The 42877-nt window shown below is 67.2% G+C and carries 40 protein-coding genes (1 of these 40 cut by a window edge); 31 read left to right on the top strand and 9 right to left on the bottom strand.

The features are described 5' to 3' along the window. Positions 1-70 precede the first annotated feature (70 nt). Positions 71-2083: a M3 family metallopeptidase gene (locus QRN07_RS03745; RefSeq protein ID WP_285240355.1), complete on the bottom strand. Its 2013-nt coding sequence runs from the start codon at positions 2081-2083 to the stop codon at positions 71-73. A gap of 84 nt (positions 2084-2167) precedes the next feature. Here QRN07_RS03745 and QRN07_RS03740 point away from each other — a divergent pair, with 84 nt between their 5' ends. Beyond that, positions 2168-3412 carry a CapA family protein gene (locus tag QRN07_RS03740; RefSeq protein WP_285240354.1) on the top strand — a complete coding sequence of 415 codons (1245 nt, stop codon included), beginning with the start codon at positions 2168-2170 and terminating at the stop codon, positions 3410-3412. Positions 3413-3419: 7 nt separating this feature from the next. On the opposite strand, the gene QRN07_RS03735 is transcribed toward QRN07_RS03740, so the two are convergent. Further along, positions 3420-4157, bottom strand: coding sequence for a type 1 glutamine amidotransferase (locus QRN07_RS03735; RefSeq protein WP_285240353.1), 738 nt, complete (start codon positions 4155-4157; stop codon positions 3420-3422). Then, the gene (locus QRN07_RS03730; RefSeq protein WP_285240352.1) at positions 4154-5446 is read right to left on the bottom strand and encodes a Mur ligase family protein; all 1293 of its coding nucleotides are present in this window, start codon (positions 5444-5446) and stop codon (positions 4154-4156) included. Before QRN07_RS03730 ends, QRN07_RS03735 begins: the two co-directional genes overlap by 4 nt. A gap of 89 nt (positions 5447-5535) precedes the next feature. Here QRN07_RS03730 and pdxT point away from each other — a divergent pair, with 89 nt between their 5' ends. From pdxT to QRN07_RS03685, 9 genes are all read left to right on the top strand, one after another. After that, positions 5536-6246 (top strand): pyridoxal 5'-phosphate synthase glutaminase subunit PdxT, encoded by a 711-nt coding sequence (gene pdxT, locus QRN07_RS03725; protein ID WP_056598154.1) that lies wholly within the window; start codon positions 5536-5538, stop codon positions 6244-6246. Between the two features lie 3 nt (positions 6247-6249). Continuing rightward, positions 6250-7005 carry a YebC/PmpR family DNA-binding transcriptional regulator gene (locus tag QRN07_RS03720; RefSeq protein WP_050684634.1) on the top strand — a complete coding sequence of 252 codons (756 nt, stop codon included), beginning with the start codon at positions 6250-6252 and terminating at the stop codon, positions 7003-7005. Positions 7006-7036: 31 nt separating this feature from the next. Then, positions 7037-7615: a crossover junction endodeoxyribonuclease RuvC gene (ruvC, locus tag QRN07_RS03715; protein WP_285240351.1), complete on the top strand. Its 579-nt coding sequence runs from the start codon at positions 7037-7039 to the stop codon at positions 7613-7615. 89 nt (positions 7616-7704) lie between these two features. Next, positions 7705-8349 carry a Holliday junction branch migration protein RuvA gene (ruvA, locus tag QRN07_RS03710; protein ID WP_050684636.1) on the top strand — a complete coding sequence of 215 codons (645 nt, stop codon included), beginning with the start codon at positions 7705-7707 and terminating at the stop codon, positions 8347-8349. Next, positions 8342-9430, top strand: coding sequence for a Holliday junction branch migration DNA helicase RuvB (gene ruvB, locus QRN07_RS03705; RefSeq protein WP_285240350.1), 1089 nt, complete (start codon positions 8342-8344; stop codon positions 9428-9430). Before ruvA ends, ruvB begins: the two co-directional genes overlap by 8 nt. 205 nt (positions 9431-9635) lie before the next feature. Continuing rightward, positions 9636-10031: a preprotein translocase subunit YajC gene (gene yajC, locus QRN07_RS03700; RefSeq protein WP_050684638.1), complete on the top strand. Its 396-nt coding sequence runs from the start codon at positions 9636-9638 to the stop codon at positions 10029-10031. Positions 10032-10125: 94 nt separating this feature from the next. Next, a complete protein-coding gene (gene secD, locus QRN07_RS03695; protein WP_285240349.1) occupies positions 10126-11883 on the top strand; it encodes a protein translocase subunit SecD in 1758 nt (585 codons plus the stop codon). After that, positions 11883-12899 (top strand): protein translocase subunit SecF, encoded by a 1017-nt coding sequence (gene secF, locus QRN07_RS03690; RefSeq protein ID WP_050684640.1) that lies wholly within the window; start codon positions 11883-11885, stop codon positions 12897-12899. Before secD ends, secF begins: the two co-directional genes overlap by 1 nt. Positions 12900-13040: 141 nt before the next feature. Then, positions 13041-15428 (top strand): RelA/SpoT family protein, encoded by a 2388-nt coding sequence (locus QRN07_RS03685; RefSeq protein WP_285240348.1) that lies wholly within the window; start codon positions 13041-13043, stop codon positions 15426-15428. On the opposite strand, the gene QRN07_RS03680 is transcribed toward QRN07_RS03685, so the two are convergent. From QRN07_RS03680 to QRN07_RS03670, 3 genes are all read right to left on the bottom strand, one after another. Then, on the bottom strand, positions 15309-16013 hold the full coding sequence (locus QRN07_RS03680) for a type IV toxin-antitoxin system AbiEi family antitoxin (RefSeq protein WP_285240347.1): 705 nt from the start codon (positions 16011-16013) through the stop codon (positions 15309-15311). The two genes, QRN07_RS03685 and QRN07_RS03680, sit on opposite strands and share 120 nt — an antisense overlap. Positions 16014-16137: 124 nt before the next feature. Continuing rightward, the gene (locus tag QRN07_RS03675; protein ID WP_050684643.1) at positions 16138-17757 is read right to left on the bottom strand and encodes a DUF349 domain-containing protein; all 1620 of its coding nucleotides are present in this window, start codon (positions 17755-17757) and stop codon (positions 16138-16140) included. A gap of 65 nt (positions 17758-17822) precedes the next feature. Further along, complete coding sequence (locus tag QRN07_RS03670) at positions 17823-18638, bottom strand: peptidylprolyl isomerase (RefSeq protein WP_285240346.1); 816 nt, start codon at positions 18636-18638, stop codon at positions 17823-17825. Positions 18639-18865: 227 nt separating this feature from the next. Between QRN07_RS03670 and hisS the strand changes: the two genes are divergently transcribed. Then, the gene (gene hisS / locus QRN07_RS03665) at positions 18866-20209 is read left to right on the top strand and encodes a histidine--tRNA ligase (protein ID WP_285240345.1); all 1344 of its coding nucleotides are present in this window, start codon (positions 18866-18868) and stop codon (positions 20207-20209) included. A 28-nt stretch (positions 20210-20237) separates the two neighbouring features. On the opposite strand, the gene QRN07_RS03660 is transcribed toward hisS, so the two are convergent. Further along, positions 20238-21479: an APC family permease gene (locus QRN07_RS03660; RefSeq protein ID WP_285240344.1), complete on the bottom strand. Its 1242-nt coding sequence runs from the start codon at positions 21477-21479 to the stop codon at positions 20238-20240. 96 nt (positions 21480-21575) lie between these two features. Here QRN07_RS03660 and aspS point away from each other — a divergent pair, with 96 nt between their 5' ends. Both aspS and QRN07_RS03650 read left to right on the top strand, forming a co-directional pair. Beyond that, entirely contained in the window at positions 21576-23372 is a 1797-nt protein-coding gene (aspS, locus tag QRN07_RS03655; RefSeq protein ID WP_285240343.1) for an aspartate--tRNA ligase, read from the top strand. Between the two features lie 73 nt (positions 23373-23445). Then, positions 23446-24255, top strand: coding sequence for a GNAT family N-acetyltransferase (locus tag QRN07_RS03650; RefSeq protein ID WP_285240342.1), 810 nt, complete (start codon positions 23446-23448; stop codon positions 24253-24255). A 19-nt stretch (positions 24256-24274) separates the two neighbouring features. On the opposite strand, the gene QRN07_RS03645 is transcribed toward QRN07_RS03650, so the two are convergent. Further along, the gene (locus QRN07_RS03645) at positions 24275-24934 is read right to left on the bottom strand and encodes an acVLRF1 family peptidyl-tRNA hydrolase (RefSeq protein WP_285240341.1); all 660 of its coding nucleotides are present in this window, start codon (positions 24932-24934) and stop codon (positions 24275-24277) included. A gap of 62 nt (positions 24935-24996) precedes the next feature. Between QRN07_RS03645 and QRN07_RS03640 the strand changes: the two genes are divergently transcribed. The 14 genes from QRN07_RS03640 (at position 24997) to nusB (ending at position 38309) form a co-directional block, all read left to right on the top strand. After that, positions 24997-26397 (top strand): replication-associated recombination protein A, encoded by a 1401-nt coding sequence (locus QRN07_RS03640; protein WP_285240340.1) that lies wholly within the window; start codon positions 24997-24999, stop codon positions 26395-26397. 171 nt (positions 26398-26568) lie between these two features. Beyond that, a complete protein-coding gene (gene rpsD, locus QRN07_RS03635; protein ID WP_050684650.1) occupies positions 26569-27195 on the top strand; it encodes a 30S ribosomal protein S4 in 627 nt (208 codons plus the stop codon). A gap of 147 nt (positions 27196-27342) precedes the next feature. After that, positions 27343-27717: a DUF948 domain-containing protein gene (locus tag QRN07_RS03630; RefSeq protein WP_050684651.1), complete on the top strand. Its 375-nt coding sequence runs from the start codon at positions 27343-27345 to the stop codon at positions 27715-27717. Between the two features lie 19 nt (positions 27718-27736). After that, positions 27737-27967 carry a DUF6167 family protein gene (locus QRN07_RS03625; protein ID WP_235504685.1) on the top strand — a complete coding sequence of 77 codons (231 nt, stop codon included), beginning with the start codon at positions 27737-27739 and terminating at the stop codon, positions 27965-27967. 123 nt (positions 27968-28090) lie between these two features. Then, the gene (alaS, locus tag QRN07_RS03620) at positions 28091-30769 is read left to right on the top strand and encodes an alanine--tRNA ligase (protein WP_285240339.1); all 2679 of its coding nucleotides are present in this window, start codon (positions 28091-28093) and stop codon (positions 30767-30769) included. Positions 30770-30776: 7 nt separating this feature from the next. Next, on the top strand, positions 30777-31376 hold the full coding sequence (gene ruvX / locus QRN07_RS03615; RefSeq protein WP_050684653.1) for a Holliday junction resolvase RuvX: 600 nt from the start codon (positions 30777-30779) through the stop codon (positions 31374-31376). Next, positions 31373-32929 (top strand): endolytic transglycosylase MltG, encoded by a 1557-nt coding sequence (mltG, locus tag QRN07_RS03610; RefSeq protein ID WP_050684654.1) that lies wholly within the window; start codon positions 31373-31375, stop codon positions 32927-32929. Before ruvX ends, mltG begins: the two co-directional genes overlap by 4 nt. Continuing rightward, positions 32926-33786: a shikimate dehydrogenase gene (locus QRN07_RS03605; RefSeq protein WP_285240338.1), complete on the top strand. Its 861-nt coding sequence runs from the start codon at positions 32926-32928 to the stop codon at positions 33784-33786. The genes mltG and QRN07_RS03605 overlap by 4 nt, the downstream gene beginning before the upstream one ends. A gap of 23 nt (positions 33787-33809) precedes the next feature. Continuing rightward, a complete protein-coding gene (gene aroC / locus QRN07_RS03600) occupies positions 33810-35009 on the top strand; it encodes a chorismate synthase (RefSeq protein WP_050684715.1) in 1200 nt (399 codons plus the stop codon). After that, positions 35009-35578 (top strand): shikimate kinase, encoded by a 570-nt coding sequence (locus tag QRN07_RS03595; protein ID WP_050684656.1) that lies wholly within the window; start codon positions 35009-35011, stop codon positions 35576-35578. The genes aroC and QRN07_RS03595 overlap by 1 nt, the downstream gene beginning before the upstream one ends. Next, positions 35575-36666 carry a 3-dehydroquinate synthase gene (gene aroB / locus QRN07_RS03590; protein WP_285240337.1) on the top strand — a complete coding sequence of 364 codons (1092 nt, stop codon included), beginning with the start codon at positions 35575-35577 and terminating at the stop codon, positions 36664-36666. The genes QRN07_RS03595 and aroB overlap by 4 nt, the downstream gene beginning before the upstream one ends. Beyond that, positions 36666-37184, top strand: coding sequence for a tetratricopeptide repeat protein (locus tag QRN07_RS03585; protein ID WP_050684658.1), 519 nt, complete (start codon positions 36666-36668; stop codon positions 37182-37184). Before aroB ends, QRN07_RS03585 begins: the two co-directional genes overlap by 1 nt. A gap of 151 nt (positions 37185-37335) precedes the next feature. After that, complete coding sequence (efp, locus tag QRN07_RS03580; protein WP_050684659.1) at positions 37336-37899, top strand: elongation factor P; 564 nt, start codon at positions 37336-37338, stop codon at positions 37897-37899. Beyond that, positions 37899-38309: a transcription antitermination factor NusB gene (gene nusB / locus QRN07_RS03575; RefSeq protein WP_050684660.1), complete on the top strand. Its 411-nt coding sequence runs from the start codon at positions 37899-37901 to the stop codon at positions 38307-38309. The genes efp and nusB overlap by 1 nt, the downstream gene beginning before the upstream one ends. 64 nt (positions 38310-38373) lie before the next feature. Here the strand turns inward: nusB and QRN07_RS03570 are convergent, their stop codons facing one another. Beyond that, positions 38374-39639, bottom strand: a complete 1266-nt coding sequence (locus QRN07_RS03570) for a PrsW family intramembrane metalloprotease (protein ID WP_285240336.1) — start codon at positions 39637-39639, stop codon at positions 38374-38376. 176 nt (positions 39640-39815) lie between these two features. On the opposite strand from QRN07_RS03570, the gene pyrR reads away from it, so the two are divergent. The 4 genes in view from pyrR to QRN07_RS03550 are tightly spaced (each overlapping or abutting the next) and all read left to right on the top strand, a layout consistent with a single transcriptional unit that may run on beyond the window. Then, a complete protein-coding gene (gene pyrR, locus QRN07_RS03565; RefSeq protein WP_050684662.1) occupies positions 39816-40403 on the top strand; it encodes a bifunctional pyr operon transcriptional regulator/uracil phosphoribosyltransferase PyrR in 588 nt (195 codons plus the stop codon). Beyond that, the gene (locus QRN07_RS03560) at positions 40400-41431 is read left to right on the top strand and encodes an aspartate carbamoyltransferase catalytic subunit (protein ID WP_056598187.1); all 1032 of its coding nucleotides are present in this window, start codon (positions 40400-40402) and stop codon (positions 41429-41431) included. Before pyrR ends, QRN07_RS03560 begins: the two co-directional genes overlap by 4 nt. Then, entirely contained in the window at positions 41431-42768 is a 1338-nt protein-coding gene (locus tag QRN07_RS03555) for a dihydroorotase (RefSeq protein ID WP_285240335.1), read from the top strand. The genes QRN07_RS03560 and QRN07_RS03555 overlap by 1 nt, the downstream gene beginning before the upstream one ends. Further along, a protein-coding gene (locus tag QRN07_RS03550; protein WP_050684665.1) for a PH-like domain-containing protein crosses the window boundary here: on the top strand, positions 42768-42877 show its beginning. 409 nt of this gene lie beyond the right edge of the window; the window shows 110 of its 519 coding nt (coding positions 1-110); its start codon is at positions 42768-42770; the stop codon falls past the right edge of the window. Before QRN07_RS03555 ends, QRN07_RS03550 begins: the two co-directional genes overlap by 1 nt.

Below are 42877 nucleotides of genomic sequence, written 5' to 3'. Positions count from 1 at the left end.
CAGTTGTTGTCGTTTTGAGGGCTCAAAACGACAACAACTGCGAGTCAGTTGGGAGGGGGGAGGCGAGAGGTTACTCCAGGCCGCGGCGCTTCAGCAGGGGTTCGAGTGTGGCATCGCGGCCGCGGATGCTGCGGAACGAATCGAGCGGGTCGCGGCTGTTGCCCCGGCCCAGCAGTTCCCGGCGGAACCGTTCCCCGTTGGCACGGGTCATACCGCCGCTTTCGGTGAACCAGTCCACCGTCTCCGCGTCCAGGACCTCGCTCCAGATGTAGGAGTAGTAGCCGGCCGCGTAGCCGGCACCCGCGAAGATGTGCTGGAAGTAGCCGGTCCGGTACCGCGGCGGAATCAGCGGGTGCGCGATCCCTGCGGCGGCGAGTGACTTGTCCTCGAAGGCCAGGGCGTCGTCCGGGACGGCGGCCTGCTCCAGCACATGCCAGGCGAGGTCCAGCAAGGCAGCACCCAGGTACTCGGTGGTGCCGAACCCTTCGCCCCACAGCCGCGAAGCGTTCAGCTTGTCCACCACGGACTGCGGCAGCGGCTCGCCGGTGGCGTGGTGGCGGGCGTAGTTGGCCAGGACCTCGGGCCACATGATCCACATCTCGTTGACCTGGGACGGGTACTCCACAAAGTCCCGGGGAACCGAAGTCCCCGAGAACCGCGGGAAGGTAACGTCCGAGAACAGCCCGTGCAGGGCATGGCCGAACTCGTGGAACGTGGTGCGCACCTCGTCGAGCGTCAGCAGGGTGGATTCCCCGGCCGGCGGCTTGGAGATGTTCAGGGTATTGATGACCACGGGTTTGGTGCCCAGCAGCTCCGACTGATCCACCAGCGAGTTCATCCAGGCCCCGCCGCGCTTGGACTCACGGGTGTAATAGTCGCCCAGGAAAAGGCCCAGTTCGCTGCCGTCCTCGTTCCGGACCTCCCATACCCGCACGTCCGGGTGGTAGCCGGACAGGTCCCCGCGTTCGTGGAACGTGATGCCGTACAGGGAGGTGGCGGCGAAGAAGACGCCGTCCGTCAGGACCCGGTCCAGCTCGAAGTAGGGCCGCAGGGCCTGCTCGTCCACCTCGTAGCGGTCTTTGCGGACCTTCGCCGAGTAGAACGCCCAGTCCCAGGCCTCCAGCGGATGCCCTGCCTGTTCCGCCAGTGCGGCAGCCTCCGCGTCCGCGTTGCGCACAGCGGCGGGGGCCATCCGGTTCAGCATGGCCTGCACGGCTTCGAAGTCCGGGGCGGTCTGCCGGTCCACCACCAGCTCTGCGTAATTCTCGAAACCCAGGAGGTTTGCCTTTTCCGCACGGAGCGCTGCGGTGGCCCGGGCAATGTCCAGCACGTCCAGGGCGCCGCCGCTGCTGCCGCGGGCCACGGACGCTTCGAACAGCCGACGGCGGACGTCCCGGTTTTGGAGCGCGGCGAGGGCCGGCTGGTTGCCCGGCTGGATCAGGGTCAGCAGGTACTTTCCGTTGTGCCCTGCTGTGTTGGCTGCCTCCGCGGCGGCGGCAACGTCGTCTGCCGGCAGTCCGGCGAGGTCGCCGGCGTCGTCCACCAGCAGTGCCGCGGCCTTCATGCCGGCCTTGACCCGCTGCCCGAATTCCGTGCCCAGGGCGGCGAGTTCTGCGTTGATCTCCTTCAACCGCTTCTGGCCGGCCGCGTCGAGTGCGATGCCTGACTGCCGGAACTCCTTCAGGTACTCGGCCACCAACCGGACCGCCTCGGGGCCGCAGTCCGCCGTGCTGATGGCGGCAAACCGTTCGTAGAGGTCCCGGTTCAGGTAAACCTCATCCTGGTGCGCGGAGAACCGCGGGGACAGCTCGGTTTCGAGGGCGCGGATCTCTTCTGATGCATCCGCGGAGACCAGGGTGAAGAACGCCGACGCCGCGCGGTGGAGCAGCCTGCCGGACCTTTCCATGGCCAATGCGGTGTTTTCGAACGTGGCCGGTGCCGGGTCCGCCACGATGGCCTGGATTTCAGCGAGCTGGCCGGCCAAGCCGGCCCCGATGGCCTCCGCATAGTCCGAGGGCCCAAGCTGGGCGAACGGAGGAAGCTCATAGGGCAGGGGACTGGGGTGGAGGAGGGGGTTCGTCATGAGGTAAACCTTTCACAGCCCGGGCACGCTTCTCAACGCGGCCAAATGCCTGCGGCGGGTCCTGGCCGTCCCTAGAATGGCGTTATGGGGATCACATCAGGCATAACTTCCCGGCGCTGGCTGGCAGCAGCCTCGGCCGGAGCGCTGCTGACGGCGCTGGCCGGCTGCGGCCTGGTGGCCGAGCAGAACCGGGCGACGGCGGACCCGCAAACCAACGCGGCCACGTCCAAGGCCACACCCACAGCCACCGTTCCGGCGCCGGTCCCCACCCCGGGCCAGGGCCCCGACTGCCCCGTCCTGCGCTGCACCACCGTCCTGGTGACGGGGGACATGCTGGTCCACACCCAGTTGTGGCAGCAGGCGCAGCAGGACGCAGCCGCCGCGGGCAAGCCCGGCCTGGACTTCGTGCCGCTGCTGGAAGGCCAGCGCCGCTACATCGACAGCAGTGACCTGGCCATCTGCCATCAGGAAACGCCGGTAGCAGGACCTGATGGGCCTTTCTCCGCGTACCCGTCGTTCAACGTTCCACCCCAAATCATCACTGCCGCGAAAAATGTCGGCTACCAGGCCTGCACCACCGCCAGCAACCACACCATCGACCGCGGTACGGACGGCCTGCTCCGGACCCTTGACCAGCTGGACGCCGCGGGGCTCAAGCACACCGGCTCCTACCGGACCGCAACTGAATCCCAGGGCATCCTCATCATGCAGACGCCGGCCGCCAAGGTGGCCATCATCCAGGCCAGCTACGGGCTGAACGGCCAGATCGCCGAATACCCGTGGCAGGTGGACTTGCTGGACGCCCCGGCCATGATTGCTAAGGCCGTTAAGGCCCGGGCCCTGGGCGCGGACATCGTCCTGGGCGTGATGCACGCCGGCGACGAATATGCCAGCGTCCCGAACGGCCAGCAACAGGACGTAGCCCACGCCCTGGTGGACAGCGGACAGTTCAGCATGGTCTACGGCCACCACACCCACTCGGTGTTGCCCATCGAAAATTACAAGGGCACCTGGATTGTGTACGGCCTGGGCAACGGGGTCACCGAGCTATCGCCCTGGTATGTGGTCAACAACGAGGGCCTGCTGGTCCGGGCCCAGTTCGGCCAGGACGCTGCAGGCAAATGGGCGCCCACGGACCTGGCCTGGGCGCCGTCGGTCATTGTCCGGGACCCTTACCGGTGGTGTTCCGTGGCGTCGGACGCCCCGCAGGGCACCTGCGCCGGCCCGGAAGAGGACGCCGCCACCAGGGCGCGCACCACCGAAGTGGTGGAGTCCATGGGCGCAGCCGCCGCGGGCGCCCATGAGCTGCTGGTGACCCGGCAGCCCTGAGGGATTCCTAGCGGGGCCGCCGGGCGGCGTGTTCGCGGGCCAGTACCGCGTAGGAGTCGTCCGGGGTGCCCGGTTCGAAGCTGCCGAACTTCCGTTCCGCCGCCGTCCTGATCAAGAAATCGGCGATGGCAGGGTTCTTGGGCAGCAGCGAGCCGTGCAGGTAGCTCGCCACGATGTTGCGGTAGCGGGCGCCCTCATGGCCGTCGGCGCTGTTGTTCCCGGTGCCCTTCGCCGCCGTGCCCAGCGGACGGACGCCGTTGCCCAGGGTGGTTTGGCCGCTGTGGTTCTCGTAGCCCAGCACCTCGCCGAATTCGGTGGTGGCCACCTTGACGTTGCCGATCAGCCGCTCATCGGTGCCCAGCGTCTCCACATCCAGGATGCCGATACCCGGGATGACAGTGCCGGTCCGGGTCTTGAAGGACTTGCCAAAAAGCTGGTACAGCCCGCAGATGACCAGCATGGGGGCGCCGTCCTCGGCCAGGTCCGTCAATTCGACGGCCCGGGCCTGCAGGTCGTCCTGGATCACCAGCTGGCCGCTGTCCTGCCCGCCGCCGCCAACAATGATGTCCACGTCGGCCGGGAACTCATCGCCCACGTTGTATTCGAGCAGCTCGGGCGTGTAGCCGTGCCAGCCGATGCGCTGCTGCAGCACCAGGGCATTGCCCCAGTCGCCGTAGATGTTCATGTCCCGCGGATACAGCTGGAGGACCCGGAGGGTGCCCTTGTCCTGGTGTCCGGTGCTCATGAGACAACCTCCACGGTGGTGATCTTGGACAGCTCGCGGCGGATGGCCAGCATTGCCGTATAGGTGCAGAAAATGCGTTTCGGCTTGCCGGCAGCTTCCCGGATAAATGCCGCCAGGGCGGGTGCGATCTCGGGCTGGACGGCGCCGATCCGGACGTCGTCGTACTGCAGCCGGAGGGCCATGTCATAGGCCCTGGACCCGGTGAGCTGGTCCACCCCGCCGGGCTGCAGCGAGTCGAACCCGACGTCCCACAGCCAGGACATGTCCCGGCCGTCCGCGTAGTTGTCGTTGATGGCGATCATCGTGGCGTACCCCTCTGCGGGGAACGACTTTAGGCCAAGCCGGAAACCGCTGGGGTTTTTCACCAGGACCAGGTCCAGGGGCTGGCCGTCCACGGTGAGGCTTTCGCCGCGCCCGAACGCGGGTTCCACTTTGCCCAGCGCAACGAGCAGGGCGTCGTGGTCCGCGGTGGCGGCGCCCCCGCCGCAGATGCTGCGGGCCAGCGTCAGCGCGGCGGCAGCGTTGAAGATGTTGTACACACCGCGCAGCTTCATCCCGGTGGTGACGGTGCCGCCGTCGTACTCAAAGGCCGCGGAGTCCGCACCCACTGTGCGGAGCACGACGTCGGCAGCAGGCTTCTCCGGCAGGGCCGCCGGGGCGGGGCTGCCGGGAGCGGTGCGCATGTCGTCGTCGTTGGGGAACGTACTGAGCAGGGAATCGTCGAGGCCGAAGTAGCGGACGTCCTGCCCCGTCAGGGTCTCCGCGATCCGCGCCACGCGCGGGTCCTCGCGGTTCAGCACCACGGTGCCGGTGGTTTTGTCCGCAATGTGCTGGAGCAGCTGGGCAGTTTTATCGATTTCGCCGAACCGGTCAAGCTGGTCCCGCAGCACGTTCAGCAGCAGGCTGTACCGCGGCGGAACACTGTTAACAAAGTGCACGGCGTGGGCTTCATCCAGTTCCAGGACCGCCACATCCGCCTTGAGCCGGCCGCGCCAATCCACGGCACCCAACAGTGCAGCGGCCACGCCGCGGGTGAAGTTGCTGCCCGTCCGGTTGGTGAACACGGTCAGGCCCTGGCTTTCGAGCAGTTCCACCACCATTTTGGTGGTGGTGGTTTTGCCGTTTGTGCCGCTGACCACCGCCACGCCATGGGGGAGGGTGGTCAGCGTGCGCCGCATAAAGCCGGGGTCGATTTTCTCGACCACCAGGCCGGGAAGGGCGGAGCCGCCGCCCCGGAGCCGGGACACCCGGCGGACGAGCTTGCCGAGCGGAACACTGATGTAGAACATGGTTCGAATATATCCCAGCAGCGGCATGGAACCGCCGCAGGCTTCCCCCATCCGCGGGCCCGGCAACCGCCGCACCGTATGCTGGATGGATGACAAATTCCCTACCTGTTGCTCCCGCGCGCCCGGGTTCCGGCCTGCGGATCGGGGTGCTCGCCCTGCAGGGCGACTTCCGGGAACATCTCCGCGCCGCCGAGGCGACAGGCGCCCATGGCGTCAGCGTGCGCCGGCCCGCGGAGCTGGACGGACTGGACGGCCTGATCATTCCCGGCGGCGAGTCCACCGCGATCGACAAGCTGGCCCGCGCCTTTGAGCTGGCTGATCCGTTGCGCGAACGCATCGCCGGCGGCCTGCCCGTCTACGGCTCCTGCGCCGGCATGATCCTCCTGGCCCAGGACATCGCCGATCCCGCCACCGACCTGGCCGGTGCGCCCCAGCAGACCTTCGGCGGCCTGGACATCACCGTCCGGCGCAACGCCTTTGGCCGGCAGCGTGAGTCCTTCGAAACGGACCTTGAGTTCAAGGGGCTGGACTTCAGCGCCACGGAAACCGGCGTCGCCCCGGTGCACGCAGTATTCATCCGCGGCCCCTGGGTTGAGCGGGTTGGTCCCGGCGTGGAGGTCCTGGCCCAGGTGGAACCGGCCGACGCCGGCCACGCGTCCCACGCCGCCGCATTGCCGGGGGCCGCTAGAATTGTTGCAGTGCGTTCCGGCCAACTGCTGGCCACCTCCTTCCACCCGGAAGTGACGGGCGAAAAGCGCATCCACGAACTTTTTATCCGCATGATCAGAGGAGAAGCGTAAAGCATGTCAGGCCACTCCAAATGGGCAACCACCAAGCACAAAAAAGCCATCCTTGACAGCCGACGCGCCAAATCCTTCGCCAAGCTGATCAAGAACATCGAAGTTGCTGCCCGCATGGGCGGCCCGGACCTCTCCGGTAACCCCGGCCTGGAACTGGCTGTCACCAAGGCCAAAAAAACCTCGGTCCCCGCGGACAACATCGACCGCGCCATCAAGCGCGGCGCCGGCCTCACCGGCGAAGTGGTGGACTACACCGAGATCATGTACGAGGCCCGCGGCCCGCAGGGCTCAGCCCTCCTGATCGAGTGCCTCACGGACAACAAAAACCGTGCCGCATCCGAGGTCCGGCTCGCGATCTCCCGCAACGGGGGAACCATCGCCGACCCCGGCTCCGTCAGCTACCTCTTTACCCGCAAAGGCGTGGTGAACCTGCCCAAGAACGGCCTCACCGAGGATGACGTGCTGATGGCCGTCCTCGACGCCGGCGCCGAGGAAGTCAAGGACAACGGCGAGACGTTCGAGATCCACTCCGAGCCCACCGACCTCCAGGCCATCCGCGACGCCCTCAAGGAAGCCGGCATCGAGTACGACACCGATGAGGCCGAGTTTGTCCCGTCCATGCAGGTGGAACTCGACGTCGACGGCGCCCGGAAGTTCCTGAAGCTCGCGGACGCGCTGGAGGAACTCGACGACGTCCAGAACGTCTACAGCAACGCTGACCTGAGCAGCGAAGTGCAGGCCGCACTGGAATCCGAGTGACCTGCCGGTACCCCGCCGCGGAGGCCCGGACTTGACCCTCAGGGTACTGGGGGTTGATCCGGGCCTCACCCGTTGCGGGATCGGCGTGGTGGATGTTGAACGCAACCGCCGCGCCACGATGGTGGGTGTGGGCGTGGTGGGCACCTCGCCGGAGCAGTCCCTGGACCAGCGGCTGCTGGTGATCGCCCTGGCCATCGATGACTGGCTGGACCGCTACGAACCGCACGTGGTCGCAGTGGAACGGGTCTTCTCCCAGCTGAACGTCAGTACCGTGATGGGCGTGGCCCAGGCCTCCGGCGTGGTGATTGCTGCGGCGGCGCGGCGCGGCATCCCGGTGGCCATGCACACGCCGTCCGAGGTCAAGGCCGCGGTGACCGGGAGCGGCACGTCCAATAAGGATGCGGTGACCAAGCTGGTGACCAAGATCCTGCGGCTGGACGCTCCTCCCCGCCCGGCGGACGCCGCCGACGCGTTGGCCCTCGCCATCACGCATGCGTGGCGGGCCGGCAGCGGGGCGGCTGTGGCCACCACGGGTCCCGGCAGCTCATCGCTTACGCCGGCCCAACGGGCGTGGGCCGAGGCGGAAGCAAAAGCGCGGCGCGGACGCTGATTGCCCCGGCCGCTTGCTAGGGTATTCGTAGATATGTTCGGATAGCCGGCGTTGACCACAACGGCCGGCAGTACACCAGGAGTACGGCCTTGATCAGTTTTCTTCGCGGAACAGTAGCCCACGTAGGCCTGTCCACGGCCGTCATCGACCTCAACGGCGCCGGCATGAGCGTCAACGCCACACCGCAGACCCTCAGCCGACTGCACGTCGGTGAGGAAGGCAAGCTGTTCACGTCACTGATAGTGCGTGAGGATTCACTGACGCTTTTCGGGTTCGCCTCGGATGACGAGCGGGAAGTTTTCGACATCCTGCTGAGCGTCAGCGGTGTGGGTCCCCGGCTGGCGCTGGCAGTCCTGGCGGTCCACGAGCCGGAGGCCATCCGGGTGGCTGCGCACAGTGGCGACAGCAAAACCTTCACCAAGGTGCCGGGTATCGGCCCCAAGGTTGGCGCCCGGATTGTCCTGGAACTGGCCGGAAAGCTGGTGCCGCACGGAACGGCCGGCGCCGCAGGGGTGCCCACGGCCGCCGAAGCTGCCTGGAAGCCGCAGGTGGTGGCCGCCATGACCAGCCTGGGCTGGTCCGAGAAGGACGCCTCCGCCAGCATCGACAAGGCCCTCGCCGACGATCCCGAAGTCTCGTTCCGGGGCAACGTCGCGGAAATCCTGCGCACCACGCTCCGCTGGCTGGGCCAGGACGGCGCGCGGGCCGGCAACCGCATAGGCAGCCGTGGCTGAACCGTCACTGGTGGCAGCGGGGGAGGAGCCCGAGGAACGGGCCATTGAAGCCGCCCTCCGGCCCAAGAACCTGGACGACTTCGTTGGCCAGCACCGGGTACGCAAACAGCTCTCCCTGGTGCTGCAGGCGTCCAGGATGCGCGGCCGCAGCGCAGATCACGTCCTTTTCTCGGGTCCGCCCGGGTTGGGCAAAACCACCCTGGCCATGATCGTGGCCGCCGAAATGAACGCCCCGCTGCGCATCAGCAGCGGCCCGGCCATCCAGCACGCCGGTGACCTCGCGGCCATCCTGTCTTCCCTCTCCGAGGGCGAGGTCCTGTTCCTCGACGAAATCCACCGGATGTCACGGCCGGCCGAGGAAATGCTGTACATGGCCATGGAGGATTTCCGGGTGGACATTGTGGTGGGCAAGGGGGCCGGTGCCACTGCCATTCCGCTGGAACTGCCGCCGTTCACCCTGGTGGGTGCAACGACCCGCGCGGGCCTGCTCCCCGGGCCCCTGCGGGACCGGTTCGGGTTCACCGGCCATCTGGAGTTCTACTCGGTTTCCGAACTGGAACTCGTTTTGCGCCGCTCGGCGGGGCTGCTGGACCTCAAGGTCAACTCTGCAGGGTTCAGCGAAATCGCCGGCCGGTCCCGGGGAACCCCACGTATCGCCAACAGGCTGCTGCGCCGGGTACGCGACTGGGCCCTGGTCCACGGCATCGAACAAATCGACGCCAGGGCAGCCTCCGCGGCCCTGGACATGTACGAAGTGGATAAAAAGGGCCTTGACCGGCTTGACCGTGCCGTGCTTGAGGCGCTTATCACCAAATTCGGCGGCGGGCCTGTGGGCCTGTCCACGCTGGCCATCGCCGTGGGCGAGGAAACGGAAACCGTGGAAACGGTGGCCGAGCCATTCCTGGTCCGGGAGGGGCTGCTGGGCCGCACCCCCCGGGGCAGGATCGCGATGGCTCCGGCCTGGACCCACCTGGGGTACGCCGTTCCCGCCGGAGCCTTCGGCCAGGAGCAGCTGGACCTGTTTGAACCTGCCGTTGAACCTGCCTGGCCGTCGTCCGGCTGGGATCCGGAGAGCCAATAGCAGGCTCCGTTCAGCTTTTCCCCCTAGACTGGTATGACGCCCGGCACGTTCGGGTCTTTGTTCCTGCGGCCACCGTGATTCCGGCTGCCCCGGGCTGTTGGGAAATCCGTCAGGGTTTCCGTGCGCACGGCCGGCGGAGGGAACAAGCCGACGGTGCCGGAAAACCGGCTAGGTAAGTAAAGAACGGATTTTTCCCTTGGATTTAATGTCAATTCTCCTCTTCGTCATGCTTGGCGTTTTCATCTTCATGATGTTCCGCCGCAACAAGAAGACGCAGCAGCAGCAGGCGCAACTCCAATCGCAGTTCGCTCCCGGCGTTGAAGTGATGACCAGCTTCGGCCTCTTCGGCCGCATCGTCGAGATCGACGACGCCGAGAACAAGGTCACCCTGGAACTCTCCCCGGGCAACCTGGCCACCGTCCACCGCCAGGCCGTCACCAAGGTCGTTGAGCCCACGGCCGTGCCGGAAGACGAAGCCCCGGCCGTACCGGATGACGCCTCCTCACTCACCGGCCAGGAGGCCGGAACCACCGCGGCACCGCTGGAGACCCCGGACGAGACGATGAAGCGCCTCAACGACGAAGGCAAAAAGGACAGCTAGTTCCGCTGCCGCCCCACACACCTCTACCGCTGCGGACAACCGCCGGTGCAAGCATGCACCGGCGGTTCCTCCGTGAATAAGAGAAAGATCGACAATGGCACGAACTGGCCCTAAGAAATCAGGCCTCAGGGTCCTGGTCTGGCTCGGCGTTATCCTCGCCGTCCTGACTGCGGTCCTGGCCGGCGGGACCCTCGCCGGGCAGGCAAGCTGGGCGCCGAAACTGGCACTGGACCTTGAAGGCGGCACCCAGATGATCCTGGCGCCCAAGGTGGAGGGCGGTTCGGACATTAACGAAGAGCAGCTCAACCAGGCCGTCTCGATCATCCGGCAGCGCGTCGACGGCTCCGGCGTCTCCGAAGCTGAAATCAGCACGCAGTCCGGGCGCAACGTAGTGGTGAGCCTCCCGGGCGTGCCGTCCAAGGAAACCCGCGACCTGATCCAGGCCTCCGCAGACATGAACTTCCGCCCCGTGCTGCTCAACGGTGCCGGCGCGGTGGTTCCCGAAGAGTCCCGGGCGCCCGAGGACCAGCTGCCGAAGCCTACGGCGGAGCCGGCCAACAGCAGCGACGTCAACTGGATCACTCCCGAGATCTACCGCGAGTTCGAGGCGCTGGACTGCGACAACCCGGCACAGGAGGAGCTGGAACGCTCCGATCCGGCCAAGCCGCTGGTCACCTGCGAGCCCGCCACCGAGACCGCACCTGCCATCAAGTACATCCTGGGTCCGGTGGAGGTCAAGGGCAGCAGCATCGTCACGTCCTCCTTCCAGCTCCAGCAGGGTGCGCAGGGCGCGGTCACCAATGACTGGGCAGTGAACATCCAGTTCGACGACGAGGGTACGGCCAAGTTCAAAGAGGTCACCGAACGCCTGAACCAGTTCTACGTGGCGGCCGGCGGCGAGTCGGGCAGCGACCCCAAGGCCCAGTTCGCCATTGTCCTGGACGACCAGGTCATCTCCGCCCCCCGGTCCCTGGCAGTCATCACCGACGGCCGGCCGCAGATCACCGGCGGCTTCACCGAAGCGTCCGCCAAGGCCCTCTCGGACCAGCTGAAGTTCGGTGCGCTTCCCATCAGCTTCGAGATCCAGAGCGACCAGCAGATTTCCGCCACCCTGGGTGGTGAGCAGCTGCGCATGGGCCTCCTGGCCGGCATCATCGGTCTGCTCCTGGTGGTGGTCTACTCGCTGTTCCAGTACCGCGCGCTCGGTTTGGTCACCATCGCCTCCCTGGTGGTGGCAGGCGCTTTGACCTACCTTGCCATCGCCATCCTCGGCTGGACTGAGAACTACCGGCTGTCGCTGGCCGGCGTGGCAGGCATCATCGTTGCCATCGGCCAGACAGCGGACTCGTTCATCGTCTACTTCGAACGCATCCGCGATGAACTCCGCGAAGGCCGCGGCCTGGTCTCCGCCGTCGAAAACGGCTGGAAGCGTGCCAAGCGCACGGTCCTGGCCTCCAAGGCCGTCAACCTCCTCGCCGCCCTGGTCCTGTACTTCGTAGCGGTGGGCAACGTCCGCGGCTTCGCGTTCACCCTGGGCCTGACAGCCCTGGCGGACCTCCTTGTGGTGTTTATGTTCACCCACCCGACCCTGCAGCTGCTGGCCCGCACCAAGTTCTTCGGCGAGGGCCACCGGTTCTCCGGCCTTGACCCCAAGAAGCTCGGAGCCGTGCCGCTGTACCGTGGTGCCGGCCGCGTGCGTACCCCTGAGGACAAACCGGGCGTGGTCCGGGCGAAGAACACCGGTGCGGCCGCAGAGGCAGAACGCCGGATGACCATCGCCGAACGCCGCCTGGCCGAAAAGCAGGAGCAGCTTGCGGGCTCGTCGAAGAACGCAGCGAAGGAGAACAAGTAATGCCAAGCTTCGCCAATTTCGGTAACGAGCTTTACACCGGCAAGCGGTCCTACAACTTCGTGGGCGCCAAAAAGATCTGGTTCATCATCGCGGCCGTGGGGGTGGCCCTGTCCATCATCATTCCGGTGGCCAAGGGCGGGTTCAACCTGGGCATCGAGTTCCGGGGCGGCTCTGAATTCACGGTCTCCAACGTCCAGAGCACGGACGCCGCCCTGGGCGAGCAGGTTGTCACGGACGTCGTTGCGGGCAGTGTTCCGCGCGTCGCCAACGTGGCCGGAACCACCATGCGGATCCAAACGGACAAACTCACCGATGACGAGACCCTCCGGATCAAGGAAGGCCTCACCACGGCCTACGGGGTCACCGTCGACGAGGTGACGTCCACGTTCGTGGGCCCCACCTGGGGTGCTGACGTGACAAAGCAGGCGCTGATCGGCCTGGTGGTCTTTGTGCTGCTGGCTGCGGTGCTGATGGCGTTGTACTTCCGGACCTGGAAAATGTCGCTGTCCGCGATAGCCGGCATGGTGGTGACCATGTTCATCACGGCCGGGGTCTATGCCCTCAGCGACTTTGAGGTCACACCGTCCGCCATCATCGGCTTCCTGACCGTGCTCAGCTACTCGCTGTACGACACGGTGGTGGTGTTCGACAAGATCCGGGAAAACACCTCCGAGCTGGACGCCTCCACCCGGCGTACCTTCGCCGAGGAGGTCAACCTGGCGGTCAACCAGACCCTGGTCCGGTCCATTAACACGATGATGGTTGCGATCCTGCCCGTGGGCGCCATCCTGTTCATCGGTGCCGGCCTGCTGGGGGCGGGCACCTTGCGTGACCTGTCGCTGGCACTGTTCGTTGGCATCCTGATCGGCACGGCTGCCACCATTTTTGTGGCAGCCCCCATGTACGCACTGCTGCGCCAGAAGGAACCCGACCTGCTCAAACAGGAGAAGCGGGTTGAGCAGCGGCGCGCCGCGTCGGCCGGGAACACGCCGGCTGCAGAGGCTGCCACAGCCTAAGGCCGGCACCGCACGTCCACGGATGGGCCGTACAGCGTATTCATTGCGCCGTGCGGCCCATCCGTCATTTGGGGCCGGTTAGAGAACTCGACGCGCTGAGGAATAGACTGAGGTAATTAAACGGTGGTGAGGGGTACTTCATTGGAAGAACGTTCGGCGTCGGCTACTGCGGCACAGGGTAAAGCCCCTGCCGACGTGCAGGCAGGGACTGCGCCTGCGGCGCGCCCGGGTTCCCTGGTACCGGTTGACAACTCCGGCTCGCGACCCACCTTTCCGGGCCGTCGGGAACGGACCCGGTCCCGGCTGGCACGGCTGACCGGCCGCGGCGCGGCGAGTTACTCGCCCATCCTGGAACCCCTGCTGCGGACTGTCCGCGCCAACAACCCCAAAGAGGACTTCGACCTCATCCAGCGCGCCTTCGACGTTGCTGAACAAAGCCACCGCGGGCAAAAGCGCAAGAGCGGCGATCCCTACATCACCCACCCCGTTGCGGTGGCCACCATCCTCGCCGAACTGGGCCTCAGCGGCACCACCCTGGCCGCGGCGCTCCTGCACGACACCGTGGAGGACACCCCATACACACTGGCGGACCTGAAACGCGATTTCGGTCCTGAAGTGGCCATGCTGGTGGACGGCGTCACCAAGCTGGACAAGGTCAGCTTCGGCGAGGCGGCCCAGTCCGAGACCGTCCGCAAAATGGTTGTGGCCATGGCCAAGGACATCCGCGTGCTGATGATCAAGTTGGCCGACCGCCTGCACAACGCCCGCACGTGGCGTTTTGTCTCCGCTGAGTCCTCGGCCCGCAAGGCGCGCGAAACCCTCGAAATCTTCGCCCCGCTGGCCCACCGGCTGGGTATGAACACCATCAAGTGGGAGCTCGAGGATCTGTCCTTCGCCGCCCTGTATCCCAAGGTGTACGAAGAGATTGTCCGGATGGTGGGGGACCGCACCCCCGAACGGGAAAAGAGCCTCGGGGTGATCCGGGACCAGATCACGGATGACCTCCGCACGGCACGGATCAAGGCGACCATCACCGGCCGGCCCAAGCACTACTACTCCATCTACCAGAAGATGATTGTCCGCGACAAGGACTTTGACGATATCAACGACCTGATGGGCGTCCGTGTCCTGGTGGACTCCGTCCGGGACTGCTACGCGGCCCTGGGCACCATGCATTCGCGCTGGAACCCCTTGCCGGGCAGGTTCAAGGATTACATCGCGATGCCCAAGTTCAACATGTACCAGTCGCTGCACACCACGGTGATTGGTCCCGGCGGCAAACCCGTGGAAATCCAGATCAGGACCCACGAAATGCACCGCCGGGCTGAATACGGCGTGGCGGCGCACTGGAAGTACAAGGACCAGCCCAACAGGACCGCGGTGGGGCCGGGGAGCCCGCGCGACGGTGACATGGGGTGGCTGCGTTCCCTGGTGGACTGGCAGCAGGAGACCTCCGATCCCGGCGAGTTCCTCGATTCGCTGCGGTTTGAAATCAACGCCCGCGAAGTGTTTGTCTTCACGCCCAAGGGTGAGGTGATGGCCCTTCCGGCCGGGTCCACCCCCGTGGACTTCGCCTACTCGGTGCACACAGAGGTGGGGCACCGGACCATCGGCGCCCGCGTCAACGGCAAACTGGTGCCGCTCAACAGCGAACTGAACCACGGCGACTGGGTGGAGATCTTCACCTCGAAAGCCGAAGGCGCCGGCCCCAGCCAGGACTGGCAGCACTTCGTCAAGAGCGCCCGGGCCCGGAACAAGATCCGGCAGTGGTTCAGCAAGGAACGCCGCGAAGAAGCCATCGACAGGGGCAAGGAACTGCTGACCCGTGCCATGCGGAAGCAGAACCTGCCGTTGCAGCGCCTGATGACCCACGAGGCACTTGCCGCGGTGGCCGAAGAGTTCAAGTACGTGGACATTTCCGGCCTCTACGCCGGGGTGGGCGACGGTCATACGTCCGCGCAGTCCGTGATGGAAAAGCTCGTGGAGAGCCTGGGCGGCAACGAGAACGCCGACGACGACATCACCGAAGTCAGCATTCCGACCCAGGTGACCAAGGCACGTTTCTCGGACTCGGGCGTGGTGGTCCGCGGCGTAGGCGACGTGTGGGTCAAGCTCGCCCGGTGCTGCACGCCGGTCCCGCCCGACCCCATTCTGGGCTTCGTCACCCGGGGCTCTGGCGTTTCCGTGCACCGTACCGACTGCACCAACATATCGGACCTAAAAGACCAGCCGGACCGGATTGTCGACGTGGACTGGGCACCCACCCAATCCAGCGTTTTCCTTGTGGAAATCCAGGTGGAAGCCCTGGACCGGAAATCCCTGCTGTCCGACGTCACCCGGATCCTGTCCGAGAACCACGTCAACATCCTGGCTGCAAGTGTGCACACCTCCACCGACCGCGTGGCCATCTCAAGGTTCGCCTTCGAGATGGGGGACCCCAAGTACCTCAGCCACGTCCTGAGCGCCGTCCGCAGGATCGACGGGGTCTTCGACGTGTACCGCACCACCGGGAACAAGCGCCGGAGCTAACCTGGCCAGTTTGGCCAGGGCAGCGCGTTTGTGGGGCACCCGCGGTGACGCCTCGATGGCCAGCACCAGCAACCTGAGCCTGACGTCATTCTGCGGCCTGGCAAGGAGGTTCGCCAGTGCAGGGACGGCGCGGCCCTCCTCCACGTGGAGGGCCACGTCCACGGCTGTCCGCAGCGGGCTGGAGACCATCAGGCCGCCCAGGCTGACCACATCGAAAGGCCCGAGCCTCACCTCGTGCAGGGTGCAGCCCCTGGTGTTGCGCAGGCTGGAGACGCGGCGCTTGGCGTCCACCAGCAGCGCCAGCCGGTCCGGTTCAGCCGCGCAGCCGTAAATCCAGGCAGCGGTCATGCGGCCTGCCACCACCCTGCGGCGGACCTGTAAGGGGACAGCACCCGCTGCCGCCCGGGCCCGCAGCTGGCTCGATACCTGGACTTCCGGCAGGACATAGCCGTGCTGGTGGATTCTTGCCAGCAGCCCGTCAGCTGCCAGCGCCTGGAGTTCCGGCCACGCAAAGGGCAACCCGGGGACATACAAGTCGGGAAACTGGTGCCCGGGACTGCCGGGCGGGGCTGGAGGGGATGCCATCCGTCAATCCTGCCCCGGCAGCGTTAACTGACACAGGCCCGGTCCCGGTCATGTGGATAACCGGGCCCGGACCTGTGGTCTGTTGGTGGCGCAGCGGTCAGCGCCGCAGATCCGCCACCGGGGGTCAGCTCAGTTCGCTGGCCGAGCGCTGGATCTGGTCAAGCCAGGCCTGGCGCGCCTCGAGGGCCTCCTGGGCTGCCTTGATTTTGCGCTGGTCGCCGGTCTTCTCGGCCTTGGCCAGGTCATCCTGCAGGCCCGCGATGGCGGATTCCAGCTGGGACAGGGCGCTGTTGGTGCGGGCCTTACGCTCCGGGTTGGAGCGCTGCCACTGCTCTTCCTCGGCGTGGCGCACTGCGTCCTCAACCTTGCGGAGACCGGCTTCGATGCGTCCCATATCGGCACGGGGCACCTTGCCGGCTTCTTCCCAGCGGTCCCGGACGGACTGCAGGGCCTTCTTCGCGGCGCCGAGGTCCTTGATCGGGAGGATGGCAGTGGCTTCGCTGAGCAGGGCTTCCTTGGCGGTGAGGTTGACCGAGTACTCCTGGTCGATCTCATCGTTGGCAGCCTGGCGTGAGGTGAAGAAGACGTCCTGGGCGGCACGGAACCGGGCCCACAGCGCGTCGTCGTCCTTACGGCTGGCGCGCGGGGAAGCTTTCCACTGGTCCATCAGGCGGCGGTACTCGCCGGCTGCGTAACCCCAGTCGGTTGAGCCTGACAGTTCCTCGGCTTCGGCGATCAGCTTTTCCTTGGCGGACTTTGCCGCGGAGTTGTTGCTGTCCAGCTGCGAGAAGTAGGCCCGACGGTGCCTGTCGAACACCGTGCGGGCGGCACGGAACCGCTTCCACAGCTGGTCCTCATTGCTGCGGCCCAGGCGGACGCCGCTTTTCTGCGCGGTCTTCCAGCTTTCGAAGAGGTCGTTCATCCGGGCGGAGGAGGTCTTCCACTGCGTCTGCGCGGGGTCCTGGCCGGAAATCTGTTCGGCCTCGGCCACGATGGCCTCCCGGGCGGCGAGCTCGGCGGTGCGGACGGCGTCGTGCTCCGCCTTTTCTGTCTTCTCCAGCTCGGTGATCTGGCCTGCGAGGCTGTCCAGGCGGGCCTCTGCTGAGCGGAGGTCGCCCACCATGTTGCGCTCGGCAAGCTGCTCGCGCAAGTGTGTCACGGTCTTCTGCATATCGGTGCTGGGGGCCTTGGAAGCCACCCGCTGCTCCAGCAGGACAACCTGGGCAAGGACATCGTCGAATTTGCGCGCGAAGTAGGCCAGGGCCTCGTCGTTGCTGACATCCGGGTACTGGCCCACGGGGTGTTCGCCGCCGTCGATGGTCAGGAATACGTGGCCGTCACCCTCAACGCGGCCCCACTTTGCGGCCTCGGCCAGTGAGGTTGCGGAAGGAGCCTGGACCGACGCGGCAGCCGGTGCGGCAGCAGCGGGCTTGGGCCGGGACGCAAAAGCGGCGGGCGACGGGGCAGCAGGCCGCGCGGCCGGTGCCGCGGGCGCTTCCGCTGGAGGGGCCTCCTCAGCGGGAGCCTCCTCAGCAGGAGCCTCCTCTGCGGGAGCGGCAGCCGCCGGGGTCTCCTCAGCAGGAGCCTCCTGAGCCGGAGCCTCCTCGGCAGGGGCGTCCGCAACGGGAGCCTCCTCAGCCGGAGCCGCAGTTGTGGTGGTTGCGTCAGCGCCTGGGGCCTCGGCCACGGGGGCCTCCTCGGTCAGGTCTGTTGCTGTTTCGTCGGATTTCTGACTGTCTGTCACCGCTAAAAGTCTTTCGCTTGGAGGAAAATACTCACGTACTGCGCCCGGGCCGGAGGCCAGGGCACCTACTTCAGAGAGAACGAGTCTATCGTGACTGGTTCCCGTGGCGAGCCGTCCGTGTCGCTGGCGACCGGCGTGATGCCTGCGGCCGCAAGATTGGCCACCGTTTCAAGGCCGGACGTCACCTTGCCCACCACCGTGTAGCCACCCGCAGTGTCCGCGGGAATTGCCGTGTCCTTGTACACAATGAAGAACTGCCGGCCGTTGCCGTAAGCGTTGTTCGCGCTCCTGGCCACGGCAATGCTGCCCGCCGGATAGACGTTGTCCGTGGGCGTGTTTTCCAGCGGACCCCACGTGAACGCGGCATCGGCGTTCCCGGTGCCGTCCGTTGAACCGCACTGCAGGAGCCCGAACGATTCGCCGGTGGTCAGGCGGTGGCAGCCTTTTCCGTTGTAGTAGCCCTCGGTGCTCAGCGCTGACAGGACGGCTGCGGCCTGCGGTGCCTTGGTGCCGTCAATCTCAACGCCCAGCGGGCTGCCGTTAAGCACCAGGTCACCCGTGAAGGTCTTCCCGGCGGCGGTGTCCGGAGCAGGGATATCGGGTCCGTTGGCGGTCTGGGCGGGGCTGGGGGTGGGTTCCGCGGACGCCGACGGGTTCGTCAGGCCGGCCTGCGCGGCCGCGTATTCGTCCTCGGTAGGGTTCCCGGAAAACGCGGTGAGCTGGAGGACGACGGCGAGGACCACGGCGGTGGCGCCGGCACCGGCGGCCACAAGGTTGTCGCGCTTGCGGCGGCCCTCCTGCACACGCCGGAGCTCACGTTTGGCTTCCATCTGCTGGATGCGCCGTTTGGTTTCGCGGGCGTTGCGGGAACTGGCCGCCAAGGGTCCTCCTCGTGAGTCGGGCTGCCGCACCGGAGCCTTCCGGCCCGTGATGCAGGGATGTGGCGGCCGGGCCGCACCGCCCGCCGCATTAGAGATGCACAAGGATGGCGCATAAACTGACTGCCGCACACAGTTTATGCATGACTGGCTGGACAGCCGCCCATAGCCGCCCGTTTCGGGCCGCATGGCGTGCCCGGCAGCCGTACACGATGAGGAGATCTTCCACCATGGCACGCAACGCCTCCCTGTCCGGATTCCCCGAGTGGCTTCCCGAGGAGCGGCTGGTGGAGCTGCATGTCCTGGACACGCTGCGCCGCGTTTTCGAACTGCACGGCTTCTCCTCGATCGAGACCCGGGCCGTGGAAACGGTGGGCCAGCTGCTGCGCAAGGGCGAAATCGACAAGGAAGTCTACGGACTGAGCCGGCTCCAGGACGACGAAGGCGACGCAAAAGGCAAAGCCGACCCACAGGCGCTGGCGCTGCACTTCGACCTCACCGTGCCTTTTGCCCGCTACGTGGTTGAGAACGCCGGCCACCTGGCTTTCCCGTTCCGGCGCTACCAGATCCAGAAGGTGTGGCGCGGCGAACGGCCCCAGGAAGGCCGTGCCCGCGAGTTCACCCAGGCGGACATCGACGTGGTGGGCGACGGCGGGCTGCCGTTCCGCTACGACGTGGAGATTGCCCTGGTCATCGCCGAAGCCCTCAGCGCCCTGCCCATCCCGGACTTCCGGCTCCGGATCAACAACCGCAAGCTGGCGGAGGGCTTCTACCGGGGGATCGGCCTTGACGATACCGCTGGAGTCCTGCGGAGCATCGACAAGCTGGAGAAAATCGGCGCCGACAAAGTGGCCGGCCTCCTCCAGTCCGAACTGGGCGCCACGGAGGAGCAGGCGCGGAAGGCGCTGCAGCTGGCCGGGATCCGCACCGAGGACACGTCCTTCGTGACGCAGGTCAAGGCGCTGGGGGTCAGCAATGAGCTGTTGGATGAAGGCCTGAGCGAGCTGGAACAGGTCATCGAGGCGGCCGTCCAGCGCGCCCCCGGCAAGGTGGTGGCGGACCTGAGCATCGCCCGCGGCCTGGACTACTACACGGGCACCGTGGTGGAAACCGTCCTGGTGGGCCATGAACAGCTGGGCTCCATCTGCTCCGGCGGCCGGTACGACGCCCTGGCGTCCAAGGGCAACCGCAAGTTCCCCGGTGTAGGACTGTCCATCGGGGTCACGCGCCTCGTGTCCCGGATCCTCAGCCAGGACCTGGCCAAGGCCTCCCGTTCTGTCCCCACGGCCGTCCTGGTGGCACTCTCCCACGATGACAGCTGGGGCGCGGCGCAGGACGTTGCTGCCCAGCTGCGCAGCCGGGGGATCGCCACCGAAGTGGCGGCCAAAGCGGACAAGTTCGGCAAGCAGATCAAGTTCGCGGACCGCCGCGGCATCCCGTTCGTCTGGTTCACGGACGACGACGGCGCGCACCAGGTCAAGGACATCCGCACCGGCGAGCAGGTGCCGGCGGAGCCCGGAACGTGGGCGCCGCCCGCTGCCGACCTTTCCGTCCAGGTGAGCACCACGGCTTGATCCGCCGGCTTAAAGACACTCCACGGACTCAGCGGCGGCGCCGCAGGACCAGCCACCGGCCCGCCGCGCCCGCCGCCAGGACTGCCACCATGGCCAGCACCGGTGCCGGCGGGAGGGTCAGTGCCAGCCCGACGCAGGCCACTACGCCCACGGCATTAAGCCACCACGGGGCGTACCGGGGATGCGCGGGAAGGGTGAACGCAGCGGCGTTGGCGACGGCGTAGTACACCAGCACCCCGAAACTGGAGAAGCCCACCACCGTCATCACGTCGCTGGTGAGCAGGAGCAGGATCACGACGGCGGCCACGCTGAGTTCGGCGGCCACCGGTACCGTCCGTTTGCCGCTTACCTTCGCCAGGAAGCGCGGCAGGTCGCCCGCACGGGCCATCGCCAGGCCCGTGCGGCCCACACCCGTAATGAGCGCCAGCAGCGCGCCCAGGCACGCGGCAGCAGCGCCTGCCTGCACGATCGGTGCGCCTCCGGCCAGGCCGGAGGCAAGCACGGCGTCCAGCAGGGGAGTGCTGGACGCTGCGAGCCGCCCGGCCGAAAGATGGTTCAGCAGCAGTACTGCCAGCAGCAGGTAGATGGCAAAGGCCCCGGCCAGGGCGGCCAGGATGGCGCGGGGGATGGTCCGGGCCGGATTTTTGACCTCCTCGCCCAAAGTGGCAATCCGGGCGTAACCGGCAAACGCAAAAAACATCAACCCCGCCGCTGGCAGCACACCCGCAGCCCCGCCGGCGATGTCCGGCGAAGCGGCAGCTGCCGGATGCGGACCGGCCACGGCGGCAACGGCCACAAATGCGAGGACCGCAAGAACCACACCGAGGAGGATGCGCGTCAGCAGCGCCGTGCGGGTGATGCCAAGGAGGTTCACGCCGGTGAGTGCCACCACCGCTGCCACGGCAACGGGGATGGCGTAGCCGCCGCCAACGTAGCTGCCGAACGTCAGGGCCATCGCCGCGCACGACGCCGTTTTTCCCGTCACAAAGCCCCAGCCGGCCAGGAACCCGGCCCACTCGCCCAGCTGCTTCCGACCGTAAACGTAGGTGCCGCCGCTGGTGGGATACCGGGCGGCCAAGGCAGCCGAAGCCACCGCATTGCAGTACGCCACGGCGCCGGCAATGGCCACCGCGGCGGGCAGCAGCGTTCCAGCCAGGGCGGCGGCCGGGCCAAACACCACAAACACGCCGGCGCCTAGCATCGAGCCGAGTCCGATCGCGGTGGCATCGGCGGTGGTGAGCCGCCGCTCAAGCTGCCGGTGTGCGTCCATGGGGTACGGGTGTCCTTCCAGCGGGTAAACTCGATCGGGATTGCTCCCGCAGCGATCCTATTGACTTCCCACTGTTTTCCCGCAGAAAGGCGTGCTGTGCTGCGCACACATGACCTCGGATCCCTTCGTTCCGAGCACATTGGACAAACCGTAACCCTGGCCGGCTGGGTGGGCCGCCGTCGTGACCACGGTGGTGTGGCCTTCGTGGATCTCCGCGATGCATCCGGCGTGGCCCAGGTTGTGGTCCGCGAAGAAGAAGTGTTCCACGGGCTGCGCAACGAGTACGTCCTGCAGGTCACCGGCACCGTCTCCAAGCGTCCCGACGGCAACGAAAACCCGGCGCTGGCCACCGGCACCGTCGAAGTCATCGCCGAGGAGGTCACCATCCTCAACACCTCTGACCCGTTGCCGTTCCAGATCGATGAGCACGTGGAAGTGGGCGAGGAAGCGCGGCTGAAGCACCGCTACCTGGACCTGCGCCGCCCCGGCCCCGCCCGCAACCTGCGGCTCCGCTCCGAAGCCAACCGGGTGGCGCGCGACCTGCTCCACCAGGACGGCTTCGTTGAGATCGAGACGCCCACGCTGACGCGTTCGACGCCGGAAGGCGCCCGCGACTTTGTGGTTCCGGCACGCCTGGCGCCGGGTTCCTGGTACGCCCTGCCGCAGTCGCCGCAGCTTTTCAAACAGCTGCTGCAGGTGGGCGGCTTCGAGAAGTACTACCAGATCGCCCGCTGCTACCGCGATGAGGACTTCCGAGCGGACCGCCAGCCGGAATTCACCCAGCTGGACATCGAAGCCAGCTTCGTGGAGCAGGACGACATCATCGCCCTGGGCGAAGGCATCGTCAGCGCGCTGTGGAAGCTGATCGACGTGGAGATCCCCACGCCCATCCAGCGCATCACGTACCACGACGCCATGGCGCGGTTCGGATCGGACAAGCCGGACCTGCGTTTTGGTGTGGAGCTTACGGAACTTACCGATTTCTTCAAGGACACCAACTTCGGCGTCTTTAAGGCACCCTACGTGGGGGCCGTGGTGATGCCGGGCGGCGCCTCGCAGCCACGCCGTACCCTGGACGGCTGGCAGGAATTCGCCAAGCAGCGCGGCCACAAGGGCCTGGCGTACGTCCTTTTCAAGGAGGACGGCGAACTGGCCGGCCCCGTTGCCAAGAACCTCACGGACACCGAGCGCGAAGGCCTGGCCGGCGCCGTGGGCGCACAGCCCGGCGACTGCATCTTCTTCGCCGCTGGTGAGAAGTCAGCGGCCCGCGCCCTCCTGGGCGCTGCCCGCGTGGAGATCGGCCACCGCACCGGCCTGATCAACCCGGCCGACTGGGCCTTCTGCTGGGTGGTGGACGCGCCGATGTTTGAACCTGCCGCCGCCGCCGTCGCCTCCGGTGACGTGGCAGTGGGCGCCGGCAAGTGGACCGCCGTGCACCACGCGTTCACCTCGCCGAAGCCCGAGTTCCTGGCCACCTTCGACACCGACCCCGAGCCGGCACTGGCCTACGCCTACGACATCGTCTGCAACGGCAACGAAATCGGCGGCGGCTCCATCCGTATCCACCAGAGCGACGTCCAGGAACGTGTCTTCGAGGTCATGGGACTCTCGAAAGAGGACGCCCAGGAGAAGTTCGGCTTCCTGCTGGAGGGCTTTAAGTACGGCGCCCCGCCGCACGGCGGCATCGCCTTCGGCTGGGACCGCGTTGTGGCACTGCTCTCCGGTGTGGAGTCCATCCGCGACGTCATCGCCTTCCCCAAGACGGGCAACGGCTACGACCCGCTGACCGCCGCGCCGGCGCCCATCACGGCCCAGCAGCGCAAGGAAGCCGGCGTGGACTTCAAGCCCGAAGCCAAACCGGCCGGTGCCGCCAAGGCCACCGCAGCCAACTAGGCCCGCAACCCGGCGCACGGCGCTGCAGGAGGCTCCCCGCGCCAGCCGGGAGCCTCCTGCCGTTAACGAAGGAATGCCAGTGACCACACCAGCCGCCGGAACCACGCCGGACCCCCTCGCCGGGCTGGAGGGCGCCATGGACGCCGCCTGGCCCGCGCCGGACCGGGAAAACGTTGGCAGCTGGGTCCTGCGGGCCGCCGACGGCGTCACGCAGCGGGCCAACTCCATCTGGCCCCGGCCGGAACCGGCCGGCAGCGACCCGGCCGTGCTCCTCCGGCAGGCCCGGGCCTGGTACCGCAGCCGGCGGCTGCCCGTCATCTTCCAGCTGATGGCAGGCCCGGCCGGCACGGCGCTCCATCAGTTCCTGGATACCGAGGGTTTCACCCGGCAGTCCGAAACCCTTGTTATGGCCCGGGGGCCCTGGCAAGCGGCCGCAGGCCCAGACCCCGACGTCGAAACCGCCGCTGAACCGTCCGCGGAGTGGCTCCGGCTGTGGTGGCAGGTGGACGGCCGCGGCGGTGACGCCGCCATGGCGACAGCCCGCACCATCCTGACGGGCTGCCCCGCCCTGTACGCCCTGGTGCGCGATCCCGGCGGCCAGCCTGCCGCCGTCGGCCGCCTTGCCCTGCCTGCGCAGCACCCCGGTTGGGGCGGGATCTACAGCATGGCCACCCACCCGGACGCCCGCCGCCGCGGGTACGCCAGCCAGGTCCTGGAGGCCCTGCTGGATGCCGGCGCTGCCCGCGGGCTGGACAACTACTGGTTGCTGGTGACGGCGGCCAACACCGGTGCGCAACAGCTCTACGCGGCAGCCGGGTTTGTCGAAACGGGGCGCTACGAGTACCGGCAGGAACGGCCGCAGCGGGCCCGGACCGGCTGCTGACCGGCTTCACGGAGACGGCCTACGCGGGTTCTGTCACCTGGATCCGGACGGAGCAGGCATCGGCCGCGGCTTTTTTCAGGACGGCGGCACGCGGTTCCGGCACATCCAGGTACGCCAACCTCGGCAAGGTGGCGTAGGGCCGGAGCGAGGGGTGGGCCAGGACCAGCTCCGCAAGGCTCCGGTCGCCGCCGGGAACCAGGTATTCAAAGCCGGCCGCGGCAAAGATGGGTTCCGCCTGGGCCGCCACGGCGTCCACCAGGGCATCCGCCTGGTTGGCGCGCCGCCGGGCGAAACGTTGCTGGGACTGGCCGCCGGCGGCCGTCCGTGACTGGACGTACCGGGTGCCTGCCTTGGACGCCAGCAGCCGGCCCTCGGTGGCGACACCGGCCGCGTACCCGCCGCGGCGCACCAGCAGCAGCCCCAACCGCCGCGGCTGGGCCGCCAGCGACGCGAGCCGTTCCAGCCCGTCGGAACCGCGGCCGGGCCTGCCGTCCGCGGGCCATGGCGCCTGCAGCAGCGCTCCGGTGCCGTCCCCGGCGCGAAGCCGCAGCCCGTCGTCGTCATCATGGAGCCGGTAGCCGCCATGTGACGCGCCAAACCGTTCGGCCCAGCCCTGGAGCCGGTGGCTGGGGACAAAAGCGGTCCGGACGGACGGCTGGCCGGTGGCGGGGGACGGCATGGGGGAATCCTTTGGCGGCAGGGCGGCGAAAACGCACGGTGAACTGGAAGTAGCCTATCCATGTGGAAGATCTCTTTGGGCAAGGACCGGACAACGACGACGACGATGCCCCCGCCGCTGCACCGGGAACCGGCGCGAAGGCCTCGCCGCGCAGCCCACTCGCCGTACGGATGCGGCCAAAAAACCTGGACGAAGTGGTGGGCCAGCAGCACCTGCTGGGCTCCGGCTCACCCCTGCGCCAGCTTGCCGCGGGCGCCAACGCGGCCGGCCCCGCCGGGCCCAGTTCACTGATTCTCTGGGGCCCGCCCGGAACCGGAAAAACCACGCTGGCGCACGTGATCGCCCGCGGCCCGGGCCGGAAATTCGTTGAACTGTCCGCCATCACTGCCGGCGTCAAAGACGTGCGGCGGGTCATGGACGAGGCCCTCACCGCGCGGGACCTCTACAAAACCACCACCGTGCTGTTCCTGGACGAGATCCACCGGTTCAACAAGGCCCAACAGGACGCCCTCCTGCCGGGAGTGGAAAACCGGTGGGTGGTGCTGGTGGCCGCCACCACCGAAAACCCGTCCTTCTCCGTGGTGTCACCGCTGTTGTCCCGCTCCCTGCTGCTCACGCTGAAGCCGCTGACCGACGCGGACGTGGAGGGCCTCCTGGGCCGGGCCGTGGCAGACCACCGCGGCCTCGACGGCAAGGTGGAGCTGTCCCCGGACGCCCTGGCGCACCTGGTGCGGCTCTCCGGCGGGGATGCCCGCCGCGCGCTGACCGCCCTGGAAGCCGCCGCCGGTGTTGCCTTCGGCGACTCGGATGACGCCGGCGCCGGCATTATCGCCGTGGAACTGAAGCACACCGAGCGGGCGCTGGACGTGGCAGCCGTCCGCTACGACCGGGCGGGGGACCAGCACTACGACGTGGCCAGCGCCTTCATCAAATCCATCCGCGGCTCCGACGTCGACGCAGCCCTGCACTACCTGGCCCGCATGCTCGAGGCGGGGGAGGACCCCCGCTTTGTGGCCCGCCGGATTGTGATCTCCGCCGCGGAGGACGTTGGCATGGCGGATCCCACCGCGCTGCAGACCGCTGTGGCCGCAGCCCAGGCCGTCCAGCTGATCGGCATGCCGGAGGGTCGGATCATCCTGGCCGAAGCGGTGGTGCACCTGGCCACGGCCCCCAAGTCCAACGCCGCGTACATGGGCATCAACAAGGCCATCGCCGATGTCCGCGCCGGCCTGGGCATTGGCATCCCGGCGCACCTGCGCGACGCGCACTACCCCGGCTCGAAACAGCTGGGCCACGGCCAGGGGTACAAGTACGCGCACGACGCCCCGCATGGCGTGGCCACCCAGCAGTATCCGCCCGATGACATCGTGGGCAAGGACTACTACCAGCCCACCGCCAACGGCGCCGAACGGGACATCGCCGTCCGGCTGGAGCGGCTGCGGAAGATTGTCAGGGGCGGGTAGGCCACATGCTAGGATTGATGTTTGTCTGGCAAGGTTCGGGCGCCCAATCACCGAAAAATTCTTTCGATCCGGTTGTGCCCTGCGCCCAGTAGCAAAAGGCAGCGGTTGGCCGATGCTCTCCATTATGGAGGCCAGTAACACTGACACACCGCAGATATTGGAAGGACACAAGTGGCTAACAACACTCGTGCTCGCCGTACCGCACGCCTGTCGCGTGCACTCGGCATCGCTCTGACCCCCAAGGCCGCCAAGTACATGGAGCGCCGTCCGTACGGCCCCGGTGAGCATGGCCGTGCCCGCAAGAAGCAGGACTCGGACTACGCCGTACGCCTCCGCGAAAAGCAGCGTCTGCGCGCCCAGTACGGCATCCGCGAAGCACAGATGACCCGTGCCTTCGAAGAAGCCCGCCGCACCAAGGGCCTGACCGGTGAGAACCTCATCGAGCTGCTCGAAATGCGTCTTGACGCCCTGGTCCTGCGTGCCGGCTTCGCCCGCACCATCGCCCAGGCCCGCCAGCTGGTTGTGCACCGCCACATCCTGGTTGACGGTATCCGCGTTGACCGCCCGTCGTTCCGCGTCGGCGAGGGCCAGCTGGTCCACGTCCACAGCCGCAGCGAGACCATGGTCCCGCTCCAGGTTGCAGCAGCCGGCGCACACCGCGACGTTCTGCCCAACGTTCCGGCTTACCTTGACGTCAAGCTCGAGGCACTCCAGGCCCGCCTGGTCCGTCGCCCCAAGCGCTCCGAGGTCCCCGTGACCTGCGAAGAGCAGCTCGTCGTCGAATTCTACGCACGCTAAATTCCAGCAGCGTATCCAAAGAAGCCCGTGGCAAGCGCCACGGGCTTCTTTGTATGTAAGGTACTTGGGGGACATCTGCAGGACGCGCCAGGCGCGGGCCCGCGGACGTCGAACCGAACCACAGAATTACAAGGAGTTGAATCGTTTATGTCTGGTGGCGATATTGCCGGCCTGATCGCTGCCGGGGTGTTTGCGCTCCTGGTGCTGCTGCTCGCGGTGCCCATCCTCAAGCTGGGGCGGGTGTTTGATGAGGTCCGTACCTCCATCCGGTCCCTGAGCGACGGGGCCACGCCCCTCATGGATGAGGTCACCGCCACGGTGTCCACCACCAACCAGCAGCTGAAGAAGGTGGACGGCATCTCGTCCAACGTCTCGGACGCCACCGCCAACCTTTCGGCCTTGTCCTCCCTGGTGGCAGCAACCGTCGGTTCGCCGCTGATCAAGGTGGCCGCCTTCAGTTACGGCGTGCGCACCGCGCTGGCCAACCGCCGGAAACCGGCCGCCGGCCGCCGCAGCCGCTGAGTTCCGGAAAGGACATCACATGAAACGACTTGTCTGGATGGGAATCGGCGTGGCCATCGGCGTCATCGCGTTCCGCAAAGTAACCGAAGCCCAGGCCACGCTGGGCCCGGAGGGCCTCAACCGGGCCGTTGGACGGCTGGCGGACGGGGTCTACGACTTCGCCGACACCGTCCGCGCCGGTATGCGCGAACGGGAAACCGACCTCCGCACCGCGCTCGGCATCGAATCGGCGGAGGTGGCGCGCCGCTGAGCCGCGGCGCCCATGCTTTCCACCCGCAATGAACCGGCAGCGACCACCCAAAACGTCCCTGCCGCACAACGAATTTCCTCCGCGCCAACAGCCGCGCGGACCAAGAAGGGTATAAAACAGCTCATGAAGTCGCAGGAGATCACGAAGCGCTGGGTGGACTTTTTTGTCAGCAAGGGCCACACCGCGGTGCCGTCCGCCTCGCTGGTTTCCAGCGATCCCTCGCTGCTGTTCACGGTGGCCGGCATGGTGCCGTTCATCCCGTATCTGACGGCCCGCGAAGAGGCCCCCTACGCCCGCGCCACCAGCGTGCAGAAATGCATCCGCACCGGCGACATCGAGGAAGTGGGCAAGACCGCCCGGCACGGCACCTTCTTCCAGATGTGCGGCAACTTCTCCTTCGGCGACTACTTCAAGGAAGACGCCATCAGGTACGCCTGGGAGCTGCTCACCACCAGCGTGGCCGACGGCGGCTACGGCCTGCCGCCCGAGCGCCTTTGGGTGACGGTTTATGAGGAAGACGATGAAGCCAAGGAACTGTGGCTGAAGAACACCGGAGTTCCGGCGGAGCGCATCCAGAAGATGGGCAAAGCCGACAACTACTGGAACACCGGCCAGCCGGGCCCGGCCGGCCCCTGCTCCGAAATCTACTACGACCGTGGGCCTGCCTACGGCATCGAGGGCGGCCCGCTCGCTGACGAGACCCGGTACATCGAAATCTGGAACCTCGTGTTTATGCAGTACCAGATCGACAACGTCCGCTCCAAGGACGACTTCGACATCGTCGGTGAGCTGCCCAAGAAGAACATCGACACCGGCCTGGGCATGGAGCGGCTGGCCATGATCCTCCAGGGTGTCGAAAACATGTACGAGACCGACCAGGTCCGTCCCGTGATCGACAAGGCCGCCGAGCTCTCCGGCAGGGAATACACCTCCGCCGAAACCCCGGATGACCCCCACCACACGGACGATGTCCGGATGCGCGTTGTTGGCGACCACATCCGGTCCGCCCTGATGCTGATTTCGGACGGCGTCACCCCCTCCAACGAAGGCCGCGGCTACGTCCTGCGCCGGCTCATCCGCCGCGCCGTCAGGTCCATGCGCCTCCTCGGCGTTGAAGAGGCCTGCCTGCCCAGCCTGCTGCCGGCCTCCCGGGACGCCATGAAGGGTGTCTACCCCGTGGTGGACACCGACTTCGCCCGGATCAGCCGGATCGCCTACGCCGAAGAAAAGGCCTTCCTGCGCACCATCGCCTCCGGAACGGCCCGGCTGGAGGATGCCGTCAAGGAATCCAAGGCCGCCAACACGCAGCTCTCCGGCGCGGACGCCTTCGCCCTGCACGACACCTATGGCTTCCCCATCGACCTCACCCTGGAAATGGCCGAAGAGGCCGGACTCAAGGTGGACGAGCCCGCCTTCCGGGCCCTGATGCTGGAACAGCGCCAGCGCGCCCAGGCCGACGCCAAGGGCAAAAAGGGCGGCCACGCCGACCTCAGCGCCTTCCAGGAGATCCTCACCCAGGGCGAGACGGTCTTCACCGGCTACACCGAGCTCGACGGCGAATCCCGGGTCCGCGGCCTGCTCGCCGCAGGGCGCCCGGTTCAGCAGGCTTCCACGGGCGATGAGATCGAACTGGTCCTGGCCGAGACGCCGTTCTACGCCGAGGCCGGCGGCCAGTCAGCCGACACGGGCCTCATCACCGGCGACGGGTTCGTTGTTGAGGTCCTGGACGTCCAGCGCCCACTGAAGGGCCTCAGCGTCCACAAGGCAATCGTCCGCGAGGGCGAAATCGGTGCGGACTCGCTGGTCCGTGCAGCCGTGGACCGCGAACGCCGGCACGCCGCCGAGCAGGCACACACCGGCACGCACATCGTGCATGCCGCGCTGCACCAGATCCTCGGCCCGGAAGCCACCCAGCGAGGCTCCTTCAACAAGGCCGGCTACCTTCGCTTCGACTTCGCCTGGGGCGAAGGCCTGAGCACCGCCACAAGGTCCGAGATCGAAGAGGTCTCCAACCTGGCGATCCGCAACAACTACGCGGTCCGGACCAACGTCATGGGCCTCGCCGAAGCCAAGGCGCTCGGCGCCATGGCACTGTTCGGCGAGAACTACGGCAGCGAAGTACGGGTTGTGGAGATCGATGGCGCCTGGTCCCGTGAGCTTTGCGGCGGCACCCACGTTGCCAACACCTCGCTGATCGGCAGCCTGTCGCTCCTGGGCGAGCAGTCCGTTGGTTCAGGAAACCGCCGCGTCGAGGCGTTTGTGGGCATGGAGGCCTTCCGGCACCTCGCCGCGGAACGCGCCCTGGTGACGGAGCTGACCGACCTGCTGAAGGTCCCGTCGGGCCAACTGGCCGACCGGATCGCCACAACACTGGCGAAGCTCAAGGCGACCGAGAAGGAACTGGACCGCCTCCGCAAGGAGCAACTGGCAGCCGCGGCAGGCCAGCTCGTCAGCAGTGCCCGCGACGCCGGTGGCGTCAGCGTTGTGGCCCACGACGCCGGCACTGTCAGCGGCGCGGACGACCTCCGGGGCCTGGCCCTGGACCTGCGGACCCGGCTCGGATCCGCGGCAGCCGCCGTGGCCGTCGCCGGTGTTGCCAACGGGCGGCCGGTCATCCTGGTTGCCACCAACGAAGCTGCCCGGGAAGCCGGCGTTAAGGCCGGTGCCCTGGTCCGGCTCGCCGCCGGGATCCTTGGCGGCGGCGGTGGCGGCAAGGACGACGTCGCCCAGGGCGGCGGCACGGACGCAGCCAAGGTTGGCGAGGCCCTGGCCGCGGTGACCGACTCGATCGCGCGGCGATAACCGCTTCATGGACAATCCTGCAACATCCGGCGGCTACCCCCAGGGCGTGAAACTGGGGGTGGACGTTGGTACCGTGCGGGTGGGGATTGCCATCTGCGACCGTGACTCCATCCTGGCTACGCCGTACAAAACGCTGGACCGCAACGCGAAAAAGAACTCCGACATCAGGGTCATCGCCAACCTGGTGGCCGAACTGGGCGCCGTGCAGGTCATTGTGGGGCTGCCGCGCACCATGAAGGGCGAGGAACACGCGTCCGCACGGATGGCCACCGACTATGCCCTGCTGCTCGCCACAGAGCTGTCGAACCGGTCGCTGGACGTGCCGGTGACGCTCGTGGATGAGCGGCTCAGCAGCGTCTCGGCGCACCGGAGCCTGCGCGAAGCTGGCATGAGCAGCCGGGATCACCGTAAAGTAGTGGATCAGGTCGCTGCTGCGGGCATACTCCAGCACGCCATAGACATGCAAAAAGCCAGGGGAACGGATGTCGGCTCACGTGTGAGCGCTCCTTCCCTTTCCGTGGACTTGGGGGTCAGCGGGGCTGGGGAGCCATTCCCTGCTCCGCCGGGAAACGCGGCCCGATCTTCAGATAATGGAAGGCAACAGTGAGTCCTGCCAACAGTGACGATGCTTCCGGTGCCCACGATGCCGGCGCGGCCCGGCCGCTGACCCGCAAGGAAATCCGGGAACGCGAGAAGCACCTCAACGACGGCCCCGGCCCGGAGCTGCAAGAGGGCGCCGGCCCCGCCGTTCCGCCGCAACCCTCAGCGCCGCCCGCAACGGCAGGCATTCCCGCCGTTCCCGACGCGCTGCCTTCCATCCAGGATGCGCACCATGACGACGCCGCCCACTCGGACCAGTACGGCCAGCCCGACCCGGCCTACGCGGACCCGGCCGACCGGGAACCCGCGTACGCCGTGCATCACCAACAGCAGGCAGATGCGCACCCGGACGGCACATACGACGACGGCGCGCACCACGGTGCCGGCAGCCAACACAGCGGGGACCACCACGATGCCCACCACCTTGCTGATGCCCAGCACGCTGACGAGCACCACGAATTGCTGCCTGGCTCGGCGGCGGTCCAGGTAGTGGCGAAGCCCTCCCGGAAGGTCCGGCGGCGGCGCCGCTTCCTCGCCCTGTTGATCACCCTCGCCGTTTTTGTTGCGGCCGTGGCCGTTGGTGCCCAATTCCTCAAACCCCTCCTGGGCAGCGACCAGGCCGCCGACTTCCCGGGCCCGGGAAGCGGTGAGGTACAGGTGACAGTGGACAACGGCGAAGGCACCCGCTCGGTGGCTGCGGATCTTGAAAGCAAGCGCGTGGTGGCCAACGCCGACACCTTCCTGCAGGCGTTCGCAGCCTCCGGGGGAGTCCTCGCCCCTGGGGACTACACCTTCAAGGCTGAAATGAAGAACACCGACGCCGTGGACGTGCTGCTCGGAAAGAGCCAGGCGAAGGTCATCTACATCGCCCTGAGCGCCGGGCTGCGCGTCGGCGAATCGCTGCAGGCAATCGCCGACGGCTCCGGCGTCACCGTCCAGCAACTCCAGGCTTTCAACAATGCGCCGGCCCAGTTCGGGCTGCCGGCCACGGCGAAAAACCTCGAAGGATACCTGGCACCGGGCGAGTACCGGTTCCCCCTGGGCACCCCGGCCAAGGAGATCCTGCAGAAACTTGTCAGCACCACCGTTGACGAGCTTAAATCCCAGGGCATCACCGACCCCGCCAAGCAATACGAAGCCGTGACGGTGGCCAGCATCGTCCAGGCTGAAGGCGGCCAGGCCGAGTACGGCGATGTGGCCGGTGCCATCTACAACAGGCTCAAGCCCAACGACCAGACCGGCGGCTTCCTCCAGGTCGACTCCGCCGTCACGTACGGGCTGGGCACCAAGAGCTTCAACTTCACCGATGAAGAGCGCAAGGACAAGTCCAACCTGTACAACACCTATGCCAACCCCGGCCTTCCGCCGGGCCCCATCGGCTCGCCGGGCAAAACAGCCATCGACGCGGCGGCCAAGCCGAAGGCGAACGACTACCTGTACTGGGTCACCGTCAACCTCGATACCAAGGAGACCAAGTTCTCCCGGACGCTGGCTGAGCACAACGTGTTTGTGGAGCAGTACAACACCTGGTGCATGGCCAACGCGGGACGTTGCACATGAGCCTAAGGGCTGCCGTCCTGGGCCACCCGATCAGCCATTCGAAATCACCGGCGCTGCACCTTGCCGCGTACGCCAAGCTCGGCGTGGAGATCGGCTACACGGCCATCGATGTCACCGAGGAACTCCTGCCGGGGCTCATGCGCCAGGTCCGCGGGCAGGCCGGCTGGTGCGGGCTCTCCGTGACCATGCCGCTGAAAACCGCCATGCTGCGGCAGGTGGACCAGGTCCGGGGCGTTGCGCAGACCCTCGGCGTGGTGAACACCGTCTCCTTCGAGGCCCATGCTGGCGGATTCCGGACCGTCGGGTCCAACACCGACGTGGCCGGAATCGTCAACGCGCTGCGGTATGCCGGCGCCGGCGCCACGCCGTCTGGCGTGGTGCTGGGCGGCGGCGGTACGGCCGCCGCCGCCGTGGCTGCACTGCGGGATCTTGGCGCAGCAACCGTGACGGTCATCGTCCGCGACCCCGCCCGGACCGCTGAGGTGCGCGCCGCCGCGGACAGCCTGGGCGTGGCCTTGGATATCCGGGACATGGCCGGCGCCGCTTCCGTCCTGGCGGCTGCCGACGTCGTAATTTCCACCCTGCCGCCCCGCGCCGCGGACGGGCTGGCTGCGCAGGTGGCTGCCCTGAAAACCGCCACCCCGGGCGTCTTGCTGGATGTGGCCTACGACCCATGGCCCAGTCTCCTGGCATCCGTTTGGGAGACCGGCGGCGGTGCCGTGGTGCCCGGGCTGGAGATGCTCCTGTACCAGGCGGTGGAGCAGGTCCGCCTGTTCACCGGCCGGGGTGCGGACGTTAATGGAGCTGTCATAGATGTGATGTGTGACGCAGTCGGCCTTGCCCGACGGGCGTTCTAACCGCCCTACGTGGCAGGATGGAAATTATGCGTTGGTTGACTGCCGGTGAATCCCATGGCCCGGCTCTGATGGGAATTATTGAAGGCGTCCCCGCCGGTGTGGAAATCACCAGCGGGCACATCGCGGACTCTTTGGCACGCCGCCGCCTGGGCTACGGGCGCGGCGCGCGAATGAAGTTTGAGCAGGATGTTGTCACCATTCTTGGTGGCGTCCGGCACGGCCTCACCCAGGGCGGCCCGGTGGCCATCCAGGTGGCCAACACCGAGTGGCCCAAATGGGAACAGATTATGGCCTCCGACCCCGTTGCGCCCGAAATCCTCGCCGACCAGGCCCGGAACGCGCCCCTGACCCGGCCGCGGCCCGGACACGCCGACTTCACCGGCATGCAGAAGTACGGCTTCGACGAGGCCCGCCCCGTGCTGGAACGGGCCAGCGCCCGCGAAACCGCCACCCGCGTTGCCATGGGTGCCGTTGCCGGTTCGTTCCTCAAGCACCTGGGCATCGAACTGGTCAGCCATACCGTCTCCATTGCCAGCGTCACCGTGCCCGAAGGCCGGCCGCTGCCCGTTCCCCGGGACGTCATCGCCCTGGACGCGGACCCGCTGCGGTGCTTTGACCGGGAAACTTCCGACGCCATGGTGGCCGAAGTGGACGCGGCGCACAAGGAAGGCGAAACACTCGGCGGCGTTGTCGAGGTCCTCGCCTACGGGCTCCCGCCGGGACTTGGCAGCTACGTGCACTGGGACCGGCGGCTGGATTCCCGGCTCGCCGCGGCGCTGATGGGCATCCAGGCCATCAAGGGCGTCGAAGTGGGTGACGGTTTCCTGACCGCCGCCCGCCGCGGTTCCGCCGCGCACGACGAGATTGTCCGCGACTCCGACGGCCGGATCAGCCGCACCAGCAACCGCGCAGGCGGCATCGAAGGCGGCATGAGCATCGGCGACGTACTGCGGGTCCGCGCCGCGATGAAGCCCATCGCCACAGTGCCCCGGGCGCTGAAAACCATCGACGTCAGCACCGGCGAGGCCGCCAAGGCCCACCACCAGCGATCGGACGTCTGTGCCGTCCCCGCTGCCGGGGTTGTGGCTGAGGCCATGGTGGCCCTGGTCCTGGCAGAGGCAGTCATCGAGAAGTTCGGTGGCGACTCCGTGGCGGAAACCGCACGGAACATCAAGGGTTACCTGGACAATATTCCGGCAGCCCTGGACTCGATCGGCCACTAGTGCAGCACCGCAGCCACTCCGGTCCTGCGGACCAGCGGCCGATCGTCCTGATCGGCCCCATGGCCGTGGGCAAGTCCGCCATCGGCCACCAGCTTGCCCAGCAGCTCGGTGCCCCGTTTGTGGACACGGACGCCGTCATTGTGGCCGGCCACGGCAGCATCGCGGACATTTTCGCCTGCCGCGGCGAACACGCCTTCCGTGAAATCGAGGCGCGCACCGTGGCCGGTGTGGTGGATGCAGCCGCCGGGACGGGCACCGTCATCTCCCTGGGTGGGGGAGCGGTCCTTGACTCCGGCACCCAGCAGGTCATCGGCAACTGCACGGTGGTGTACCTCGAATGCGACGCGTCCACCGTCGCCGGGCGGATCGCCAGGAATTCCAGCCGGCCGTTGCTGGCAGGCGACGCCATGGGCCGCTGGACCACCATGTTTGCCACCCGCCAGCCCGTCTATGAACGGCTGGCTGACATCACCCTGGACGTGCGGCACGGCTCGGTTTCCGAGCTTGGCGGACGGCTGGAAGCAGCACTGCGGAGCTACGCAGCTGCCCGACAGGAAGTTGAGAAGTGAGCACCGAATCAACAGTCATCAAAGTCACCGGCGACGCCGCTGCCACTAACTACGACGTGGTGGTGGGACGCGGCCTGCTCGGTGAACTGCCGGCGTTGCTCGGTGAACGGGTCCGGCGGGTACTGGTGATCCATCCGCGCGCGCTCCGCCTCACCGGCGATACCGTCCGCGATGAGCTGGCGGCCGCCGGATTCACTTCCCTGACCGCCGAAATCCCCGACGCGGAAGAAGGCAAGCACATCCAGGTGGCCGCGTTCTGCTGGCAGGTCCTGGGCCAGAACGACTTCACCCGCTCCGACGCGATTGTGGCAGTGGGCGGCGGAGCCGTGACGGACCTGGCCGGTTTCGTGGCCGCCACCTGGCTGCGCGGGGTCAAGGTCATCCACATGCCCACCAGCCTGCTGGGCATGGTGGATGCGTCCGTGGGCGGCAAAACGGGCATTAATACGGCCGAAGGAAAAAACCTGGTGGGCTCCTTCCACCCGCCCGCCGGTGTCCTGGTCGACCTGGACACGCTGGCCACACTGCCTAAAAACGAAATCATCTCGGGCCTGGCCGAGGTCATCAAGTGCGGGTTCATCGCCGACCCCGCCATCCTGGACCTGCTGGAAAAGGACACCGCCGCAGTGGTGGACCCGCAGTCTGCGGTGCTCCGCGAACTGATCGAACGGGCCATCTCCGTCAAGGCCAAGGTGGTCTCCGAGGACCTCAAGGAAGCCGGCCTGCGGGAATACCTGAACTACGGCCACACCTTGGGCCACGCGATCGAACTGGTGGAACGCTACTCCTGGCGGCACGGCGCCGCGGTCTCCGTCGGCATGATGTTCGCCGCTGAACTTGCCCGCAGCGTGGGCCGGCTCAGCGACGTCGACGCCGACAGGCACCGGAGCATCCTGGAAGGGCTGGGGCTGCCCGTCACCTACCGGCGGGACCGCTGGCAGGGCCTGCTGGACGGCATGCGCCGGGACAAGAAGTCCCGCGGTGACCTGCTGCGGTTCGTCGTGCTCGACGGCGTCGCCAAACCAGGGATCCTGGACGTTCCGGACACGTCCCTGTTGTTCGCCGCCTACCAGGAAATAGCTTCCTGATGCAGGGCGACCTGGCAGGAACGGCCGACTGGCCCGAAGCCGGCTTCCCCGGCGTCAGGATCAACCCCGAAACCCTGCTGCCGCAGGTGATCAACCCTGAGACGTGCCGTGCGGCCCTGGAAGCGTCGGTGGATCCCGCGGACGCCATTTTTGTCCTGCTGGTGGAAGGACACTCGTCCGAGGCCGCCGAGCTTTTGGCTGACGCCCGCTTCCGCGACCCTGAGTCCTTCAAGCTCCGGGCGTTCGAAGCCGAGGTGCTGCGGGTCTCCAACCGCCTGGATGTGGCTGTGGACCTGTTCCGGCAGCTCCTGGCGGAGGTGCAGGGCACCCCCCGGGAAGCCATGGCGCTGCAGTTCCTGGGCAAAACCCAATACACCGCCGGGCAGACCTCAGCCGCCGTCGAGTCCTTCGCCCGGGCCCTTGACCTCCGCGTCGCCGCGTCCGCTGATGCCGCCCTGATCTACTCCTCCACCGTGGCGCTCCGACGGGCCCGCGACGTCCTGGATCTGGCCTGCTGAGGGCCGGTCGCGGGACCGGACGGCAGGACCGGTCCAATTACCGGTAGAATGATTCTTGGATTTTTGACAAACACGCGCCGGCAAGCCGTTTGGCGTGCCCGCCCGGCATACAGCGTCTGCACGCAACCCGATACGGAAACCTGAGGAAACAGTGGCAACCACTAACGACATCAAGAACGGTACGGTCCTGAAGCTTGAGGGCCAGCTCTGGAACATCATTGAATTCCAGCACGTCAAGCCCGGCAAGGGTGGCGCCTTCGTCCGCACCAAGATGCGCAACGTGATGTCCGGCAAGGTTGTCGACAAGACGTTCAACGCCGGGCTCAAGATCGAGACCGCCACCGTTGACCGCCGCGACTACCAGTACCTGTACCAGGACGGTGCGGACTACGTGTTTATGGACACCTCGGACTACGACCAGATCACCGTGTCCGCCGCCACCGTAGGCGACGCCACCAACTTCATGCTTGAAAACCAGATGGTCAACATCGCGATCCACGAAGGCAACCCGCTCTACATCGAGCTGCCGCCCAGCGTTGTACTCGAAATCACCTACACCGAACCGGGCCTGCAGGGCGACCGTTCGTCCGCCGGTACCAAGCCGGCCACCCTGGAAACCGGCTACGAGATCCAGGTCCCGCTTTTCGTGGAGAACAACACCAAGGTCAAGGTGGACACCCGTGACGGCAGCTACCTCGGCCGGGTTTCCGAGTAGTGAGCGCACGCGGTAAAGCCCGGACCAAGGCGCTGGACGTACTTTTTGAGGCTGAGCAGCGCTCAGTGTCTGCCTTTGATGTCCTCCGCGCCCGTCGGGAAAAGACTGACCAGATCATCAACCCTTACACCCTGGAAATCGTTGAGGGTGTGGTCTCCCAGCAGCCCACCATCGACGAGTTCCTCGAAACGTACTCCCAGGGTTGGACACTGGAGCGGATGCCCTCGGTTGACCGCATCATCCTGCGGATCGGCACCTGGGAACTGCTCTACAACGACGACGTCCCCGACGGTGTTGCGGTCAGCGAAGCAGTAGCGCTGGCCAAGACGCTGTCCACTGACGAGTCGCCGCAGTTCATCAACGGCCTCCTGGGCCGGCTGCAGCAGTTGAAACCCTCACTGCTGGCCTAACCCGGGCCATCTACTGGTTACGGAAGGCCCCGCTCCTCTGAGCGGGGCCTTTTGTGCATCCGGCTCAGCCCGCCACGGAGGCCCGGAGCGCCAGGACCCGTTGCAGCTGCTGCCGCTCCTCCGCCTGGTGCAGCGGGACGTCCCTGCCGCTGAGGATGCGCTGGCGGATGTTGGCCAACCGGGTGGCGGCCCTGATGAAGTCCTTCATCTGCCGTTTCCGGCCGTAGCCTGCCGCCCATGCCAGGGCCGCCCGGCGGCCGGCCAGGGTGGCCAGCAACTGCACCTCCTGGGCAGTGAACCAGCCGGCAGCCGAATACTCCAGCAGCCGCTGCCGGGTCAGCCGCTTCTCGGCAACGCGCAGCAGGATGATGCCGGCCACGGCGAGCAGGAAGATGGGCACCTGGACCAGCGCGTAATCAAGCAGGAAGCCCTGGCCCATGCTGTTCCAGCGGTTGTGCAGGAGCATGGCCGGGAGCAGCCCCACAAAAAACGCGGCCACCGAGGCGCCGGCATGCCAGCGCCGGGCTGCGAAGCCCATGACCAGGCCGGTGGTGCCGGTGAATAAGGCATGCGCAAAGGGCGACATGATGCCCCGGAGGAAAAACACCTGGGCAAAGTCGCCCGCGGGGTCCGTGGATTCCGCGATGGCCCGGCCGAAATACAGGATGTTTTCCGTAAAAGCGAAGCCACCCGCGATGGTGAAGGCAAACACCACCCCGTCCACCGGTCCGTCAAAATGGCGGCGCGCCAGCAGCAGGATGACCAGCAGACCCAGCGATTTGGCGAACTCCTCCACAATGGGCGCCTGGACCGTGGCCAGGTAGGTCCGCAGGTCCGGCTCGTCGGAGAACTGGAACGTCACCACAAACAGCGGCTGGATCAGCAGGGTCACGGCGATGGACACTGCCGCGCCCCAGGTGAAGGCGAAAAACAACAGCCGCTTGGGCTCCGGCTCCCATTTGTCGATCGCCTGGACAGCCAGCAGCACAATGGACAACGGAACCAACGAGGCCACGAAGCCGATCACCAGCCCGCCGGGCCCGGTATTGGCGAACAGGAACGGCACCACAAGGAACAGGCTCAGGAACGCCAGGACACTGCCGCCAATGGTCAGCCCAAGCAACCCGCCACGCCTCCCCGGTGAGCGCTGCAGGGAGTCCTGCGCCGGGCCCGGCATCACGGGGGCCAGTGCCCTGCCCTGGTGGCCGGGCGCCGGGCGGTAGTCCTGCTGCCGGACCTGGCCCATCCAGCTGGGATTGGCCTGGGCGGGAAACGGCCGGCCGGGGCCGGCGGAAGGGTCACCGGATGGCTGGTGCGGGGGCGTCGACATAACGGCCAGCCTAGGCGGGCCCGGCCATGGCTCCAAGGACCCCGGCCCGGCACCCGCGGATGTGACCAGCGCCGCCCGTCACAGGCCGGATTACCGGCCGCCCGTATGGTAATTTTGAAACGCACATGATCCTTTTTTAATTCCGTCCAGTGAGGCGGGGAAAGGGGAGACGAGCGTTGACATCTGTCACCAGCGCGCCGGTTCCAGCCAGGGTTGTCCTCAGCCCGGCGGACATTGACCGGGCACTCACTCGTATCGCCCATGAGATCCTCGAAGCCAACAAAGGCTCAAAGGACCTGGTCCTGCTTGGCATTCCACGCCGCGGCTACCCGCTGGCAGTGCGGCTGGCCGAAAAAATCGCCGCCGCAGACCCCACCGTTGACGCCGCCACGATCGTGGGCCAGCTGGACGTCACCATGTTCCGCGACGATCTCTCCCACCAGGGCACCCGCCCCGTGTACCCCACAAGGCTTCCCCGCACCGGCATCGACAACAAAGTGGTGGTGCTGATCGACGACGTCCTGTACTCGGGGCGGACCATCCGCGCCGCCCTGGACGCCCTGATCGACCTTGGCCGCCCCCGGATCGTCCGGCTGGCCGTGCTGATCGACCGCGGCCACCGCGAACTGCCCATCCGTGCAGACCACGTGGGCAAAAACCTTCCCACGTCGTCGTCCGAGAAAGTCCGGGTCCGGCTCGAAGAGACCGACACCGCGCCCGGCGGCGACCCCGTCAACGAAGTAGTGATCGAGGGCGGCGCATGAGGCACCTGCTCTCCACCCAGGACCTCAGCCGCGGCGACGCCATCCGCATCCTGGACACCGCCGAGGAAATGGCCGCCGTGGGGGACCGCGAAGTCAAAAAGCTGCCCGCCCTGCGCGGCCGCACCGTAGTGAACCTCTTCTTCGAGGACTCCACCAGGACCCGCATCTCCTTCGAAGCCGCCGCCAAGCGCCTCTCCGCCGACGTCATCAACTTCGCAGCCAAGGGATCCTCGGTCTCCAAGGGCGAATCGCTGAAGGACACCGCGCAGACGCTGGCCGCCATGGGTGCGGACGCCGTGGTCATCCGGCACTGGGCCTCCGGCGCGCCGCACCGCCTCGCTTCCACCGACTGGATCGACGCCGCCGTCATCAACGCCGGCGACGGCACCCACGAACACCCCACCCAGGCCCTGCTGGATGCCTTCACCATGCGCCGCCACTGGTCGCGGCTGGCAGGCACCGGTTCCCAGGGCGCCGACCTGTCCGGCATGCGGGTGGCCATCGCCGGCGACGTCCTGCACTCCCGGGTGGCCCGCTCCAACGTGTGGCTCCTGCGCACCCTGGGCGCCGACGTCACCCTGGTGGCCCCGCCCACCCTGCTGCCCATCGGCGTCGAACAGTGGCCCTGCAAGGTCAGCTATGACATGGACCGCACCCTCGAGCAGGGTGTCGACGCCGTCATGATGCTCCGGGTCCAGGGCGAACGGATGAACGCCTCGTTCTTCCCCAGCACCCGCGAATACTCCCGCCGCTGGGGATTTGATGACAACCGGTTGCGGTCCCTGGACACCCTGGGCATGAAGGACACCATCATCATGCACCCAGGGCCCATGAACCGCGGCCTCGAAATCAGTTCCGCGGCCGCCGACTCGCCGCGTTCCACCGTCCTGGCCCAGGTCCGCAACGGCGTGTCCGTCCGGATGGCCGCACTGTACCTGCTGCTTTCCGGGGACACCCGCGAACCAGCCGCCACCCCGGGAGCGGGCCACTTCGCCGGCGCCGCCCCTTCCACCAAGGAGAGCATCTGATGGCAGCGAACACCGGAACCTACCTGATCCGCGGCGCCTCCGTGCTGGGCGGCGCCCCTGCAGACCTGCTGATCCGCGAAGGCGTCATCGCCGAAACCGGCATCGGCCTGGCAGCCGGGGACGCCACCGTCATCGAGGCAGCCGGCCTGGTGGCGCTGCCCGGCATGGTGGACATCCACACGCACCTCCGCGAACCCGGCCGTGAAGACGCCGAAACCGTGGAAACCGGCACCCGCGCGGCCGCCCTGGGCGGTTACACGGCCGTGCACGCCATGGCCAACTCCAACCCCGTCGCCGACACCGCCGGCGTTGTGGAACAGGTCCACAGCCTCGGCAAGGCCGCCGGTTGGGTGGACGTCCGTCCCGTAGGCGCCGTCACGGTGGGCCTGGCCGGCAAGCAGCTCGCGGAACTCGGCGCCATGGCGGACTCCCGCGCCGGCGTCCGGGTCTTCTCCGACGACGGCATCTGCGTCCACGACCCCGTGCTGATGCGCCGGGCGCTGGAATACGTCAAGGCCTTCGACGGCGTGGTGGCCCAGCACGCGCAGGAACCGCGCCTCACCGAGGGCGCCCAGATGAACGAGGGGGAGGTCTCCTCCGTCCTGGGGCTTGCCGGCTGGCCCGCCGTCGCCGAGGAAAGCATCATCGCCCGCGATGTCCTGCTCGCCCAGCACGTCGGTTCCCGCCTGCACGTTTGCCACGTCTCCACCGCCGGATCGGTGGAAATCATCCGCTGGGCCAAGGAACGCGGCATCAACGTCACCGCCGAAGTCACCCCCCACCACCTCCTGCTCACCGATGACCTGGTCCGCAGCTACGACCCCGTCTTCAAGGTCAACCCGCCGCTGCGCACCGACGCCGACGTCCAGGCCCTCCGCGCGGCGCTGGCCGACGGCACCATCGACGTGATCGGCACGGACCACGCACCGCACCCCAGCGAGCACAAGGAATGCGAATGGGCGCAGGCGGCCATGGGCATGACGGGCCTCGAAACAGCCTTGTCGGTGGTGCAGGAAACCATGATCGAAACCGGGCTCTTCACCTGGGCGGACTTCGCCCGGGTCACCTCCACCGTGCCCGCCGTGATCGGCCGGGTAACAGACCAGGGCCGGCCGCTGGAAGCCGGTGAGCCAGCCAACGTGGTGCTCGTGGATCCCGCCGCGCGCTGGACCGTGGACCCCTCGGCCATGGCCACCATGGGCCGCAACTCGCCGTTCAAGGGCCTGGAGCTTCCCGGCAAGGTGGTGGCCACGTTCTTCAAGGGCCACCCCACAGTCCTCAACGGCGCCCTGAACACCCCCTACCGCGGCGCCGGAACCACGGAAGGGGCCGCCTGATGGACAGAATCCTCCCCGGACTCCTGATGCTCGCGGTCATCGCCGTTGTGTTTGTACTGATCTGGGTGGGCTGGCGGAACCGGCTCAAGCGCCAGTCCGACGTCGAACA

It is taken from the genome of Pseudarthrobacter sp. MEB009 (genome assembly GCF_030208875.1).
GTDB lineage: Bacteria > Actinomycetota > Actinomycetes > Actinomycetales > Micrococcaceae > Arthrobacter.
Note: the sequence above shows the minus strand (reverse complement) of the source record. Positions and strands in the feature narration are given on the sequence as shown.

Coding starts and splice junctions, on each gene's coding strand:
- QRN07_RS03745 (WP_285240355.1), bottom strand. CDS start 2,083: ATGACGAACCCCCTCCTCCACCCCAGTCCCCTGCCCTATGAGCTTCCT.
- QRN07_RS03740 (WP_285240354.1), top strand. CDS start 2,168: ATGGGGATCACATCAGGCATAACTTCCCGGCGCTGGCTGGCAGCAGCC.
- QRN07_RS03735 (WP_285240353.1), bottom strand. CDS start 4,157: ATGAGCACCGGACACCAGGACAAGGGCACCCTCCGGGTCCTCCAGCTG.
- QRN07_RS03730 (WP_285240352.1), bottom strand. CDS start 5,446: ATGTTCTACATCAGTGTTCCGCTCGGCAAGCTCGTCCGCCGGGTGTCC.
- pdxT (WP_056598154.1), top strand. CDS start 5,536: ATGACAAATTCCCTACCTGTTGCTCCCGCGCGCCCGGGTTCCGGCCTG.
- QRN07_RS03720 (WP_050684634.1), top strand. CDS start 6,250: ATGTCAGGCCACTCCAAATGGGCAACCACCAAGCACAAAAAAGCCATC.
- yajC (WP_050684638.1), top strand. CDS start 9,636: ATGTCAATTCTCCTCTTCGTCATGCTTGGCGTTTTCATCTTCATGATG.
- secD (WP_285240349.1), top strand. CDS start 10,126: ATGGCACGAACTGGCCCTAAGAAATCAGGCCTCAGGGTCCTGGTCTGG.
- secF (WP_050684640.1), top strand. CDS start 11,883: ATGCCAAGCTTCGCCAATTTCGGTAACGAGCTTTACACCGGCAAGCGG.
- QRN07_RS03680 (WP_285240347.1), bottom strand. CDS start 16,013: ATGGCATCCCCTCCAGCCCCGCCCGGCAGTCCCGGGCACCAGTTTCCC.
- hisS (WP_285240345.1), top strand. CDS start 18,866: ATGGCACGCAACGCCTCCCTGTCCGGATTCCCCGAGTGGCTTCCCGAG.
- QRN07_RS03660 (WP_285240344.1), bottom strand. CDS start 21,479: ATGGACGCACACCGGCAGCTTGAGCGGCGGCTCACCACCGCCGATGCC.
- QRN07_RS03650 (WP_285240342.1), top strand. CDS start 23,446: ATGCCAGTGACCACACCAGCCGCCGGAACCACGCCGGACCCCCTCGCC.
- QRN07_RS03645 (WP_285240341.1), bottom strand. CDS start 24,934: ATGCCGTCCCCCGCCACCGGCCAGCCGTCCGTCCGGACCGCTTTTGTC.
- QRN07_RS03630 (WP_050684651.1), top strand. CDS start 27,343: ATGTCTGGTGGCGATATTGCCGGCCTGATCGCTGCCGGGGTGTTTGCG.
- QRN07_RS03625 (WP_235504685.1), top strand. CDS start 27,737: ATGAAACGACTTGTCTGGATGGGAATCGGCGTGGCCATCGGCGTCATC.
- alaS (WP_285240339.1), top strand. CDS start 28,091: ATGAAGTCGCAGGAGATCACGAAGCGCTGGGTGGACTTTTTTGTCAGC.
- ruvX (WP_050684653.1), top strand. CDS start 30,777: ATGGACAATCCTGCAACATCCGGCGGCTACCCCCAGGGCGTGAAACTG.
- QRN07_RS03605 (WP_285240338.1), top strand. CDS start 32,926: ATGAGCCTAAGGGCTGCCGTCCTGGGCCACCCGATCAGCCATTCGAAA.
- QRN07_RS03585 (WP_050684658.1), top strand. CDS start 36,666: ATGCAGGGCGACCTGGCAGGAACGGCCGACTGGCCCGAAGCCGGCTTC.
- QRN07_RS03570 (WP_285240336.1), bottom strand. CDS start 39,639: ATGTCGACGCCCCCGCACCAGCCATCCGGTGACCCTTCCGCCGGCCCC.
- QRN07_RS03560 (WP_056598187.1), top strand. CDS start 40,400: ATGAGGCACCTGCTCTCCACCCAGGACCTCAGCCGCGGCGACGCCATC.
- QRN07_RS03555 (WP_285240335.1), top strand. CDS start 41,431: ATGGCAGCGAACACCGGAACCTACCTGATCCGCGGCGCCTCCGTGCTG.